The following is a 40,491-nucleotide window of genomic DNA, read 5'->3' on the forward strand; positions in this document are numbered from 1 at the left end:
ATGATTACCGGAGCGGCACAAATGGATGGTGCCATTCTGGTGGTATCAGCAGCTGATGGTCCGATGCCGCAAACGCGTGAGCATATTTTGCTGGCTCGGCAAGTGGGGGTGCCCTACATCATCGTTTTCATGAACAAAGCGGACATGGTAGACGATGCTGAATTGCTTGAACTTGTCGAAATGGAGATACGCGAACTATTGTCCAACTATGATTTTCCGGGTGACGACACACCTATTATCATTGGTTCGGCATTGAAAGCGCTGGAAGGAGATAAGAGTGATATTGGTGAAGCCGCCATTCTGAAATTGGCAGAGGCACTGGATTCGTATATACCGGAGCCAGAAAGGGCAATTGATGGGGCTTTCATCATGCCTGTGGAAGACGTCTTCTCAATCTCTGGGCGTGGGACCGTAGTCACGGGGCGTGTGGAGCGTGGGATAGTCAAAGTAGGTGATGAAATCGAAATCGTTGGATTGAAACCCACGATCAAGACAGTATGTACCGGTGTGGAGATGTTCCGTAAATTGCTGGATCAGGGGCAGGCTGGTGATAACGTGGGTATCCTGTTAAGAGGTACCAAGCGAGAAGAAGTGGAGCGTGGGCAGGTACTTGCCAAACCCGGCAGCATACTGCCACACACCAAGTTTACTGCAGAGATCTATGTGTTGAGCAAAGAAGAGGGTGGTCGTCATACACCATTTTTTGCGGGATATCGCCCACAGTTTTATTTCAGAACAACGGATGTGACAGGATCGATTGAGTTACCGGCAGGTGTTGAGATGGTGATGCCCGGGGATAATATCTCGGTCACAGTCAATCTGATTGCGCCGATTGCAATGGATGAAGGGCTGCGTTTTGCAATCCGTGAAGGTGGACGTACCGTAGGCGCAGGCGTGGTCGCTAAAGTGATCGAATAAATCTGGGATTGGTTGTGGTAACGATCAGGGATACTTTTTAAAAATATACAATCTGTTTTTTATGCAAAATCAAAAAATTCGAATACGCTTAAAGGCATTTGATTATCGCCTGATAGATAAGTCAGCTATTGAAATAGTAGAAACAGCCAAGCGTACAGGTGCAGTTGTCAAGGGTCCTGTTCCACTTCCAACACGTATAGAACGATTTGATGTTTTGCGATCGCCACACGTAAATAAAACTTCTCGAGATCAGTTTGAGATTAGAACGCATTTAAGATTAATGGATATTATTGACCCGACAGATAAGACAGTTGATGCATTAATGAAGCTTGATTTGCCGGCAGGAGTCGATGTTGAAATTAAGCTTTAACTTAATGGTTGGCTGTAACAGGTAAAGATTCATTAAAGAGGAAAATAATGAAACTAGGTTTAATCGGTAAAAAAATAGGTATGACGAGAGTATTTACCGAATCAGGAAACAGCATACCCGTTACTGTTCTTGACGTATCAGGAAATCGTGTGGTCCAGGTTAAAACAGAAGAAAAAGATGGTTATTCGGCGGTACAGCTAACACAGGGATATCGTCGTAAAAATCGGATAACAAAAGCGTTGTCAGGACATTTCTCGCAAGCTGGAGTTGAAGCCGGAACTGTGATCAAGGAGTTTAGAGTTGATCATGATATCGGTAGTGATATAAAAATTGGATCTGAAATCAGTGTTGAACTTTTTGAAGTGGGATCGAAGGTAGATGTATGTGGCATATCAATAGGAAAGGGATATGCTGGTACCATAAAGCGTCATAATTTTTCTTCAAGCAGAGCCAGTCACGGAAATTCAAGATCACATAATGTTCCTGGTTCGATTGGTATGGCGCAAGATCCTGGAAGAGTATTTCCCGGAAAAAAGATGACCGGGCATTTAGGGAATGCACAGTGTACTGTTCAGAATATAGAGGTTGTGCGTGTTGATGCCGGCAGGGGTTTACTATTTTTAAAAGGTTCGGTTCCAGGATCTAAGGGTAATGGTGTTTTTATACGTCCTGGCGTGAAACAGCCAAGTAAATAACAACAGATGAGTGTGAGTAAATGGTTAAAATTCCTTGTATATACGAAAACGGACAAATAGAAGATATAGAAGCATCAGAATCTGTTTTTGGCAGGGTTTATAACGAGGCGTTGGTTCATCAGGTAGTTAAGTCTTATCTGGCGAACGCGAGAGCGGGAACACGTGCTCAGAAAGGGCGTTCAGATGTTACTGGCTCAACGCGGAAACAGTGGAGGCAGAAAGGAACGGGCAGGGCAAGAACAGGTGCCGCGACCAACCCACTCTGGCGTGGAGGTGGAAAAATTTTTCCAAATAAGCCTACAGAAAATTTCAAGCAGAAGTTAAATCGGAAAATGTATCGTGCTGGAATGTGCACAATATTTTCAGAATTATTAAGAAATAACAAGTTGGTGGCTATTGATGAGTTTCAGATAGAGATGCCAAAAACAAAGGTTTGTCTGCAGAAATTAAAAAACTACCAGCTGGAAAATGTGATGATTATTACCAGTGAGATAGATAGCAATCTGTATCTGGCTTCCAGAAATCTTCCAAATCTAAAAGTGGTTGAAGTTGATTTAATAGATCCCGTTAGTTTGCTGGCATATGACAATGTGGTTATTACTCGGGATACGGTCAATAAAATTGAAAATGTGCTGCAATGAGAAATATTACGATAAGTAGTGAAAGAGCATTAGAAGTAATAAAAGCTCCACAGATTTCCGAAAAATCAACTTTTATTGCAGAAAAAACGAAGCAAATCATATTTTATGTTTCGCGCGACGCAAATAAAACTGAAATTAAATCAGCAATTGAACAGATTTGGAGATCACAGAATATTCAGGTTAAGAGTGTGCAAGTGGTGAATGTGAAAGGAAAAAAGAAAAGATTTGGCCGTTATCTTGGACAAAAATCGGATTGGAAAAAAGCATTTGTAAGTCTTAAAGGGGATCGTGAGATAGACTTTACTGATGTTAAATTATTCGAGGATAAATGATGGCACTAAGAAAAACCAAGCCCACCTCACCAGGCAGAAGAGCTGTAATTAAGTCCGTAAATAGTTTTATCTATAAAGGTAAGCCTTTTGCTGCATTAACGGAAAAAAAGAAAAAGAATGCGGGTAGGAACAACTCAGGCAGAATAACGGTACGCCATATTGGTGGCGGACATAAACAACATTATCGTATAGTTGATTTCTGTAGAAATAAGGATGATATTCCTGCAAAAGTTGAACGTATTGAATACGACCCTAATAGAAGTGCTTATATAGCTTTGCTTTGTTATGCCGATGGCGAAAGGCGGTACATCATTGCGGCAAAAGATATTGAGGTCGGCTCGTATTTAGTAAGTGGTTCGAGCTCGCCCATTAAGATGGGTAACGCGATGCCTATACGGAATATACCTGTTGGAAGCGTAATACATTGCATTGAATTGAGACCAGGGAAAGGTGCACAGCTTGCACGGTCAGCCGGGTCATCAGCTCAGCTAATGGCGAAAGAAGGTGATTATTCTCAAATCAGACTAAGGTCGGGTGAGATTAGAAAAATTCATATAAGCTGCAGAGCCACGATAGGTGAAGTAAGCAATTCCGAACATAATTTGCAGTCAATTGGTAAAGCAGGTGCTATCCGATGGAGAGGAGTCAGGCCAACCGTCCGTGGCGTGGCAATGAATCCTATAGATCATCCGCACGGTGGTGGAGAAGGTAAAACAGCTGCAGGACGACATCCTGTCAGTCCTTGGGGAACTCCTTCGAAAGGGTCTCGTACAAGAAAAAATAAACGGACATCTAATATGATTGTTCGTAGTAGATATTCTAAGAAAGGTTAAAAAAAATGAGCCGATCTGTTTCCAAAGGACCGTTTGTCGATCTTCATCTTGTTAATAAGGTTTTATCTGCTCGTCAGAATAATGATAAAAAACCGATCAAAACCTGGTCGAGAAGGTCGACAATACTTCCCGATTTCATTGGCTTAACAATTTCAGTTCACAATGGTAGGCAGCATGTTCCCGTTTTTGTAACTGAAAATATGGTTGGCCATAAACTTGGTGAATTTTCACATACTAGAACGTTTAAAGGTCATGCCGGAGATAAGAAGGCGGCTGGATCTAAACGATAGGATAATATATGGAAACATCCGCAGTTTTACGTAGCGTAAGGTTATCTGCCCAAAAGGGGCGTCTCGTTGCAGATCAAATACGTGGACTACAGGTAGAGCGAGCTATTAGACTTCTGACTTTTAGCCCTAAAAAGGGAGCTTCAATTATTTTAAAGCTTCTTGAGTCGGCTGTAGCAAATGCAGAGCACAATGAAGGTGCAGATATTGATGAATTGAAAATCAGCCAGATTTTCATAGGTCAGGGAGCTACCCTTAAACGTGTAAGTCCGCGTGCGAAAGGGAGGGGTAACCGGATATCGAAACCCACGTGCAACATTTTCTTGACTGTTTCGAATAAATAAAACGAGTCAAGTTTATAAGAGAAGGGTGAATAGTTTATGGGTCAAAAAATTAATCCAACTGGGTTCAGGTTATCAGTTTTAAAAAACTGGTCTTCACGTTGGTATACAAATACAAAGAAGTTTTCGGATTTTTTAAATGAAGACATTAGTGTTAGGCAATATCTTCAAAAGAAACTGGCACATGCTTCAGTTGGAAGTATCATAATTGAACGACCCTCAAAAAATGCGAAGATTACGATACATACGTCACGTCCTGGTGTAGTTATAGGTAAGAAAGGCGAAGATATAGAGATTCTTCGTAGAAATGTCGAAAAATTGATGAATGTACCGGTGCACATCAATATAGAGGAAATACGAAAACCTGAGATTGATGCGCAGCTTATTGCCGCAAGTATTACTCAGCAGCTCGAAAAAAGAATAATGTTCAGAAGGGCGATGAAGAGAGCTATACAGAATGCTATGCGCCTTGGTGCTCAAGGGATAAAAATTATGAGTTCCGGCAGATTAAATGGTATAGAAATAGCTCGAACTGAATGGTATAGAGAAGGCAGGGTGCCACTTCATACGTTACGTGCAGAAGTTGATTACGGAACCTCAGAAGCCAGAACAACATATGGAATCATTGGTGTTAAAGTATGGGTTTTTAAAGGTGAGCAACTTGGTATTAAGGAAAGGCAAAACTAACTTTTAACTCTGCAGTTATCTTGATAGACGCTTACTATTTAAAATTGCAGTTAACATCGTACATCCCGGAATAGCAAAGGAAATATGTAATGTTACAACCCGCCAGAACCAAATTTAGAAAACAGCATAAAGGTCGTAATACTGGCATAGCAACAAGAGGGGCAAAAGTCAGTTTTGGAGAATTTGGGTTAAAAGCCATTGGTCGTGGCAGATTGACTTCAAGACAGATTGAGGCCGCAAGGCGGGCTATGACGCGGCATATTAAACGAGGTGGTCGGATCTGGATAAGAGTATTCCCGGATAAACCTGTTTCGCAGAAACCTGCTGAGGTAAGGATGGGTAAAGGTAAGGGGAATCCTGAGTATTACGTTGCTGAAATTCAACCAGGTAAAATGCTCTATGAAATGGATGGAGTGGATGAGTCACTCGCACGTGAAGCATTTAGGTTGGCTGCAGCAAAACTGCCAATGCAGACCACTTTTGTAATTCGGCATTTGGGGAGTTGATTTTTAAATGAAGGTACAAGAGCTACGGGAAAAAAATCTGTCGGAGTTGGGGAAAGAGCTTCTTTCTCTCAGAAGAGCGCAATTTGGCCTAAGACTGCAACATAGAACACAACAGCTTGCTAACGTATCCCAGATTAATAAAGTTCGTAAAGATATTGCGCGTCTCAAAACAATTATTCGTGAGAAAACAGGACAATTATGAGCTCAGACAATCAAAGCAAGACACTGATTGGACAGGTCGTGAGTGATAAAAGGGATAAAACTGTAACGGTAAGGATCGACAGAAAAGTAAAACATCCTCTGTATGGAAAAATTGTTACGCGCTCAAGTAAATATCACGCACATGATGAGCTCAATCAATATAAACTGGGTGATATTGTAGCCATAAGTGAAACTCGTCCAAAGTCAAAAACTAAGGCTTGGCAGGTAGTTAGAGTAATTAAAGTTAACTGATAGAAATTTTTATTGAGAGTCTTGGTTAATTTCTGTTTGTTAGTCGATACACTAGCCAAATTATAGATAGGAAACTGAAACATGATTCAGATGCAATCATTACTGAAAGTGGCTGATAACACTGGGGCACGTACAGTGATGTGTATTAAAGTCTTGGGCGGTTCAAAAAGAAGGTTTGCCGGGATCGGTGATGTTATCAAGGTCGCTGTAAAAGATGCTGCTCCACGGGGACGTATTAAAAGGGGCGAAGTATATAATGCAGTTATCGTGCGTACTGCAAAGGGAATTCGTAGAGCTGATGGCTCTTTAGTCAAATTTGATACTAACGCAGCAGTAATCCTGAATAATAAGTTAGAGCCAATAGGTACTAGGATTTTTGGTCCGGTTACACGGGAGCTCCGTACGGCAAAATTCATGAAGATTGTTTCACTTGCTCCTGAAGTTATATAAAGGGGAATTTATAGGTCATGAAGAAAATTAGAAAAGGTGACAGTGTAATTGTCATAGCAGGCAAGGATAAAGGTAAGCAATCTACAGTCATCCGATTTCAAAGTACTGAAAGGGTAATAGTGAGAGAGGTAAATAAAGTTAAATCTCATATCAAACCTAATCCTAACAGAAATATTGCTGGTGGGATTGTAGAAACTGAGAAACCTCTGCATATTTCAAATATTGCAATCTTCAATCCCGAAAAAAACAAAGCTGATAGAGTGGGCTTTAGATTTAATGAATCAGGTAATAAAGTACGGTATTTTAAATCTGATGGTACTTTGATAGATTCATAAAAGTGGATAGAGAAATGGCACGATTGCTAGAATATTATAGAGATACGGTTACTAAGGAACTTACACAGAAGTTTAATTATAAGACTGTAATGGAGGTTCCCAAAATTACTAAAATTACCTTGAATATGGGTGTTGGTGAGGCATCCACAGACAAGAAAATTATAGAAAATGCTGTTAGTGATTTGGAAAAAATTTCGGCGCAGAAGCCTGTTGTGACCAAGGCCAGGAAGTCAATTGCCACTTTCAAGGTAAGGCAAGGTTACCCCGTTGGCTGTAAAGTAACTTTACGGGGTGTAAAAATGTACGAATTTTTAGATCGTCTTGTTAACGTTGCGATTCCGCGTATTCGTGATTTTAGGGGAATTCAGGTCAAGGGATTTGATGGGCGTGGAAATTTTAATATGGGAATCAAAGAGCAGATTATCTTTCCTGAGATTGATTACGATAAGATTGATAAAGTGCGTGGTTTAAATATTACTGTTACTACAACTGCCAAGACTGACCAAGAAGCTAGAGCACTTTTATCAGCTTTTAAATTTCCGTTTAAAAATTAAGGGATGTATCGTGGCAAAAAAGTCAATTGTAAACCGGAATTTGAAAAGATTAAAAACTGTTAATAAGTACGCTGCACGTCGTGCAGAGATAGTTTCTATATTGAGAGATGCAGGATCTGATATTGAGGCTAAAGCATCAGCTAGAGATCTTCTTCAGAAATTACCCAGAAATGCCAGTCCGGTTAGGTTGCGGCAACGTTGTGCTTTAACTGGGAGACCAAGGGGAGTATTTAGTAAATTTGGTTTGGGCCGAATCAAGCTGCGTGAGATAGCCATGCGTGGTGAAATTCCAGGACTTATAAAAGCAAGTTGGTAATAATTGAGTTGCGAAGAGATTAAACTCGTAATTAGTTGGTTTCCCGTAAATGAAGAGTAGAATGGTGTATATATGTGCATGACTGATCCTATAGCCGATATGCTTACGCGTATAAGAAATGCTCAATCGGCTGAGCAGAAAGAAATAAAAATGCCTTCTTCAAAATTAAAGAAAGCAATTTTGAAAATATTGAAAGAAGAGGGGTATATTGAGAATTTTCAAGAAGATCCCAATCATAAGAAGCCATCCATTAGCGTAATTCTTAAATATTTTAATGGTGAACCTGTTATTACCTCAATTAGCCGGGTAAGTAAACCTGGATTGAGAAGTTATAAATCAAAGAATGATTTGCCGAGGGTAATGAATGGTTTGGGGGTAGCAATAGTGTCAACTTCCAAGGGAGTTATGACAGAACGTACAGCGAGGATGGCTGGCGTTGGTGGTGAGTTATTGTGTGTGGTTACTTGAGGTAATTATCAATGTCATCAGTTTTTGTAACGACAAAACCTATAGAGATACCAAAATCTGTAGAAGTTCAGTTGACCGAGTTTGGCGTATTTATAAAAGGCCCATTGGGCAGTTTATTTCAAGCTATTGATGCACACAATGCTAAAATTGTTGTGAGTTCTGATCAGTTAACGATTGAGGCTTTAAATGCTACAAAGCAAACTAAGTCGATAGTTGGTACCCTTAAGGCTCTTATATCCAATATGATAAAAGGTGTAACAGCCGGATTTGAAAAAAAACTGCTTATTATTGGAGTTGGATATAAAGCTCAGGCAGCTGGTAATATTCTTAATTTAAATTTAGGTTTCTCTCATCCGGTTGCTTATACGGTTCCAGAAGGTATTAAGGTTGAAACACCGAGCACGACCGAAATTTTGATTAAGGGAATAGATAAACAGAAGGTAGGACAGGTTGCGGCAGAGGTGAGATCGTATCGACGTCCTGAACCTTATAAAGGTAAGGGGATACGTTATTTCGATGAGAAAGTTACGATTAAAGAGACTAAGAAAAAATAAAGTAGGGGCTTGTAATGTTGTTAAATACTAAGCAGATGCGTTTAAGGCGAGCCAAAGCGACTAGAATTAAAATAGGAAACTCAAGGCAGTTTAGATTATCTGTTCATAAGAGCAATAATCATATTTATGCTCAGATTTTAGACCCTTCTTCAAATCGTGTGATTGTTAGTGCTTCTACGGTTGAAGCTGAAGTGAAGAAGCAGTATCCAAGCGGCGGAACAATTGAGGCAGCTAAGTATGTAGGACACTTAGTAGCAAAAAAATCTATTGAATCTCAAATTTATGAAGTAGCATTTGATAGATCAGGTTTTAAGTATCATGGTCGAATAAAAGCTCTTGCTGATGCAGCCAGATCAGCCGGTATGAAGTTTTAAACTAGAGGTAATCAAGGTGACGAAAACAACTAAATCTGCTAATACTAAAACCCCAGATGAGGTAAAAACAGATGGATTGAAAGAAAAAATGGTTTCTGTCAATCGTGTCACCAAAGTGGTAAAAGGTGGAAGGATTCTTGGTTTTGCAGCGTTGACAGTAGTTGGTGATGGAAAAGGTAGTGTTGGTATGGGCAAAGGAAAATCGCGAGAGGTGCCTCTTGCTGTTCAAAAAGCAATGGATGAAGCTCGACAGCGCATGGTTAGAGTTAACCTGATAAATGGGACGCTTCACCACTCTGTAATTGGGCGACATGGTGCAGCTAGAGTATATATGCAACCAGCTTCAGAAGGTACAGGTATTATCGCCGGAGGGCCAATGAGAGCGATTTTTGAAGTGATGGGAGTTCATAATATTTTAGCTAAGTGCTTGGGCTCCACAAATCCTTATAATATTGTACGTGCTACCTTGGATGGATTAAGCAAAGTTCAAACGCCTGCAATGATTGCTGCTAAAAGAGGAAAAAGCATTGACGAGATTACTGGGGCTTGAAGTAAATGGAAAAGCGAAAAACTATAAAGGTAACCTTGGTAAAAAGTTTGATTGGTACAAGGCATAGTCATAGATTGGTCATCAAAGGTATGGGGTTAAGAAGGTTGAACCATACAGTTTCTCTGTGTGATCATCCATCAATAAGAGGAATGATCAACAAAACGGCCTATCTACTAAAAGTAGAGGAATAACGTGAAGCTTAATACAATAAAACCTGGTATTGGATCTGCTAAGCCTAAAAGGCGTGTGGGTCGGGGAATAGGCTCTGGGCTTGGTAAAACATGTGGAAGAGGGCACAAAGGACAGAAATCTCGTGCTGGCGGCTTTCATAAAGTTGGTTTCGAGGGCGGGCAAATGCCATTGCAACGTCGATTGCCAAAGAGAGGCTTTACTGTTTATGGTAAAAAACAGGTGAGGGAGATTAAGCTCTCTACCTTGCAGCTAATTGATTTAAGTGAGTTTAATCCGAGTGTTTTATATGATCATGGCTTGATAAAAAATATAAATGATCCAGTTAAGATTATTCTTGGTAATCAATTAATTAAACGTGCGATTAAGATAAAAGACTTGATAATTTCGCGTGGAGCAAAAGAAGCGGTAGAGCAAATGGGTGGTTTGGTTGAACTAACTGTAAAAGATGTAAATGGTGTCTAAATCTAAAGCTGCTTTGACTGATAGATTCTACGATCTAAAGAAACGGTTCTGGTTCTTAGTATTAGCTCTGATAGTATACCGTATTGGTGCTCATGCCCCTGTTCCGGGGATTGATCCCGTTGTTTTGAAAGATCTGTTTGACTCCCAGGAAGGCGGGATTCTTGGTATGTTTAACATGTTCTCTGGGGGTGCACTGTCGAGGTTCTCTATATTTGCTCTTGGCATCATGCCGTATATATCTGCATCGATCATTATGCAGTTGGGTACTGTAGCAGTGCCTTATTTGGAGTCTTTGAAAAAAGAAGGTGAATCTGGAAGGAAAAAGATTACACAATATACTCGTTACGGTACGTTATTCCTTTCTACATTGCAAAGTTACGGAATCTCTATTGCGCTGCAATCACAACCTGGCTTAGTGATTCAGCCTGGTTTTTATTTTGTTGTTACAACGGTTATTACTCTTGTAACTGGAACCATGTTTCTTATGTGGCTAGGAGAACAGATTACTGAACGTGGCATCGGAAATGGCATTTCACTGATAATTTTTGCAGGAATCGCAGCAGGGCTTCCAAGTGCTATTGGTGGTACTTTAGAATTAGTGAATACTGGTGCAATGCATTTTCTTACAGCATTGTTCATTTTTGTTGCTGCAATAGCAATAACGTATTTTGTTGTATTCATTGAGCGTGGCCAGCGTAAAATTTTGGTTAATTACGCGAAAAGGCAGGTTGGTAAGCAAGTTATGGGTGGTCAATCCTCGCATTTACCATTAAAGCTGAATATGTCTGGAGTCATACCACCGATATTTGCTTCAAGTATCATTCTATTCCCTGCTACGTTGGCTGGTTGGTTCTCGGATAGTCTATCATTGGACTGGTTGAAAGATTTTAGCAGCGCGTTGACACCGGGGCAGCCTATCTATGTTGCGCTATACGCTGCTTTAATTATTTTCTTTTGTTTTTTTTATACTGCACTTGTTTTTAATCCAAAAGAAACGGCTGATAACCTGAAAAAGAGCGGTGCCTTTATACCTGGAATAAGGCCTGGAGATCAAACCACAAGGTATATAGAACGTATTATGTTGAGACTTACATTGATTGGCTCAATATATGTCACATTGGTTTGTCTGCTACCAGAGTTTATGATTCTGAAGTGGAATGTTCCATTTTATTTTGGTGGAACATCGCTATTAATCATAGTAGTAGTTACGATGGATTTCATGGCTCAAGTTCAGTCTCATGTGATGTCTGGCCAATATGAAAGTTTATTAAAGAAAGCCAATTTTAAGGCTGGTGGCAGTAGTTTCTCGCGATAGGTTTTTAATGGCTAAAGAAGAAACTATACAAATGCAGGGTGAGGTTATAGAAACACTCCCGAATGCTACTTTCAGGATAAAGTTAGAAAATGGTCATATTGTGTTAGGTCATATCTCGGGTAAGATGAGGATGAATTATATCCGGATACTACCAGGAGATAAGGTAACGGTTGATTTGACACCTTATGATTTAACGAGAGCTCGGATAACCTTTCGGACTAAATAAAACTTAATCCAACTTTTGATAGTATAAATATATAGTGAGTATTTTATGAAAGTTCGTGCATCAATCAAAAAAATATGTAGGAATTGCAAAATAATAAGGCGGTATGGTGTTGTGCGTGTTATTTGTGTTGATGCTAGGCATAAACAACGTCAAGGCTGAATTTAGTATTTTATGTTAGGGTAGGAAAAATGGCTCGTATAGCAGGTGTTAATTTACCTAGTAACAAGCATGTCAATATAGCATTGACAGCAATTTATGGAATAGGGAACACGACAGCTCGTAAAATTTGTTCTGATTTGCAGATTCCACCTTTTATTAAGCTTAAAGATTTGGAAGATATTAAGCTAGATGAATTAAGAGAATCGGTTTCAAAATTGATTGTTGAGGGGGATCTACGTAGAGAGATCTCGATGAATATCAAAAGATTGATAGACCTTGGCAGTTATCGGGGATTGAGACATCGTCGTGGTTTGCCGGTACGAGGTCAGAGAACTAAAACCAATGCTCGAACCAGAAAAGGGCCACGTAAAGCGATAGGTGCAAAGTAATAAAAATTGTTTCTAATATACTTCTTAAACAAAGAAATTAATGGTAAAGCCTTCATTAAAAATTCGTAAAAAAGTTAAAAAAAATGTTGTTGAGGGGGTGGCGCATATTCACGCCTCCTTCAATAACACAATCGTGACTATTTCTGATCGTCAAGGGAATGCTCTTTCTTGGGCAACATCGGGCGGGGTGGGATTTAAGGGTTCGCGTAAAAGCACCCCATTTGCAGCACAAGTTGCTGCAGAACATGCAGGCAGGGCAGCGCTGGAATACGGCGTTAAAAATTTGGAGGTAAGAGTAAAAGGGCCCGGGCCGGGTCGTGACTCTGCTGTACGAGCTCTCAACGCTACAGGTTTTAAAATTACCAGCATAACCGATGTGACACCCATACCTCACAATGGATGTAGGCCGCCTAAGAAACGTCGTATCTAAGAAGGAGAAAATTTGTGGCCAGAAATATAAATCCAAAGTGTCGTCAGTGTCGTCGTGAAGGTGAAAAGCTGTTTCTCAAGGGGGATAAGTGTTTTAGTGATAAGTGCCCCATAGAACGAAGGAATTATCCACCTGGGCAACATGGACAAAAGAAGGTAAGGTTGTCTGATTACGCAGTGCAGCTCAGGGAAAAGCAGAAAATAAGAAGAATTTATGGACTGCTTGAGAACCAGTTCCGTAATGTTTATAAGCGAGCTGATAAACAAAAAGGTGTTACAGGTGACAATTTATTACAGCTTCTGGAAAGCCGTCTTGATAATGTCGCCTATAATATGGGATTTGGATCTTCCAGATCAGAAGCAAGGCAGATAGTAAGGCATAACTGCGTTCTATTGAACGGAAAAAGAGCAAATATCCCATCTCATTTAGTTGAGCCTGGTGATCTTATTGAAATTGCTGAACATGCAAAGAGCTATTTGAGAATCAAAGCTTCTATCGAAGCAGCCAAACGTCGTAGCATTCCATCTTGGCTGGAGGTGGATTTTGATAACCTCAAGGGCCTTTATAAGAGTAAGCCTGAGCGTAGTGATTTATCTTCGACAATTAACGAATCTTTAGTTGTGGAACTTTATTCCAAGTAGTTGGCACTTTTTTATATATTGGCGTATTTATGTCATCGAATAGTTTTCTGACACCTAGGATTGTAGAGGTACATAATATTTCACCTTTGCATGCGAAGGTCGTAATGGAGCCTTTTGAGCATGGTTTTGGCTATACTTTGGGTAATGCGTTGCGAAGAGTATTGCTATCTTCCATTCCTGGTTGTGCACCAACCAAAGTCAGCATTAGCGGAGTAGTTCATGAATATTCAACAATAGATGGTTTACAAGAGGATGTTGTTGATCTGATACTGAACTTGAAAGGGGTGGTTCTTAAACTTCACAATAATAAGACTCAGTCAGTTCTTACCCTGAAGAAAAGTTCGGAAGGTATTGTCACAGCGGGTGATATTGAAGCTACTCATGATGTAGAAATAGTAAACCCTGATCATGTGATTGCTCATATTACCAGTGGCGGTAAAATTGAGGCTCAAATTACTGTTGAAAAGGGGAGGGGTTATTGGCCTTCTGCTAATCGCAGTAAAGAGGATAAAAGTTCTTCTTCGATTGGGGATATTCTGTTAGATGCTTCTTTCAGTCCGATCAGACGTGTAAGTTACGCTGTGGAAAGTGCTCGTGTTGAACAAAGAACTGATCTAGATAAGCTGATTATCGACATAGAGACAAATGGTTCGGTAGATCCTGAAGAAGCGATACGGTATGCGGCCAAGGTCTTGGTTGAGCAGTTTTCTTTCTTCGCAGACCTTGAAAGTACACCGCTGCCGACAGAACAGCCAAAAGCACCTGTCATCGACCCTATACTATTACGTCCAGTTGATGATTTGGAACTTACAGTACGTTCTGCAAACTGTTTGAAAGTCGAGAATATTTTTTATATTGGTGATTTGATTCAACGAACTGAGGCAGAGCTACTTCGTACTCCTAATTTGGGAAGGAAGTCACTTAATGAAATTAAAGAAGTTCTTGCTTCTCGTGATTTATCCTTGGGTATGAAATTAGAAAATTGGCCACCAGCTAATTTGGAAAACTATATAAAGGAACCCGGTCATGCGTCATCGTAATGGTTTACGGAAGTTAAACCGTACTTCAAGCCATCGGTTGGCTATGTTCAGGAATCTTACAAATTCATTACTTGAACATGAAATTATTAAAACTACGCTTCCAAAAGCTAAAGAACTTCGACGTGTCGTTGAACCGGTGATTACTTTGGGTAAGAATCCCTCGCTTGCAGGCAAGCGCTTGGCGTTTGACAGACTGAGAAATAGAGATAATGTAATTAAGATATTCTCTGAGTTGGGGCCTCGCTACCAAAACCGGAATGGAGGCTATATAAGGATCCTAAAGTGTGGTTTCAGGAGAGGTGATAATGCCCCAATGGCTATCGTAGAATTGTTGGATAGACCTGAAGCTGGCATCATTTCTAATGATTCAGCAGATTAAGTAATTATCTTCTCATTTAGAATCTGTTTGGACCTGCTTCTTTATACGTAGTTAACCAAGTTGCCGGATAAATCGCCCCAGTTCAGAATTTTTGATAAATGATGAGTTGGGGTGTTTTTAATTTCTACAATTGAAATTCAGTAATAAAATATTTTTGCTAGAAGTCAGCAATTAATATAAATATTTCCCGCGAGCCGCAGTAACTCAGTTGGTAGAGTAGCTGATTCGTAATCAGCAAGTCGGAGGTTCGACTCCTCTCTGCGGCACCAAAATACCGCATCGATATTGCTACAATACTTTTAACCAGGGCTACAGTAACTCTCTCTGGTAACCTCTATTTTTGCCCCTTTGTAAGACGATCTGATTTCAGTCTGCGCTTTTCTTTTGGATCGATAACGAGAGGCCTGTATATTTCGATACGGTCATTCTGATGGAGGATTGTTTCCGGGTCGGTGATTTTCCCATGGATCCCTGTTTTGAGTGCGGTACTATCACTTCCAGGATAGAAATTCTCTACGCCGGAAAGTTTGATTGCCTGGTACATTGAAGTACCCATTGGAACTTGAAGTCGCCTGAGGAATTGTCGTTGAGGAAGTGCAAAGGCGACTTCTATGGTGATTGATTCCTTCCTAGATGCTGGGACCATAAATTTTTTCTGCTTGTTCTACAAAGGCTTCTACAAAATTATTAGCAATGACATAAAATACCGGGCCAACCAGTTTCTCAAGCAATTTATGTGAGAATGTGTAATGTAATTGGAACTCGATCTTACAGGCATTCTCCGACAAAGGGATAAATCGCCAATAGCCGTTCAGTTTTTCGAAGGGTCCTTCCACGAGTTCCATTTTGATCAGTTCGGGCGGATGGCGTGTGTTCTTTGTGGTAAAGCTATGCTTGATGTGATGATAATCAATATGAACGGTTGCCTGTGCCGTTTCATTATCTTCCATAAGCTTCATTGAAGCACCTGAACACCACGGTAGAAAATCCGGATAGTTTTCTACCGTATCCACCAGACGAAACATCTGACTCGCTGAATAACCTACCAGTACTGTTTTTTCTATTTCAGCCATAACGCCATATTCCCTTATTCAGGGCGTAAGGATACTAAAAACTGATACACTAAACGAAAATTTTTCATAAGCAAATTTTCTTTCCGTTGTACTCGATGAGCATTGTGCAAAATAAAAAAGCTTTTCACGATTATTTTATCGAGGAAAAGTATGAGGCCGGCATTGTGCTTGAAGGATGGGAGGTTAAAGCAATCCGCGCTGGACGAGCTCAGTTGAAAGAAGCCTATATACTGATCCGCAAAGGTGAGTTGTTTCTTATCGGGAGCCATATAAGTCCATTAGCAACGGCGTCAACTCATGTAAATCCTGATCCGGTTAAAACGCGCAAACTGTTGTTGCATGCATCACAAATAAGAGAGCTCATCGGTAAGGTGGAACGTGCCGGATATACCCTGATTCCGCTAGATATGCATTATAAATCAGGTAGAATCAAGCTGGAAATTGGCCTCGCGCGAGGCAAAAAACAATACGACAAACGCGAAACTGAAAAACGTAAGGAATGGGAGCGTGACAAGCAGCGTTTGTTGCGTATACGACGCTCCTCTGATTGATATTTATGCAAACAAGTTCATATCACTCCGTAACTTCTGTAATTTTCGATAAGAATACTCAAAACCATACTTCCATTGCGATTTGGCTGCTGATTTGCTGTGCGCTGGTATTTGCCATGGTCGTTGTTGGGGGGGTAACACGTCTGACAGGTTCCGGGTTGTCTATCGTTGAGTGGAAACCCATAGTAGGAACTATCCCGCCCATCAGTCAGGGAGACTGGGAGATTCTGCTGGAAAAATATCGTCAGATTCCGCAGTATGAGCAGATTAACAAAGGCATGACGCTGGATGAATTCAAGGGCATATTCTGGTGGGAGTATTTTCACCGTTTACTTGGTCGTCTGATCGGTTTGGTTTATTTCGTCCCGTTTGTCTATTTCATGGTGCGCAAGCGCGTTGATCGTGTGCTTGGTACCAAGCTGCTGGGTATATTTGTACTGGGTGGCCTGCAGGGTTTAATGGGCTGGTACATGGTCATGAGTGGATTAGCGGATAATGTCTATGTCAGTCAATACCGGTTGACCGCACACCTTGGTCTTGCCTTCATTATTTATGCAGCCATGTTCTGGGTGGCAACCGGCCTACTCTCTCCAGTGAATACGCATTCAGCAGATCCTGCATCTGTGCGCAAGCTCGGACGATTTGCCAGGATACTGACCGGACTGATATTTTTTATGGTGTTGTCCGGCGGACTGGTAGCAGGGATTCACGCCGGGAAAGCGTACAATACATTTCCCCTGATGGATGGTTTTTTTATTCCTCCTGCCTTATTCGTACTGGAGCCCTGGTACCGGAACTTCTTCGATAATATTACTACGGTACAGTTTGATCATCGTATGATCGCCTGGCTGCTGATGTTTACTATTCCATTATTCTGGTTCAAAGCAAGACAATTATCTTTATCGTGGTCTGGTCGGCTAGCCTGTCATCTGCTGCTGATTATGCTATGTACTCAAGTTGCACTGGGGATCACCACACTGTTGCTGTCGGTTCCGCTGACATTTGCTGCAGCACATCAGGCAGGCGCCGTATTGCTGTTCACCGCTGCATTATGGGTCTGTCGCAAGCTGAGCTGACTCAGTCTGTTTTCTGGTCAGCCTGGTAGCGATACGCCTATTCCAATATATGAAATTTCAGAGTGAAACAAATAACCAGCATAAGGGGATGTGCTGATGGAAGGATCAGTACCAGGTTTCTGGCGTCGTATGCTGGCATTGGCTTATGAGTCCTTACTGTTACTAGGAGTATGGTTCATCGCTGCCTTCCTGTTTCATCTCCTTTTTCGAGATCCCACAGCCGAATACTTCAGGCCGCTGTTCCAGTTTTACCTGTTAATTGTCGGTGGTATTTACTTTATCTGGTTCTGGACACACAGTGGCCAGACTCTGGCCATGCAGACCTGGAAATTACGCCTTGTTTCTGCAAATAATGGAAAAGTCACTACACAGCAGGCCATGGTTCGTTACCTGATGGCAGTAATAGGCATCAGTTTTCTGGGGTTTGGGCTATTATGGGCTTTGTTTGATCGTAATCGGCAATTCCTGCACGACAGGGTGGCTGGTACACGGATCATAAGACTTGGATGAATGTAGAAGTGATGGCTGCTTCCATTATTGTGGTGTCAAGGTATACCAATTCTCGCAGCTGTAAAACAAGCTGTATTCAAGCGGCCGCTTGAGGTAGAATGAGCGCTTGGCGGGCCTCCCCGCATTGTGAGGTAGTGAATCTGGTCAGATCCGGAAGGAAGCAGCCACAGCTATTTTTCGCAAGTGCCGGGGGTTCGGCTCGCCACCCGTATTATTCCATTTCTAAATCAAAACTAACTTTGTCGGCTTCGCCTAGCCGTATTATTTATACTGTCTGCGGCTCGCCTTCGTGTCATTTTTGATTTGGGAATGGAATTAGTACAATTGCAGATTTGTTTCCCGGCAGTTTCGCCATCATCCTGATCGCAATAATCATCTTTTCGATAGAAAACCTTGACGGATTCTCAGGTACTTGCCCGCAAGTGGCGTCCCAAAGATTTTTCGGAGCTGGTCGGACAAGAACATGTTGTCAGAGCGCTGATCAACTCGATGGAACAGAACCGGCTGCATCACGCCTATCTGTTTACGGGTACACGCGGAGTCGGCAAAACAACAGTAGCCAGAATACTGGCGAAGGCATTGAATTGTGAGCAGGGGGTTACGGCTGCACCTTGCGGGAAATGTGCAGCCTGTATGGCGATCGACCAGGGAAATTTCATTGATCTGATCGAGCTGGATGCAGCCTCCAATACTCAAGTGGATGCCATGCGGGAACTGCTGGATAATGCGCAATATGCACCGGTTGCCGCACGCTATAAGGTCTATCTGATCGACGAGGTCCACATGCTTTCCAGATCGGCATTCAATGCAATGCTTAAAACACTGGAAGAGCCGCCGGAACACGTCAAATTCATTCTTGCAACTACCGATCCCCAGAAGATTCCCGTGACCGTGTTGTCACGCTGTCTGCAATTCAATCTGAAGCAGATACCTCCTTCCCTGATTGTGGAGCGCCTGACCGAGATTCTTTCCATGGAAGGGATTCCTGCGGATGCTGCTGGCTTGAGATTGCTGGCACAGGCTGCAAAAGGCAGTCTGCGTGATGCGTTGAGTTTGCTCGATCAGGCTATTGCATTCGGTAATAGCGTAGTGAATGAATCAGATACCCGTGCGATGCTGGGAGTGCTGGATCAGGATCATATATTTGCATTGCTGGAAGCACTGGCAGAGCAGAATGGCGCAGCGATATTTGCCATTGCAGATCAGCTGGAAGCAGCAAGTGTATCGTTCGACCAGGCTTTGCAGGATCTGGCAGCGTTGCTTCATCGTCTGGCAACAGCACAGGTCATCCCACAGATGCTCGATGAAACACAGCCGGACGGTGACAGACTGCTTGCACTGACAAAACGGTTCAGTCCCGAGGATATCCAATTGTTTTATCAGATTGTACTGCACGGGCGCACCGATCTCGCCCATGCGCCGGACGAATACAGTGGCTTTACCATGACACTGATGCGGATGCTGGCTTTTATGCCGGATTCCCGGCAACCTGGCAGAGCCTATGCAGATACCGGTACGGATCACGCGCGTGAAGTGAAAGTTGAAGCACCGTCCTGCCCCCGGGAGGCGAAGCCAGTGTCAGATCAATCTCCAAATGAAGCCTGGCTTGCGCTGGTGAACCAGCTCAAACTGAGCGGGATGACGCGAATGCTGGCGCAATACAGTGAGGCAAAATCTTTCTCAGAAAGCAGAATCGAGTTGTATGTTGCAGAAATGCATAAACATCTGCTGGAAAAATCCTACCAGGACAGATTGAGATCTCAGCTCGAAATTCACTTTGGCAAACCAGTCGAAGTGATTTTTTCCCAGGGTAGTATTACTGGTGTGACTTCGGCTGCGCTGCAGGATCGTGACAAACTTGCCAGGCAATCCAAGGCAGTTGAAGCGATTGAATCAGATCCCTACGTGCAGGAGCTGATCGAACAGTTCGATGCCAGATTAAATGTTTCTTCCATTAAACCGATCGACTAACGGAGATTTTAAATTGATGAAAGCCAATTTGGGTAATCTGATGAAGCAGGCCCAGCAAATGCAGGAAAATATGAAGGCCATGCAGGAAAAGCTGGCGGCGATAGAGGTAGAAGGTCAGGCGGGAGCAGGGATGGTCAAAGTGACCATGACCTGTCGCTATGATGTGAAACGGGTCAATATCGACAGCAGCCTGATCGGTGATGACAAGGAAATGCTGGAGGATCTGGTGGCCGCTGCCGTGAATGATGCGGTGCGCCGAGTGGAAACCGTAACACAGGAAAAAATGGCGAGTGTGGCCGGCGGTTTGGGATTACCCGCGGGAATGAAATTCCCTTTCTGAACTAAATCTGGTCACGTATTCCTGACGGGCCGGCTCAAACACAGGATTTATCGTCATGTCGGCTGATCGGCTGAAGAACCAGAAACCCCGGCGCATACGCAAAGCATCTCCCGCCTCGAAACAATCCGGTGCTGCGCCTGCTGCTATTGAAACCAGCAGATTGCAAAAGCTGCTGGCACGTAACGGACTGGGTTCACGTCGGGAAATCGAAGACATGATCGCTGCCGGGCGCGTGAGTATCAATGGAGTGACGGCCAAACCCGGTGATCGTGCCGGACCTGGTGACATGATACGGATAGACGGAAAAATTATCCGGTTCAGGCTCGCCGCGCTTTTACCACGAGTCATCATTTATCATAAGCCGGAAGGCGAGATCGTCAGTGTGCGTGACCCGCAGGGACGGCCATCGGTATTTGACAAACTGCCGCACATACGATCTTCAAAATGGATAGCGATAGGCAGGCTGGATTTCAATACCAGCGGGCTGCTGATTTTTACGACGGATGGTACCCTGGCCAATCACCTGATGCATCCGCGTTACCAGATGGAGCGGGAGTACGCAGTACGTATCGTTGGCGAACTGACCCCGGAACAGATTACTCGCCTCACTACCGGTATCGAACTGGAAGATGGTCTGGCAAAATTCGATCAGTTGCTCGATGAAGGCGGAACGGGAACGAATCACTGGTATCGCATCATGCTGAAAGAAGGCAGAAACCGTGAAGTACGTCGGATGTTCGAAGCACTGGGATTGACGGTCAGCCGCCTGATTCGTGTCAGGTTTGGTCCTGTCAATCTGCCACCCCGACTCAAGCGCGGTATGTGGATTGAGCTGATGGATATAGAAGTGGAGCAGTTATTGAAGCTGGTCAGTCAGCCGGGTGCCGGAATTCCGGATAAACCTCCTTCTATGCAGGCAGGTCGCCGCTCCTGACCATGAGAACGAACTGATCTCCGGAACTGGTCTCCAGCCAGGTACAGGGCAGTTGGGGAAATGCCCGTTCGACTTCGGCCTGATTATGGCCGATTTCCATGATCAGCAGCCCGTCTTCGGTTAAATGATGAGCAGCTTCTTTGAAAATCCGGCGAATGATATCCAGTCCGTCCGATCCACCAGCAAGCGCAACAGAGGGTTCGTGATGGTACTCTTCAGGTAGCATGGCCATGGATGCAGCATTGACGTAGGGGGGATTGCTGATGATCAGATCGTATCGCTTGCCTTGCAGCTCTGCAAAAAGATCCGATTGGATCAGGCCGACCCGGTTTATCAGATCATAATTTCTGACATTGATGGATGCAACATCCAGCGCATCGGAGGAAATATCCACTGCGTCGATTTGTGCTTGCTCGAAGGCATGTGCCAATAAAATGGCGAGGCAGCCGGAGCCGGTACACAGATCGAGTGCGGTGCCGATGTCGTACGGATCCATCACCCAGGGAGCGAGGTGGTCTTGCAGCAGTTCGGCAATGAATGAACGCGGTATGAGGACACGTTCGTCGACGTAGAAATTGAAATCGCCCAGCCAGGCTTCATGCGCCAGATAGGCCACCGGGATTTTTTCATTCACGCGCCGTTCAATGATGCGAAGAATCTGATCACGTTCGTTGCGGGTCAGCGTAGCATCCATAAACGGCTCCAGTTGATCGGCACTCAGATGCAGTGTATGCAGGATCAGATAAGCGGCTTCATCATAGGCGGTCGGCAGACCATGTCCCAGGAAAAGATCGGAGCGGTTGAAATAACTTACTGTGAATCGCAGCAGATCGCGCAAGGTGCGCAATTCCTCTGCGGCCTGGCGGATGGGGGTATCACCAGGAGTATCGTTTGGTTGTCTGGTAGGGTTCATGGTTCGATCCGAGGTTATCTGCAGGCAATTTAGCATAAAAGAACTGATGAAAATACAGGGAGTTCGAGTCCCGGTTCAAACGGAAGATGAGTATTTCATGCGCCAGGCGCTCGATCTTGCTCGTGTGGCAGGTGCTGCGGGAGAAGTGCCGGTCGGTGCGGTAATGGTCAGAGAGAGCCGAATCGTAGGCTGTGGGCACAACTGCCCGGTTACGACAGTAGACCCGACAGCGCATGCTGAAATCAGAGCGCTGCGTGATGCTGCCAGTAGGGTGGGGAATTACCGCCTGCCGGGGTGTACATTGTATGTCACACTCGAACCCTGCGTGATGTGCATCGGAGCGATGTTTCATGCCAGAATCACGCGGCTGGTTTACGCTGCGAATGACCCCAAGACTGGTGTATGTGGCAGCCTGCTCGATCTGCCTGCCGATACCCGGCTCAATCATCATCTGATGGTGAGCCAGGGAGTACTGGCCGATGAAGCAGGCACTTTGCTGAAACAGTTTTTCATCGCAAAGCGTGGCATCAAAGAGCGGAATACATCATGAAAATCATCGTCAATATTTTACTGCAACAAATGACTCTGCTGGATGCTGCAGGACAGATTGTCAGGCGCTATTCGGTTTCTTCCGCAAAAAATGGTACAGGGCAAGAGCGTGGCAGTTACTGCACGCCGTTGGGTAAACATATCGTCCGTGCCAAAATCGGGCAGGGCGCACCGGTCAATACCGTATTTGTCCGGCGGCGTCCCACTGGAGAGATTTATACACCTGAACTGGCCGCCCGCAACCTGAATCGTGACTGGATTCTGACACGTATCTTATGGCTTTCAGGATGTGAACCGGGGTTCAATCGCCTGGGGCCGGTCGATACCATGCGGCGTTATATCTATATTCACGGCAGCCCCGATAGTGCCGAGATGGGCAAACCCGGATCGATCGGCTGCATACGGATGCATAACCATGATCTGCTCGATCTGTTTGAACGGGTGTCAGCCGGTACTCCGGTTGAAATCGAGGCCGGATGAAGTCTGGAGAGAAGCAGGTAACCGGAAGAGCAATATTGACATCAATAGCCTGGCGGGGGAATACAAAATGAAGCCGTTGCGAGGTAAAGCATTACTGAATGATCCTGTACAAAATAAATCCACTGCTTTCACCCGGGAGGAACGCGAACGCTATGGTTTGCAGGGATTGCTGCCATATAGTGTGACGGATATCGGGAAACAGCAGCAGCGGGTACTGGCCAATCTGCGCAGTAAGAACAGCAATATCGAGAAGTACGGATATTTGAACGACCTGCTCGAACGGAACCAGCGGCTGTTTTATCGCACGCTGATCGACTATATTGGTGAAATCATGCCCCTGGTCTATACGCCCACCGTAGGTGAAGCTTGCATGAAGTTCACACAGATTTTCAGAAAACCGCAGGGGTTTTACATTACTCCGGAAGATCGGGGAAAAATCCTGCCTTTGTTTGAGAACTGGCCGGAGAATGATGTGCGGATCATCGTCGTCACCGATGGAGAGCGCATCCTCGGGCTTGGAGATCTGGGCGCAAACGGTATGGGAATACCGATCGGGAAAATGGCTTTGTATGTGGCTTGCGCCGGCATTCGTCCCGAGTACTGTATGCCGGTCATGCTGGATGTGGGTACCAGTAATCAGATACTGCGGGAAGATCCACTGTATCTGGGTTACCCGCGTCCGCGGCTGACTGGTCAGGATTATCTGTCACTGGTGGAGGAATTCGTGGCGGCCGTACAGAATAAATTTCCGCAGGCATTGATCCAGTTCGAGGATTTCAGCAGTCAGAATGCATTCAGATTGCTGGATCGTTATGCCGGGTCGGTTCGATGTTTCAATGACGATATTCAGGGAACGGCTGCGGTTACGCTGGCGGGTATTTATGCTTCCTGCCGGATTACGCACAAACCATTTGTTGATCTGAAAATCATGCTGCTGGGAACGGGTTCGGCCGCAACCGGTGTCGCTGAACTGTTGTTGTCAGCATTCATGATGGCTGGATTGAGTGAAGCTGAAGCTCGTTCCAGAATCAGTTTCGTGGACAGGCAGGGCCTGGTGGTGACTGTTCGGGAAGAGATCAAGCCGCGTGTCCGATCCTTTGCCAGTGAACATGCCGCAATGGATTTCGTGGGTGCAATTACCGCTATCCGGCCGGACGTACTGATCGGTGCAACGGGAACTGCAGGCGCATTCGATGAGATCGCGATTCGTCAAATGGCACGATGTCAGGAACATCCGGTGATCATCGCACTTTCCAATCCAACCTCACATACGGAATGTACTGCTGACCAGGCGTACCGGTGGAGTGATGGACGCGCTGTTTTTGCAAGTGGCAGTCCATTTGCTCCGGTCACGCTGGATGGACGAACCCGTTACCCGGCGCAGGGAAATAATGTGTATATCTACCCTGGAATCGGGCTGGGGATGGTGGCCAGCCATGCACGTCTGGTCGTTGAGCATATGTTTCTGGCCACGGCCGAAGAACTGGCGAATTGTGTGTTACCTGAAGAAATCGAACGTGGATCGATTTATCCGGAGATTGCCCGGGTACGCGATGTTTCACAAAAGATCGCCGTCAAGGTTTGTCAGGTGGCCCGTCAGGAGGGACTGGCCGGCGTGGATCTACCTGATGACCTGGAAACGTATGTGTACACCCTGATGTATGAGCCTGGTTATTGAAACCGTCCGCCCCGGATCACAGCCGCAACAGGGGGACGATCAGATTATTCGAACAGATTGACGATACCGTCGAGTCCGACATGGTTGAGGGAAAAAGTCGCTTTTTCCCTCAATATGGGTTTTGCATGGAAGGCGATACCGACGCCTGATTCCTCCAGCATCTTCAGATCGTTGGCACCATCCCCGACAGCAATGACCTGCTCTTTACTCAGTCCGAGTTCATCCCGTATCCGTTTCAGGATTTCTCCTTTGCCGGATGCGCCGATGATATTACCCAGCACGCGCCCGGTCAGCTTGCCATCCTGCACTTCGAAAGTATTGGCAAATGCATAATCCAGATTGAGGCGGTCTTTGACCCGATCGGTGAAAAAGGTGTAGCCGCCCGAAATCACCATGGTTTTGATACCTGCAGACTGCATACGCTGGAGCATTTTCTCAGCACCGCGGTTCAGTCGGACACGTTCATCATAAACTTTCTGCAGCGCCTCTTGTGGAAGCCCTTCGAGCAGGGCGGTGCGGCGGGTGAGGCTTTCAGCGAAGCTGATTTCCCCGCGCATGGTGCTTTGAGTAATGGCAGAAACTTGCGGTTTGACATTGTGCATGTCAGCAATTTCATCAATGGATTCGATGGCGAGCAATGTCGAATCCATATCCATGGCGATCAGACCGAAATCAGTCAGTTTCTTGCCTGATGGGACGAAGGCATGATCCAGACTGGCTTCTTCGCAGTATTCCGTTATATCCGGATGGGGTTGAGCATCCAGCAGTCGGAAGGCTTCTCCGGTGATACGATCGATCCGGCTGGCTTCCGCAAGTTTGGCAATGGCACGTAAATCGTTATTCTGAACGTCGTTTCCTTGAATGATGAGGTTCATGAGAATTATTTTATTTTAAGTAAGTGACGGAGCAGGCACTATACATGGAATGTTGTGCCGTATAAATGCTGTGCGGACAGGTGTGATCAGCTTTTCAAAAGTGATGTAAGCGACGGGTTCCATTCAGCGATCCGGTTGCGGCCGGCATGTTTGGCGGCATACAACGCCCGATCTGCAGCTTCCAGCATTTCTCTGTGAGTCGAGAACGATTTTTCCTTGTCCATGTTGACGGCCAGGCCGATGGAAGTCGTGATGCGAATGGTATTCACCTCGTTTGGCTTGTAGGCAATGGCTGCAATACTTTCCATTATCCTGGTAAGGGTGTGACGCGCAGCCGAAAGTGTAGTACCTGGCAGAATCAGGGCAAACTCATCGCCACCATACCGGCAAAGAATATCTGTTTGGCGGATCTGCTCGGTAATGGCTCTGGCAATCGTAACCAGTACGCCATCCCCTGCAACATGTCCGTAAGTATCGTTAAAGGTCTTGTAATTGTCGATATCGATCATTGCCAGAGAAAGCGGTGATCCCTGCTGAATCGAAAGCTGAAATTCATTCTGGAATGTTTCGTCGAAGAAAGCCCGGTTGTGTGCGCCTGTCAAACCATCATGCCGGATTTTATCTCCAAGTTCGCGAACCTTGATGGTGGCGTGCACTATCAGTAATTCCCTGGCTTCGGTAACGATGCTGCTGAGATGAGCCGGGTTCAGAATGGTGATTTCGAACAGATCCTCTACATGCTGCAACTCATTCTGCATGGCCTCGAGAACTTCTATCAATGCATGTTCGTCGAGGCCGAGATAAGCTTCTGCTATGCGGGTTACTTCACCAATTTTCTCTTTTCTGTCCTGTGAAAGAAAATAATCCGTAACGTATCCGGAGGTGGCGACACATTCGTTGATCCCGGCATTGGGTTTTCCTGGTGCGGTATGGCTGTAGCGGCAGGCAGCAGGTACATAACCGGGAAACTTCCAGTATTCGAGCAATGCGGCACCCAGTTCATCATGCCCTACGCCGAATGTTTCGCGTTCAGCCGCAAGGAGGGCATTATGATTGTCTGCAAGTGAAAAAACTGAAGGATAGTCTTCGGGCAGAAGTGCATGGAAAGCGAGAATCCCGATATCCTGCAGTAATCCCGCGAGGAACAGATCATCCAGCATCCTGCTCATTCCCAGGCGTTCACCCAGAGCGCGACTGGCCAGTGCCGAGGTGATCGAACGACGCCAGAAGATGTTGCTGCCGGCCATACCCAGTTTTTTCCCGGATTGTTTTACCAGAGAATCAGCCAGCGAGAAGGACAATGCTATCGTAGTCACACCGTATGTTCCCAGAATACCGGTCGCCTGACTGATGTTGCTGACTGGATACCTGGATTTATACAGTGGAGAGTTGGCGGTTTTGATAATTTTGGCGGCAAGTGCAGGATCAAGCGAGATATAATGGTTTATCTGCGTAAGACTGGTGTCTGCATTACCTGCCAGATCAATGATTTTCAGCACAATAGAAGGCAAACTGGGCAGGTTTGTACAAAACCGCAATTGTTCGAGTAAGTTTTCTTTCATACATCCTTCTCAGGTGGTGAACAGATAGCGTGCTTATTCATTCTGGATTTCCGAGAACAGTCATTCTACCCGATATAATTCCATGAAAACACTGGAGAAGGGCTATTAATCAAACTCATTTGTGTTGAATGTCGTGAACTATTAATTAAACCTATTTGTGTCGAATGTCGCAAGCAGGATTCCGGAATATGGCAGGAAGTTCAGTTTTTGATTTGGAAGCAGAAGTATGGCCATAGTCCGATCGGTAGCCATTATCAAAAATAAACAAATAAAACAGGAGTAATAAAACCGTGGACTTCGCAATCAGATCCGATAATCCGGAAAAATACCGTGGCGACTGTATTGTCGTCGGGGTGTTCGAATCTCGTAAACTGACTGAAGCAGCCAGAGTGCTGGATGAAGCTGGCAAAGGCCATCTTGGCAGGATCGTGGATCAGGGGGATATGGATGGCAGGGCAAACACGACACTGTTATTGCACGGTATTTCCGGCATCGACAGTAAGCGTGTATTACTGATCGGGCTGGGTAAAGAAGAGGAATTCGGGGAAAAAGTATTTCTGGATGTTGTTCGTACAACATTCAAAGCGCTGCAGCCGACTGGCGCGAAGGATGTCGGCTTGTATCTGACCGAACTTACCGTAAAAGGAAGAGATGTTGCCTGGAACGTGTTGCAGACGGTGATCCTGGCCGAAGAAAGTGCATATCGCTTCGATCGTCTCAAGAGCAAGCCCGAGGGGCGCCAGCCCTCCCTGGCCAAGGTAGATATTGGCATCACCGACACATCCACAGCAGCAGCGGTAGAAACGGCATTGCAGCAGGGGCTGGCCATTGCACACGGCATGAAAGTGACCAAGGATCTGGGCAATCTTGCTCCCAATATCTGCACACCTTCCTATCTGGCCGGACAGGCTGAAGAAATGGCCAGAACGTTCAATCTCAAATTCTCCGTACTGGAAGAAAAAGACATGGAAGAACTGGGCATGGGTGCATTACTGGCCGTAGCACGTGGTAGCCACCAGCCGGCCAAGCTGATTGTGTTGGAATATCATGGTGGAAAAGATTCGGAAAAACCGGTTGCCCTGGTCGGCAAAGGTGTAACGTTCGATGCGGGTGGTATTTCACTGAAACCGGCTGCCGAAATGGACGAAATGAAATACGATATGGGTGGCGCTGCAAGTGTATTCGGTACGCTGACAGCCGTTGCAGAGCTGAAGTTGCCGATCAATGTGATCGGTGTTATCCCGACCACTGAAAATCTGCCAGGAGGTAATGCGACCAAACCGGGTGATGTCGTTACCAGCCTTTCCGGTCAGACGATCGAAATACTCAATACCGATGCGGAAGGACGGTTGATTTTATGTGATGCTCTGGCTTACACGGAACGTTACGATCCGGAAGTCGTGGTGGACATCGCAACGCTTACCGGTGCTTGTGTGGTTGCTCTGGGCCATGTGGTATCCGGAGTGATGGGTAACGATGAGCCGCTCGTACAGGAGCTGCTTCAGGCAGGTGAGCAAACTTATGATCGTGCCTGGCATCTGCCGCTGTTCGATGAATACCAGGAACAGCTCAAGAGTAATTTTGCCGACACTGCCAATATTGGCAGCCGCTGGGGAGGTGCTATCACCGCTGCGTGTTTCCTGTCACGGTTTACCAAGAAATTTCGCTGGGCACACTTGGATATTGCCGGTACAGCCTGGAAATCCGGCAAGGAAAAAGGGGCCACCGGGCGTCCGGTTCCATTGCTGACGCAGTTCCTGATCAGCCGTGCAAACAAACATTAAGGAACATTAACTTCTCAAAGCTGATGTGACACAGATTGATTTTTACACTGGGGCAGCAGACAGATTGCTGATAGCCTGTCGCCTGTGTGCAAAAGCGGTGCAGCAGGGGTTGAAAACCGTCGTCTATGTTCCGGATGAGCGTCTGGCAGGCCAGTTTGATAAGTTACTCTGGACGTTTACACCCACCGGCTTCGTGCCGCATTGCCGGGTGGATAACAAGCTGGCAGATGTGACGCCCGTAATAATGAACAGTCGGCCCGTATTGATGGAAGCCGGCTGTTTTGGTGTATTACTCAATCTGGATGCGGATGTTCCGCCAGGATTTGAACAGTTTCCACGCGTGGTGGAAATTGTTGATGAAGCAGAGGATGGTAAACTGCAGGCGCGCAAACGTTACCGGCACTACCAGGAACAGGGACACGATGTTCGCCATCACCGGCTCGATGGAAATTGATGGGTTTTCTGGCGATATAAGAATGGTTCATATCTCGGATTTTGCATTTTTTATCCGTCGAGGAGCAATCTGGTGACTGACGATCAGCCTGATCTTTCTGCAGAACCGGAAGAAGATGAACTTCTGCTGGGTAAAGTGGATTCGATGTTGCACCGGCATCGGCGCGAACAGTCTTCCCTCATGCAATCGTCGGAACAGACTGTTGCAAAGCTGGATGATCCTGGGGAAATGCTGCCTGCCGAAGTCGGACCTGTTGAAGTACCTCAGAATGATGAGAGTGTATCGTCCGAGGTCGACGGGATTCCCGTTCTGACTGAGCAGGTGACGCTCGTGCTGGACGAATGGCCCTCCCAGTCAGAAATCTCCGAGCTGCTGTATTTTGCCTTTGATGCAGCATTGAGAGAAACCTCCATCCATCTTGATCCTGCTGAGCGGCTTACCCTGATACAAGCATTGGGAAAACGGCTACCCAAGAATCTTTAAGCCATTCATTCTGCCTTCATTGGTTATAATGACCGGTTTTATTCTACCGGTTCGCCTTAGGAAATTCTGAGAGACAACTGCCTTCTACATCTTGTCTGGCGCTTTTTTTCAGCATTTCCTCAATTACCTGATCATCATGGAACTTGCAAAAAGCTTTGATCCAAAAGAGATAGAAACCCGCTGGTATTCGACTTGGGAGACGGCCGGCTATTTCAGCCCAACCGACCATAAGGGAGCAGATCCCTACTGCATCATGCTGCCGCCGCCCAATGTTACCGGTACGCTGCATATGGGACATGCCTTCCAGCATACCCTGATGGATGCACTCATTCGTTATCACCGCATGCTGGGTGACAACACATTATGGCAACCGGGTACCGATCATGCTGGAATTGCCACACAAATCGTGGTTGAACGGCAATTGGATCAGGAAGGCAAGGATCGCCGTCAGATGGGGCGTGAAGCTTTCCTTGAGCGAGTCTGGCAATGGAAGGAGGAATCAGGTTCCACGATCACCCGTCAGATGCGCCGTATGGGGGCTTCCTGTGACTGGTCGCGCGAACGTTTCACCATGGATGAAACACTCTCCCGCGCGGTGACCGAGGTATTCGTGCGCCTTTACCGGGAAGGGCTGATCTATCGCGGCAAGCGGCTGGTCAACTGGGATCCGGTACTGCAGACAGCAGTCTCGGATCTGGAAGTGGTTTCGGTTGAAGAACAGGGTTCACTCTGGCATATCCTTTATCCTTTCGAACAACTGGAAGGAGGCAGTGAGCATCAGGGGCTAGTCGTTGCCACTACACGCCCGGAAACCATGCTGGGGGATATGGCGGTTGCAGTTCATCCGGAAGATGAACGTTATCGTCACCTGATCGGACGTCATTTGCGTTTGCCACTGTCCGAACGCACGATCCCGATCATTGCAGACAGTTATGTTGATCCTGCTTTTGGTACCGGTTGCGTCAAAATTACCCCGGCACATGATTTCAACGACTATCAGGTCGGATTGCGGCACAAATTGATCCCGCTCAATGTTTTTACACTGGATGGCAAGATCAATGACAATGCTCCAGCAGAGTTTCAGGGGTTGGATCGTTTCGATGCCAGAAAGAAAGTGATTGCCGATCTTCAGGCACAGGGACTGCTGGTTGAAACCCGTCCGCATAAACTGATGGTTCCGCGTGGAGATCGCACCAATACCGTCATTGAACCGATGTTGACCGACCAGTGGTATCTGGCGATGGAAGGTCTGGCCAAGCAGGGTCTGGCGGTAGTTGCAAGCGGCAAGGTCAGGTTCGTGCCGGAGAACTGGACACATGTCTACAATCAGTGGCTGGAAAACATCCAGGACTGGTGTATTTCGCGCCAGCTGTGGTGGGGGCACAGGATACCGGCCTGGTACGATGAAGATGGCAACGTAACCGTTGCGCATGATCTGGAAGAAGCCAGAAAACTGTCCGGTAAAGAAATCCTCCGACAGGATGACGATGTGCTCGATACCTGGTTTTCTTCAGCGTTATGGCCTTTTTCGACATTGGGCTGGCCGGAGCAGACACCCGAGCTCAAGACTTTTCTGCCCGGATCAGTGCTGGTGACAGGATTCGACATCATCTTCTTCTGGGTGGCGCGTATGGTGATGATGTCCCTGCATTTCACCGGTGAGGTACCTTTCCGAGAGGTATACATTACCGGCCTGATCCGTGATGCGGAAGGCCAGAAAATGAGCAAATCCAAGGGTAATGTGCTCGATCCGCTCGATCTGATCGATGGTGTTTCGCTGACAGAGCTGATCAGAAAACGTACCACCGGCCTGATGAATCCCAAACAGGCAGAATCCATCGAAAAAACTACCCGCAAGCAGTTTCCGCAAGGGATTCCCGCATTCGGGACCGATGCGCTGCGCTTTACATTTGCCAGCTTGGCTTCACATGGGCGTGACATCAAGTTTGATCTGCAGCGTTGTGAAGGATATCGTAATTTCTGCAACAAACTGTGGAACGCTACCCGCTTCGTGCTGATGAACTGTGAGGGCAAAGACACCGGTCTGGATGAAACCTTGCCGCTGAATTTCTCACAAGCGGATAAATGGATCGTTGGCCGTTTGCAGCAGGCTGAGCAGGGTGTGGTGCAGGCTTTTGATGAATACCGTTTTGACCTTGCCGCGCGCGAGATGTACGAATTCGTCTGGGATGAATACTGCGACTGGTATGTAGAACTGGCGAAAGTGCAGTTGAGCAGCGCGGATGAAGCGCATCAGCGTGCCACCCGTCGTACACTGGTGCGTGTACTGGAAGCAGCACTGCGGCTGGCACATCCGATCATTCCATTCATTACCGAGGAACTCTGGCAGGCGGTTGCACCCCTTGCAGGTAAAACCGGTACCAGCATCATGCACCAACCTTATCCGCAAGCGGATCCGGCACGTATGGATGAGCATGCTGCAGCCAATGTTCAACTGCTCAAGGAAATCGTCAACGCCTGCCGTACGCTGCGCGGGGAAATGAAACTATCACCAGCAGAGCGAGTGCCACTGCTGATAGAAGGTGATCCTTCCCGGCTGGCAGATTTTTCACCTTATCTGCTGGCACTGGCCAAATTGTCTGAAGTAACTATCCTGCCGGACAGATTGCCGGATACCGATGCACCGGTTGCCATTACAGGTGAATTCAGGCTGATGTTGAAAATCGAGGTGGATGTCGCTGCCGAGCGTGAACGTCTCAATAAGGAAATGCAACGACTGACGCTTGAAATTGGCAAAGCCAGAACGAAACTGGATAATCCCGATTTTCTTCAGCGTGCGCCAGAAAAGGTAGTGCTGCAGGAAAAAGAACGGCTGGCCACGTTCAGTGCCACTCTGGAGAAACTCGATCAGCAACTGCATAAACTGGGTTGAGGCTACCCATGTAGCGAGATCGCTATGACTTCTGTTCCACTGCTTAATCATTTCCGGGAATTTAAATAGCACTATGACCAAATTAGAAAACGATACCTTCATCCGTGCCCTGCTGCGACAGCCTGTGGACTATACCCCTGTCTGGATGATGCGCCAGGCTGGCCGTTATCTGCCGGAATACAACCAGACCCGTGCGCGGGCAGGCAGTTTTCTGTCACTTTGCAAGAATCCTGACTTTGCCACGGAAGTAACATTACAACCCCTGGCCAGATTTTCACTCGATGCTGCGATTCTGTTCTCCGATATTCTGACGATCCCGGATGCAATGGGATTGGGATTATATTTTGCAGATGGGGAAGGGCCGCGTTTCGAGCGCCCGTTACGCGAAGAACGGGAAATCCGTTCGTTGATCGTACCTGATCCCGATACTCATTTGCGCTATGTGACGGATGCTGTCAGGCAGATCCGCACAGCGCTGAATAATCGGGTTCCACTGATCGGATTCTCAGGCAGTCCATTCACATTGGCATGCTATATGGTGGAAGGAGCGGGCAGTAGTGAGTTCAGGCAAATCAAGACCATGTTGTATGCGCGCCCCGATCTGCTGCACCATATTCTGGGTGTGACGGCACAAGCAGTCACTGCCTATCTGAATGCCCAGATCGAAGCGGGTGCACAGGCTGTGATGATTTTCGACAGTTGGGGCGGAGCGTTGTCTCACGCTGCTTATCAGGAGTTTTCCTTACGCTACATGAACCAGATTCTGGATGGCTTGAAGCGCGAACATAATGGTGATCGTATTCCGAATATTCTGTTTACCAAGGGTGGCGGATTATGGTTGGAATCCATCATGGCCAGCGGTTGTGATGCAATCGGGCTGGATTGGACGATCGATATTGGCGAAGCCCGCCGTCGTACCCAGGATAAAGTCGCTTTGCAGGGGAATCTGGATCCGGCCGTACTGTTTTCCTCACCGGAAGTGATTGCTGCTGAAGCCGGGAAGATACTGGCAAGTTACGGTCACGGCCATGGCCACGTATTTAACCTCGGGCATGGCATTTCACAGTTCACCCCGCCTGAGAATGCGCTGGCATTGATTGAAGCAGTCCATGCGCAAAGTGTGCGTTATCACACTGATTGATAAAAATTATCAGATTGGCTGATGATATGTCTGTATCAAACGGGTTGTCAGAAGCTGATGGCCCGTTAACTGCCGAAGCGCTCTTCCGGAGAAGCAGCCCGGAACGTTAAGCTGTTTGTCGGATGTGCACGTCTGAGCAGACTGTCCGTATTTCAACCGCGAAGTGCTGCTTCGATTGTGGCGATATCGATTTTTCTCATCTGCATCATTGCATCGAACGCACGTTTGGCAGCAGCGGGATCGGGATGGGTGATTGCATTTATCAGGACGATTGGCGTTATCTGCCAGCTTAGCCCCCACTTGTCCTTACACCAGCCACATTCACTTTCCTGACCGCCATTGCCGATGATCGCATTCCAATAGCGATCTGTTTCGGCTTGGTCAGTGGTTGCGACCTGAAACGAAAATGCCTCGTTGTGCGTGAAAACTGGTCCGCCATTGAGCCCGATGCATGGGATGCCCATCACAGTAAATTCGACGGTCAGCACATTCCCCTGCTTCCCTGATGGGAAATCTCCCGGTGCGCGATGTACTGCACCGACGAATGAATCGGGAAAGGTATCGGCGTAAAACCGTGCTGCATCTTCGGCGCAGTCGTCGTACCAAAGGCAAACCGTATTTTTTGCTGGTATTGTCATGTTATTCCTCCATTGAGATCAAGAATTGTGTCATTCCGGCTGGGATTCACTGTATCCCGTATTGACGCTTTAATGCCTGAATCAAGCTATGTCACGAAGCGGCATCAGCTTGAATGAAGCTGGCTGTCAGGCCTTGAATTTCTCACTAAAACCGCGGATTAATACTCAACGACAGCATGGCCGATAGCTGACACAACGGTCTTCCTGAATCTTGCTGCAATTCATTGAAAGCATCCTGGATGATTTGCCTATCGCGCTGACCGGTGGGTTCATGGTCAATAATGCCTGCAGCGATCAGGCGTGCAGTCACGTCGCTGGTCAATAAAAAAGTATCCTTTCCGGCCAAACGTAAAAATCCGGCAGACGAGCGCCCGCCCAGACGAGCACCACGTTTGGCCAGTAAACGCCATAAGCCGATAATGTCAGCACTCGGCCAGTCAGCAATAAACTCGCCAAAACTGCAACCCTGTTCCTGGCGAATATCCAGAATAAACTGGGCATTTCTGGGGATGGTTTGCAGTTTGGTGTAATGACGGATGATGCTGCTGTTTTTCATATAGCCTTCGATCTGTTCCGGGCTGAGCATTACCATTGTTTCAGGTACAAAGCCCCAGAAGGCTTCTTCAAAAGCAGGCCACTTGGCATTGACTACCGAGTGTTGCATGCCGGCCTGAAATACCCGCTGGCTCATGGCAGAAAGATAACGGTCATCACCTTTCTGTTTTAACGTTGCAGGGGTGAGCGCTTTGGGCAGGAAAGCTTCCATCGCTTCATCCGATTCAAAACGCTTGCGTACTGTATCGTAAAGCCAGCGGTAGTTAAGGATCATGCTTGTCTTTGTCTCATTTTGTTTCAGCATCAAATATCTTGTGGAATAAGCCCAACTGCAGCGGTTTCCACGTGATGTCAGGTGATAAAGCGTATTTGGAAATTCTAAAAGAAGGGGGGCCGGACATGAACATTAATCTTTTTGATTCGTGGCCCGCCCCCGACTGCCAAAAACTCATGGACAACAAGCTCTATCCTTCTGACTTGGCACTCAATACAGCAGCATCAATACGATTTTTCAGTCCCTGTATTTCAGTTTTTGCCTCTAATACCAGCCTTTCAGCTTTATGCTCATCTTCAGGTCCTGCAAGATGGATAAACTCGTGACTGTCCTCATAAGCTTGTTTCGTTGTACCGGTTAGTTTGATCAGTGCTCCAGCAATCACACCGCCAATCAAAGCCAGCGCAAGTGTGATACCGATACCCGTCAATTGAGCCACGGCAATACCTGGCACTATCAGGATCGCACTAAATCCGCCCAATAATCCTGGTAATCCATGCAGATTGTGTACCCCGCAGGTATCTATCGTCTTGGCTTTGGATTCCAGCATGGGCTGAATAAATACGAAACCCACGACAGAAATAGCACCACCCAGCAAACCAATCACAAAAGCACCTACTGGTCCGACGATGTTACAGACTGACCCGATCGCTACCCCCCCAGCAAGTGCTGCATTGGCCATGTCTACTATGGATGCTTTTCCTTTGTGAAACAATGCGCTCAGGAAATAGGTGGCGAGTGTGGCGCCGCATAAAGCAAGCAGTGTGTTGACTATGGTTTGGGGCATCTGTTCGAATGGTACGATTGCAGTCGCAAAGCTCGGCCAGAAAAGCCACAGTACCATTGATCCCAGCATTGAAAAGCGATCCGAAGTCGCATCCGATTCGATCGGCTGAGCCCGCTGCGCCGCAGTAGTCAGAGCGATGGAGACTCCCAAACCAAAATATGCACCAAAAGCATGGATAGCGATCGATCCGGCAGAATCCTGGAATCCTTCAGTCAACCCTGAAGCATTATCCAGCACCAGCCACTCATTCAGCAGATAAACCGGCACGATAAACAATGCCAGTAACGCGTATTGAAAAACCCGTAAACGCCCGAGTACTGCTCCCATGGCAATCAGCCCCGTAGCCACGGCAAATTCCGCATAGATTACTGCATCAACGGAGTGGGGCGTCAATGCGTGCCCGAAAATCCCGTTTGCGCGTAAAAGAATATAGAGTGGAAGTCCGGTGGCTACGACCAGATAGGTACCGGTAGTTGCGCTAAACCCGTACCTTCGTACGAAAACCATTAAAAAACCGAAACCGACCAGCAGCATGGCCAGAATGTTTATGGAGTAATTATATTGCGCTACCAGACGCGCTTCGTTGATCTCTGCAGGAGCAACTGCGCTCGCCCAACTGCTGAAACACAACAGAAACAGAGCGATTGAACTGAACGCAGTGAAACATAGGTGTTTACTCATTTGTTGACTCCCTATATCTTAAATTGAAGTTATCCGGGTTACCCCGCGTATGTGCCTGCCGGATTCTGGTTGATACAGCTATGGTGCTAAGATCAACCTCATTTGATCAGTTCATTAAACAGGAATATTTTCCGCATAAATAAGCGAAAACCTGATTCTGATTTCTATTGTTATTTACCAGGTCCGACGAAGCTTGGGCGCTCATAAATAAATGATTGTCTGGCTGTTCTGTCAGAGGCTGCCTAATTCCATATCTATTTCACTGCGGTCAGGAATTAACATTTCACCTTCCATTTACAACTCTTATACGATATTTATTCAGTCGCTCCGGCAGTGTGAACCTTAATAGCCATGAATTCAATATGGTTAATAAAGAATATTGAGAATTAATCCATCCGGAACGGTTTGTTTCCCCTATCAAGAAGTGATGGGGAGTGGGATTTTGTGACGTACTGGGGTTTTGGCTGGTCAGGTGGGTGATCTGCTCAATGACTTGAGCCAGTGTGTGGCCATCGTAAAGGTTATCGGACAGGCTGCGCATGCCAACCACCACCTTCCTTGTGAGTGGTGAATGGTGGCTATTCGTGACTTTGACACTGATGCGACGGCTGGCGGGTTTTTCTCTGCCAGTTGGCAATAAACTTGCCAAAGCTACTATTGTTAGGACCGGGTCAGGCGATACTTGCAAGGCCCAGACCATTAGCCGCCAACACCTCGATACGGCGTCCGAGTAATTTGGACATGATGTCACCGACAGCAGACGGTGAGGCGGCTGTAGTATAGAACGCTTCGGCAGCTTGGGCTTGGTTCACCGAAATCATCTTGCTGGACGAGAGGCGGTGCGCGAGTTGTCGGGCCACGGCTTCCGAAGGTTCAATGATGGTAACTTGCGGACCTGCCAGATTTTGAATCTGATCCGCCAGGAAGGTGAAGTGGGTGCAGCCCAGCACAACAACATCATTGGCCAGTGAGACCGCTGGAGCGAGATACTGCCTGAGCATTTCCTTTACTTCTTCCCCATCGATATTTCCTGCTTCGACCTGATCTGCGAGTCCGGGACATGGCTGAAGCATGATTTGAACATGGGTCCCATAGCGAACGCAAAGTTGTGCAACAGCTTCGCTTTCCGCGGTTCTTCGCGTTGTGAGGACAACGATCCGGCCATTTCGACTGATTGCTGCGGCAGGTTTGATAGCGGGCTCGATACCGATGATAGGCAGGGAATACTTAGCTCTGAGTGCGGTTACGGTAGTCACCGTTGCGGTATTGCACGCGACTACGAGTGCTTTCGCTCCATTATTGACCAGAGCATCCGCAATTTCAGTGACGCGGCGGATGATGTAGGCAGATTCACGACTACCGTATGGCGCAAACCCAGAATCTGCAACATAGACAAATGCCTGGTGCGGGAGCAGCTTACGAGCGGCACGGTAGACAGCCAGTCCACCAACTCCTGAATCGAAAATTCCTACAAAGCCTGACTGCATGATGAAGATGTAATAAATTAATCTGATCAGGTCTTAGCCTGAATCAAGCTGTGCCCGCTTGCGGGCATCAGCTGGATGAATCGTCAGGTGATATGTGGTCTAGCTGGCAGTACTGATTTTACATATCCAGTGGGCTTCTGACACCCCGCCCGCCTTTATTGAGAACATGGGTATAAATCATCGTTGTATGGACATCCTTATGACCGAGCAGCTCCTGGATAGTGCGGATATCGTAGCCTGAATCGAGTAAATGGGTCGCAAACGAATGGCGTAAGGTATGCGGAGTGGCCAACTTGGTGATGCCACTGGCCTGCACTGCTTTTTTCATCGCCCGCTGCAATAGTTTCTCGTCGATATGATGCCGCCGCTCGGTACCGCTGCGCGGATCGATCGAAAAACTTCCAGAAGAGAAAATATATTGCCACACCCAGTCTGTTGCCGCATTGGGATATTTTCGTTCCAACGCATCCGGCAAATACACCGATGCCTTACCTAATCGGCTATCATCATCGAACAAAGTCCGGCGATGAAGCAAATGTGCTTGTAAAGGACCCGCCAACGACTCCGGCAGCATCGTGACGCGATCTTTTGATCCTTTACCATCGCGAATCAAAATCTCTCCACGTTCAAAATCCACATCCTTCACCCTGAGGCGCACACATTCCATCAAACGCATCCCCGTGCCGTATAGCAGATTCGCCATCAAACCATAGGTTCCACTCATCCTGACCAAGATAGCCTGTACTTCGGTACGTGTCAGAACAGTGGGCAACCGCTGAGGTTGCTTGGCGCGCACGATCTCATTCAGCCAAGGTAAATCAATTGACAGTATCTCCTTATACAAAAACAGTAAAGCCGACAATGCCTGATTTTGAGTTGAGGCCGATACCTTACCGGCTACTGCCAAATGCGTTAAAAACGCCTCTATTTCTGCTGAGCCCATTTCTTGCGGATGGCGTTTACCGTGGAACAGAATAAAACGCTTTATCCATTGCACATATTGTGTTTCGGTACGGAGGCTATAGTGCCTGGTACGAATACGGTCGCGGACTTGATCGAATTCGGGGAACGGTGCACAGCGCTGCCTATCCCTTCATTCGACCGAACATCGCTTTGCGGCTATGTCCACTCAACAATCTTCGATACACTGCGTGTATCTCAATTATTTCGGGGTGTCGCACAATTCGCGACCCGTTAGATGACATGTTTAAGTTCCTGCGCAAGCTTCTCGGTCGTTCGGGTAGGTTTCCGGCCGAGACTGATCCAGGATTGGATCCGGAGATGTTCATTTACGTGATGATCCCTGGCGATATTCAACCTCTCATGAGGGGTGAACAGTTCGAGGACCCATTGACTGAGGTGTTGGAGGTAGTTGGCGTCGGTAATCTCTGGTGGGGGCTCTCAGCTTGGCAAGCCATATCCTGACGGTTGTCCTCGCGTAGAGTTCTGCGGGATCGACATTGACGTTACAGATCGTGACCGAGCATTAGGTGTTATCCGGCAGAAGCTCGTTGAGCTGAATACTCCGATCGGTACGGAGGTTCACTACACCGTGGGTAACTCAATGCTGCTAGTGAACCGTCCCGACAATCGAGGAGGCTATTTGGTTAAAGTAAAATATCCATCAATGTCTTATTATCCTGGGTTTGTCGGTAGTTTTCTTCAGCCTGAGCTGGAGGAATATACCCGATAGATCCAAGCAGGCGTTGATGGTTATACCAGGCAACCCATTCCAAAGTTGCCAGCTCCACAGCAGCCCTGGTTTTCCAGGGAGCTCTCCTGTGTATCAGTTCAGCCTTGTACAGGCCATTGATCGTTTCAGCCAGCGCATTATCGTAACTGTCACCGCGACTGCCGACAGACGGTTCAATACCGGCTTGTGCCAGACGTTCGGTATAACGGATC

The 40,491-nt window shown here is 46.5% G+C and carries 54 protein-coding genes, 1 tRNA gene, 1 other RNA gene and 1 pseudogene; 46 read left to right on the forward strand and 11 right to left on the reverse strand.

Going from position 1 to position 40,491, the window contains the following annotated elements; all coding sequences use genetic code 11:
* The 31 genes and pseudogenes from tuf to B5D58_RS09130 form a co-directional block, all read left to right on the forward strand.
* On the forward strand, positions 1-918 hold a 918-nt coding region (tuf, locus tag B5D58_RS08980), incomplete at its 5' end, for an elongation factor Tu (RefSeq protein ID WP_078737673.1).
* Positions 919-979: 61 nt separating this feature from the next.
* Positions 980-1,288: a 30S ribosomal protein S10 gene (gene rpsJ / locus B5D58_RS08985; protein WP_011111035.1), complete on the forward strand. Its 309-nt coding sequence runs from the start codon at positions 980-982 to the stop codon at positions 1,286-1,288.
* A gap of 8 nt (positions 1,289-1,296) precedes the next feature.
* A complete protein-coding gene (gene rplC / locus B5D58_RS08990) occupies positions 1,297-1,983 on the forward strand; it encodes a 50S ribosomal protein L3 (protein WP_256335815.1) in 687 nt (228 codons plus the stop codon).
* Between the two features lie 20 nt (positions 1,984-2,003).
* A complete protein-coding gene (gene rplD / locus B5D58_RS08995; protein ID WP_011111037.1) occupies positions 2,004-2,624 on the forward strand; it encodes a 50S ribosomal protein L4 in 621 nt (206 codons plus the stop codon).
* A complete protein-coding gene (rplW, locus tag B5D58_RS09000) occupies positions 2,621-2,956 on the forward strand; it encodes a 50S ribosomal protein L23 (RefSeq protein WP_011111038.1) in 336 nt (111 codons plus the stop codon). Before rplD ends, rplW begins: the two co-directional genes overlap by 4 nt.
* Positions 2,956-3,789, forward strand: a complete 834-nt coding sequence (gene rplB, locus B5D58_RS09005; RefSeq protein ID WP_041356416.1) for a 50S ribosomal protein L2 — start codon at positions 2,956-2,958, stop codon at positions 3,787-3,789. The genes rplW and rplB overlap by 1 nt, the downstream gene beginning before the upstream one ends.
* A 5-nt stretch (positions 3,790-3,794) precedes the next feature.
* On the forward strand, positions 3,795-4,079 hold the full coding sequence (gene rpsS, locus B5D58_RS09010; protein WP_011111040.1) for a 30S ribosomal protein S19: 285 nt from the start codon (positions 3,795-3,797) through the stop codon (positions 4,077-4,079).
* Between the two features lie 8 nt (positions 4,080-4,087).
* Positions 4,088-4,420 carry a 50S ribosomal protein L22 gene (gene rplV / locus B5D58_RS09015; RefSeq protein ID WP_011111041.1) on the forward strand — a complete coding sequence of 111 codons (333 nt, stop codon included), beginning with the start codon at positions 4,088-4,090 and terminating at the stop codon, positions 4,418-4,420.
* A gap of 36 nt (positions 4,421-4,456) precedes the next feature.
* Positions 4,457-5,083: pseudogene (gene rpsC, locus B5D58_RS09020) on the forward strand (30S ribosomal protein S3); the annotation flags it as partial.
* 110 nt (positions 5,084-5,193) lie between these two features.
* A complete protein-coding gene (rplP, locus tag B5D58_RS09025) occupies positions 5,194-5,610 on the forward strand; it encodes a 50S ribosomal protein L16 (protein ID WP_011111043.1) in 417 nt (138 codons plus the stop codon).
* Between the two features lie 7 nt (positions 5,611-5,617).
* The gene (gene rpmC / locus B5D58_RS09030) at positions 5,618-5,812 is read left to right on the forward strand and encodes a 50S ribosomal protein L29 (RefSeq protein ID WP_011111044.1); all 195 of its coding nucleotides are present in this window, start codon (positions 5,618-5,620) and stop codon (positions 5,810-5,812) included.
* A complete protein-coding gene (gene rpsQ / locus B5D58_RS09035; RefSeq protein ID WP_011111045.1) occupies positions 5,809-6,063 on the forward strand; it encodes a 30S ribosomal protein S17 in 255 nt (84 codons plus the stop codon). Before rpmC ends, rpsQ begins: the two co-directional genes overlap by 4 nt.
* A gap of 81 nt (positions 6,064-6,144) precedes the next feature.
* The gene (gene rplN, locus B5D58_RS09040) at positions 6,145-6,513 is read left to right on the forward strand and encodes a 50S ribosomal protein L14 (protein WP_011111046.1); all 369 of its coding nucleotides are present in this window, start codon (positions 6,145-6,147) and stop codon (positions 6,511-6,513) included.
* A 17-nt stretch (positions 6,514-6,530) separates the two neighbouring features.
* Positions 6,531-6,848: a 50S ribosomal protein L24 gene (rplX, locus tag B5D58_RS09045; protein WP_011111047.1), complete on the forward strand. Its 318-nt coding sequence runs from the start codon at positions 6,531-6,533 to the stop codon at positions 6,846-6,848.
* A 14-nt stretch (positions 6,849-6,862) separates the two neighbouring features.
* Positions 6,863-7,402: a 50S ribosomal protein L5 gene (rplE, locus tag B5D58_RS09050; protein ID WP_011111048.1), complete on the forward strand. Its 540-nt coding sequence runs from the start codon at positions 6,863-6,865 to the stop codon at positions 7,400-7,402.
* A 10-nt stretch (positions 7,403-7,412) separates the two neighbouring features.
* Complete coding sequence (gene rpsN / locus B5D58_RS09055) at positions 7,413-7,718, forward strand: 30S ribosomal protein S14 (RefSeq protein ID WP_011111049.1); 306 nt, start codon at positions 7,413-7,415, stop codon at positions 7,716-7,718.
* 72 nt (positions 7,719-7,790) lie between these two features.
* Complete coding sequence (gene rpsH / locus B5D58_RS09060) at positions 7,791-8,186, forward strand: 30S ribosomal protein S8 (protein WP_011111050.1); 396 nt, start codon at positions 7,791-7,793, stop codon at positions 8,184-8,186.
* 11 nt (positions 8,187-8,197) lie between these two features.
* Positions 8,198-8,740, forward strand: a complete 543-nt coding sequence (gene rplF / locus B5D58_RS09065; RefSeq protein ID WP_011111051.1) for a 50S ribosomal protein L6 — start codon at positions 8,198-8,200, stop codon at positions 8,738-8,740.
* Positions 8,741-8,754: 14 nt separating this feature from the next.
* Positions 8,755-9,114, forward strand: coding sequence for a 50S ribosomal protein L18 (gene rplR, locus B5D58_RS09070; protein WP_011111052.1), 360 nt, complete (start codon positions 8,755-8,757; stop codon positions 9,112-9,114).
* Between the two features lie 16 nt (positions 9,115-9,130).
* Positions 9,131-9,664: a 30S ribosomal protein S5 gene (rpsE, locus tag B5D58_RS09075; RefSeq protein ID WP_011111053.1), complete on the forward strand. Its 534-nt coding sequence runs from the start codon at positions 9,131-9,133 to the stop codon at positions 9,662-9,664.
* A 5-nt stretch (positions 9,665-9,669) separates the two neighbouring features.
* Positions 9,670-9,855 (forward strand): 50S ribosomal protein L30, encoded by a 186-nt coding sequence (gene rpmD / locus B5D58_RS09080; protein ID WP_011111054.1) that lies wholly within the window; start codon positions 9,670-9,672, stop codon positions 9,853-9,855.
* A 1-nt stretch (position 9,856) separates the two neighbouring features.
* Entirely contained in the window at positions 9,857-10,318 is a 462-nt protein-coding gene (gene rplO / locus B5D58_RS09085; protein WP_011111055.1) for a 50S ribosomal protein L15, read from the forward strand.
* A complete protein-coding gene (gene secY, locus B5D58_RS09090) occupies positions 10,308-11,633 on the forward strand; it encodes a preprotein translocase subunit SecY (protein ID WP_011111056.1) in 1,326 nt (441 codons plus the stop codon). The genes rplO and secY overlap by 11 nt, the downstream gene beginning before the upstream one ends.
* A gap of 7 nt (positions 11,634-11,640) precedes the next feature.
* Positions 11,641-11,859, forward strand: coding sequence for a translation initiation factor IF-1 (gene infA / locus B5D58_RS09095; RefSeq protein WP_011111057.1), 219 nt, complete (start codon positions 11,641-11,643; stop codon positions 11,857-11,859).
* A gap of 45 nt (positions 11,860-11,904) precedes the next feature.
* Positions 11,905-12,018, forward strand: a complete 114-nt coding sequence (gene rpmJ / locus B5D58_RS09100; RefSeq protein WP_074671290.1) for a 50S ribosomal protein L36 — start codon at positions 11,905-11,907, stop codon at positions 12,016-12,018.
* A gap of 29 nt (positions 12,019-12,047) precedes the next feature.
* Positions 12,048-12,407 carry a 30S ribosomal protein S13 gene (gene rpsM / locus B5D58_RS09105; protein ID WP_011111058.1) on the forward strand — a complete coding sequence of 120 codons (360 nt, stop codon included), beginning with the start codon at positions 12,048-12,050 and terminating at the stop codon, positions 12,405-12,407.
* 40 nt (positions 12,408-12,447) lie between these two features.
* Positions 12,448-12,837 (forward strand): 30S ribosomal protein S11, encoded by a 390-nt coding sequence (gene rpsK / locus B5D58_RS09110; RefSeq protein WP_011111059.1) that lies wholly within the window; start codon positions 12,448-12,450, stop codon positions 12,835-12,837.
* A gap of 14 nt (positions 12,838-12,851) precedes the next feature.
* Complete coding sequence (gene rpsD, locus B5D58_RS09115) at positions 12,852-13,478, forward strand: 30S ribosomal protein S4 (protein WP_011111060.1); 627 nt, start codon at positions 12,852-12,854, stop codon at positions 13,476-13,478.
* A gap of 29 nt (positions 13,479-13,507) precedes the next feature.
* The gene (locus B5D58_RS09120) at positions 13,508-14,518 is read left to right on the forward strand and encodes a DNA-directed RNA polymerase subunit alpha (protein ID WP_011111061.1); all 1,011 of its coding nucleotides are present in this window, start codon (positions 13,508-13,510) and stop codon (positions 14,516-14,518) included.
* On the forward strand, positions 14,505-14,897 hold the full coding sequence (gene rplQ / locus B5D58_RS09125) for a 50S ribosomal protein L17 (protein ID WP_011111062.1): 393 nt from the start codon (positions 14,505-14,507) through the stop codon (positions 14,895-14,897). The genes B5D58_RS09120 and rplQ overlap by 14 nt, the downstream gene beginning before the upstream one ends.
* Positions 14,898-15,090: 193 nt before the next feature.
* A tRNA-Thr gene (locus tag B5D58_RS09130) sits at positions 15,091-15,166 on the forward strand.
* Positions 15,167-15,231: 65 nt separating this feature from the next.
* On the opposite strand, the gene B5D58_RS09135 is transcribed toward B5D58_RS09130, so the two are convergent.
* Together B5D58_RS09135 and B5D58_RS09140 are read right to left on the reverse strand one after the other, a co-directional pair.
* Entirely contained in the window at positions 15,232-15,543 is a 312-nt protein-coding gene (locus tag B5D58_RS09135) for an RnfH family protein (RefSeq protein ID WP_011111063.1), read from the reverse strand.
* Positions 15,527-15,970, reverse strand: coding sequence for a type II toxin-antitoxin system RatA family toxin (locus tag B5D58_RS09140; RefSeq protein WP_011111064.1), 444 nt, complete (start codon positions 15,968-15,970; stop codon positions 15,527-15,529). The genes B5D58_RS09135 and B5D58_RS09140 overlap by 17 nt, the downstream gene beginning before the upstream one ends.
* Before the next feature lie 95 nt (positions 15,971-16,065).
* Here B5D58_RS09140 and smpB point away from each other — a divergent pair, with 95 nt between their 5' ends.
* The 7 genes from smpB to rluB all read left to right on the forward strand — a co-directional run bounded on the left by smpB (position 16,066) and on the right by rluB (position 21,352).
* The gene (gene smpB / locus B5D58_RS09145; protein WP_011111065.1) at positions 16,066-16,521 is read left to right on the forward strand and encodes an SsrA-binding protein SmpB; all 456 of its coding nucleotides are present in this window, start codon (positions 16,066-16,068) and stop codon (positions 16,519-16,521) included.
* Between the two features lie 5 nt (positions 16,522-16,526).
* On the forward strand, positions 16,527-17,597 hold the full coding sequence (locus B5D58_RS09150; RefSeq protein WP_041356421.1) for a COX15/CtaA family protein: 1,071 nt from the start codon (positions 16,527-16,529) through the stop codon (positions 17,595-17,597).
* A gap of 96 nt (positions 17,598-17,693) precedes the next feature.
* Entirely contained in the window at positions 17,694-18,107 is a 414-nt protein-coding gene (locus tag B5D58_RS09155; protein WP_011111067.1) for an RDD family protein, read from the forward strand.
* A 108-nt stretch (positions 18,108-18,215) separates the two neighbouring features.
* Positions 18,216-18,314, forward strand: an RNA gene (gene ffs, locus B5D58_RS09160) — signal recognition particle sRNA small type.
* A gap of 186 nt (positions 18,315-18,500) precedes the next feature.
* Entirely contained in the window at positions 18,501-20,078 is a 1,578-nt protein-coding gene (gene dnaX, locus B5D58_RS09165; RefSeq protein ID WP_011111068.1) for a DNA polymerase III subunit gamma/tau, read from the forward strand.
* Positions 20,079-20,094: 16 nt separating this feature from the next.
* Positions 20,095-20,418 (forward strand): YbaB/EbfC family nucleoid-associated protein, encoded by a 324-nt coding sequence (locus B5D58_RS09170; protein WP_011111069.1) that lies wholly within the window; start codon positions 20,095-20,097, stop codon positions 20,416-20,418.
* Positions 20,419-20,473: 55 nt separating this feature from the next.
* Complete coding sequence (gene rluB, locus B5D58_RS09175) at positions 20,474-21,352, forward strand: 23S rRNA pseudouridine(2605) synthase RluB (RefSeq protein WP_011111070.1); 879 nt, start codon at positions 20,474-20,476, stop codon at positions 21,350-21,352.
* Here the strand turns inward: rluB and prmB are convergent.
* Positions 21,327-22,265, reverse strand: a complete 939-nt coding sequence (gene prmB, locus B5D58_RS09180) for a 50S ribosomal protein L3 N(5)-glutamine methyltransferase (RefSeq protein ID WP_011111071.1) — start codon at positions 22,263-22,265, stop codon at positions 21,327-21,329. The genes rluB and prmB overlap by 26 nt on opposite strands.
* A 46-nt stretch (positions 22,266-22,311) precedes the next feature.
* On the opposite strand from prmB, the gene tadA reads away from it, so the two are divergent.
* The 3 genes from tadA (at position 22,312) to B5D58_RS09195 (ending at position 24,972) form a co-directional block, all read left to right on the forward strand.
* Entirely contained in the window at positions 22,312-22,815 is a 504-nt protein-coding gene (gene tadA / locus B5D58_RS09185; RefSeq protein WP_011111072.1) for a tRNA adenosine(34) deaminase TadA, read from the forward strand.
* On the forward strand, positions 22,812-23,294 hold the full coding sequence (locus B5D58_RS09190) for a L,D-transpeptidase (RefSeq protein ID WP_041356425.1): 483 nt from the start codon (positions 22,812-22,814) through the stop codon (positions 23,292-23,294). Before tadA ends, B5D58_RS09190 begins: the two co-directional genes overlap by 4 nt.
* 67 nt (positions 23,295-23,361) lie before the next feature.
* Complete coding sequence (locus B5D58_RS09195) at positions 23,362-24,972, forward strand: NAD-dependent malic enzyme (protein ID WP_041357003.1); 1,611 nt, start codon at positions 23,362-23,364, stop codon at positions 24,970-24,972.
* Positions 24,973-25,016: 44 nt separating this feature from the next.
* Here the strand turns inward: B5D58_RS09195 and serB are convergent, their stop codons facing one another.
* Complete coding sequence (gene serB / locus B5D58_RS09200; protein WP_011111074.1) at positions 25,017-25,847, reverse strand: phosphoserine phosphatase SerB; 831 nt, start codon at positions 25,845-25,847, stop codon at positions 25,017-25,019.
* Between the two features lie 86 nt (positions 25,848-25,933).
* Positions 25,934-27,409, reverse strand: a complete 1,476-nt coding sequence (locus B5D58_RS09205) for a GGDEF domain-containing protein (protein WP_011111075.1) — start codon at positions 27,407-27,409, stop codon at positions 25,934-25,936.
* A gap of 290 nt (positions 27,410-27,699) precedes the next feature.
* On the opposite strand from B5D58_RS09205, the gene B5D58_RS09210 reads away from it, so the two are divergent.
* The 5 genes from B5D58_RS09210 (at position 27,700) to hemE (ending at position 34,164) form a co-directional block, all read left to right on the forward strand.
* Positions 27,700-29,193, forward strand: coding sequence for a leucyl aminopeptidase (locus B5D58_RS09210; protein ID WP_011111076.1), 1,494 nt, complete (start codon positions 27,700-27,702; stop codon positions 29,191-29,193).
* Between the two features lie 25 nt (positions 29,194-29,218).
* The gene (locus B5D58_RS09215) at positions 29,219-29,647 is read left to right on the forward strand and encodes a DNA polymerase III subunit chi (RefSeq protein WP_041356427.1); all 429 of its coding nucleotides are present in this window, start codon (positions 29,219-29,221) and stop codon (positions 29,645-29,647) included.
* Positions 29,648-29,719: 72 nt separating this feature from the next.
* Complete coding sequence (locus B5D58_RS09220; protein WP_011111078.1) at positions 29,720-30,130, forward strand: hypothetical protein; 411 nt, start codon at positions 29,720-29,722, stop codon at positions 30,128-30,130.
* Positions 30,131-30,266: 136 nt separating this feature from the next.
* On the forward strand, positions 30,267-33,023 hold the full coding sequence (locus B5D58_RS09225; protein WP_011111079.1) for a valine--tRNA ligase: 2,757 nt from the start codon (positions 30,267-30,269) through the stop codon (positions 33,021-33,023).
* Positions 33,024-33,096: 73 nt separating this feature from the next.
* Positions 33,097-34,164 carry a uroporphyrinogen decarboxylase gene (gene hemE, locus B5D58_RS09230; protein ID WP_011111080.1) on the forward strand — a complete coding sequence of 356 codons (1,068 nt, stop codon included), beginning with the start codon at positions 33,097-33,099 and terminating at the stop codon, positions 34,162-34,164.
* Positions 34,165-34,316: 152 nt separating this feature from the next.
* Here the strand turns inward: hemE and B5D58_RS09235 are convergent, their stop codons facing one another.
* From B5D58_RS09235 to B5D58_RS09265, 6 genes are all read right to left on the reverse strand, one after another.
* Complete coding sequence (locus B5D58_RS09235; RefSeq protein ID WP_011111081.1) at positions 34,317-34,802, reverse strand: VOC family protein; 486 nt, start codon at positions 34,800-34,802, stop codon at positions 34,317-34,319.
* A 145-nt stretch (positions 34,803-34,947) separates the two neighbouring features.
* A complete protein-coding gene (locus B5D58_RS09240) occupies positions 34,948-35,661 on the reverse strand; it encodes a DNA-3-methyladenine glycosylase I (protein WP_011111082.1) in 714 nt (237 codons plus the stop codon).
* A gap of 160 nt (positions 35,662-35,821) precedes the next feature.
* Positions 35,822-37,099 carry an ammonium transporter gene (locus tag B5D58_RS09245; protein ID WP_011111083.1) on the reverse strand — a complete coding sequence of 426 codons (1,278 nt, stop codon included), beginning with the start codon at positions 37,097-37,099 and terminating at the stop codon, positions 35,822-35,824.
* Between the two features lie 671 nt (positions 37,100-37,770).
* The gene (gene murI / locus B5D58_RS09250) at positions 37,771-38,586 is read right to left on the reverse strand and encodes a glutamate racemase (protein WP_011111084.1); all 816 of its coding nucleotides are present in this window, start codon (positions 38,584-38,586) and stop codon (positions 37,771-37,773) included.
* A 118-nt stretch (positions 38,587-38,704) separates the two neighbouring features.
* The gene (locus B5D58_RS09255; protein WP_041356430.1) at positions 38,705-39,625 is read right to left on the reverse strand and encodes an integron integrase; all 921 of its coding nucleotides are present in this window, start codon (positions 39,623-39,625) and stop codon (positions 38,705-38,707) included.
* A 568-nt stretch (positions 39,626-40,193) separates the two neighbouring features.
* On the reverse strand, positions 40,194-40,491 hold a 298-nt coding region (locus B5D58_RS09265), incomplete at its 5' end, for an integrase core domain-containing protein (RefSeq protein WP_143779563.1).

Origin of the sequence: Nitrosomonas europaea, from assembly GCF_900167395.1 — a bacterium.
In the GTDB taxonomy this organism is placed as follows: domain Bacteria; phylum Pseudomonadota; class Gammaproteobacteria; order Burkholderiales; family Nitrosomonadaceae; genus Nitrosomonas; species Nitrosomonas europaea.

Bases quoted from the DNA above. Each gene is read 5' to 3' on its own strand.
- rpsJ (WP_011111035.1), top strand. From the start codon at position 980: ATGCAAAATCAAAAAATTCGAATACGCTTAAAGGCATTTGATTATCGC.
- rplD (WP_011111037.1), top strand. From the start codon at position 2,004: ATGGTTAAAATTCCTTGTATATACGAAAACGGACAAATAGAAGATATA.
- rplW (WP_011111038.1), top strand. From the start codon at position 2,621: ATGAGAAATATTACGATAAGTAGTGAAAGAGCATTAGAAGTAATAAAA.
- rplB (WP_041356416.1), top strand. From the start codon at position 2,956: ATGGCACTAAGAAAAACCAAGCCCACCTCACCAGGCAGAAGAGCTGTA.
- rpsS (WP_011111040.1), top strand. From the start codon at position 3,795: ATGAGCCGATCTGTTTCCAAAGGACCGTTTGTCGATCTTCATCTTGTT.
- rplV (WP_011111041.1), top strand. From the start codon at position 4,088: ATGGAAACATCCGCAGTTTTACGTAGCGTAAGGTTATCTGCCCAAAAG.
- rplP (WP_011111043.1), top strand. From the start codon at position 5,194: ATGTTACAACCCGCCAGAACCAAATTTAGAAAACAGCATAAAGGTCGT.
- rpmC (WP_011111044.1), top strand. From the start codon at position 5,618: ATGAAGGTACAAGAGCTACGGGAAAAAAATCTGTCGGAGTTGGGGAAA.
- rpsQ (WP_011111045.1), top strand. From the start codon at position 5,809: ATGAGCTCAGACAATCAAAGCAAGACACTGATTGGACAGGTCGTGAGT.
- rplN (WP_011111046.1), top strand. From the start codon at position 6,145: ATGATTCAGATGCAATCATTACTGAAAGTGGCTGATAACACTGGGGCA.
- rplX (WP_011111047.1), top strand. From the start codon at position 6,531: ATGAAGAAAATTAGAAAAGGTGACAGTGTAATTGTCATAGCAGGCAAG.
- rplE (WP_011111048.1), top strand. From the start codon at position 6,863: ATGGCACGATTGCTAGAATATTATAGAGATACGGTTACTAAGGAACTT.
- rpsH (WP_011111050.1), top strand. From the start codon at position 7,791: ATGTGCATGACTGATCCTATAGCCGATATGCTTACGCGTATAAGAAAT.
- rplF (WP_011111051.1), top strand. From the start codon at position 8,198: ATGTCATCAGTTTTTGTAACGACAAAACCTATAGAGATACCAAAATCT.
- rplR (WP_011111052.1), top strand. From the start codon at position 8,755: ATGTTGTTAAATACTAAGCAGATGCGTTTAAGGCGAGCCAAAGCGACT.
- rpmD (WP_011111054.1), top strand. From the start codon at position 9,670: ATGGAAAAGCGAAAAACTATAAAGGTAACCTTGGTAAAAAGTTTGATT.
- secY (WP_011111056.1), top strand. From the start codon at position 10,308: ATGGTGTCTAAATCTAAAGCTGCTTTGACTGATAGATTCTACGATCTA.
- infA (WP_011111057.1), top strand. From the start codon at position 11,641: ATGGCTAAAGAAGAAACTATACAAATGCAGGGTGAGGTTATAGAAACA.
- rpmJ (WP_074671290.1), top strand. From the start codon at position 11,905: ATGAAAGTTCGTGCATCAATCAAAAAAATATGTAGGAATTGCAAAATA.
- rpsM (WP_011111058.1), top strand. From the start codon at position 12,048: ATGGCTCGTATAGCAGGTGTTAATTTACCTAGTAACAAGCATGTCAAT.
- rpsK (WP_011111059.1), top strand. From the start codon at position 12,448: ATGGTAAAGCCTTCATTAAAAATTCGTAAAAAAGTTAAAAAAAATGTT.
- B5D58_RS09120 (WP_011111061.1), top strand. From the start codon at position 13,508: ATGTCATCGAATAGTTTTCTGACACCTAGGATTGTAGAGGTACATAAT.
- rplQ (WP_011111062.1), top strand. From the start codon at position 14,505: ATGCGTCATCGTAATGGTTTACGGAAGTTAAACCGTACTTCAAGCCAT.
- B5D58_RS09135 (WP_011111063.1), bottom strand. From the start codon at position 15,543: ATGGTCCCAGCATCTAGGAAGGAATCAATCACCATAGAAGTCGCCTTT.
- B5D58_RS09140 (WP_011111064.1), bottom strand. From the start codon at position 15,970: ATGGCTGAAATAGAAAAAACAGTACTGGTAGGTTATTCAGCGAGTCAG.
- smpB (WP_011111065.1), top strand. From the start codon at position 16,066: ATGAGCATTGTGCAAAATAAAAAAGCTTTTCACGATTATTTTATCGAG.
- B5D58_RS09150 (WP_041356421.1), top strand. From the start codon at position 16,527: ATGCAAACAAGTTCATATCACTCCGTAACTTCTGTAATTTTCGATAAG.
- B5D58_RS09155 (WP_011111067.1), top strand. From the start codon at position 17,694: ATGGAAGGATCAGTACCAGGTTTCTGGCGTCGTATGCTGGCATTGGCT.
- B5D58_RS09170 (WP_011111069.1), top strand. From the start codon at position 20,095: ATGAAAGCCAATTTGGGTAATCTGATGAAGCAGGCCCAGCAAATGCAG.
- rluB (WP_011111070.1), top strand. From the start codon at position 20,474: ATGTCGGCTGATCGGCTGAAGAACCAGAAACCCCGGCGCATACGCAAA.
- prmB (WP_011111071.1), bottom strand. From the start codon at position 22,265: ATGAACCCTACCAGACAACCAAACGATACTCCTGGTGATACCCCCATC.
- tadA (WP_011111072.1), top strand. From the start codon at position 22,312: ATGAAAATACAGGGAGTTCGAGTCCCGGTTCAAACGGAAGATGAGTAT.
- B5D58_RS09190 (WP_041356425.1), top strand. From the start codon at position 22,812: ATGAAAATCATCGTCAATATTTTACTGCAACAAATGACTCTGCTGGAT.
- B5D58_RS09195 (WP_041357003.1), top strand. From the start codon at position 23,362: ATGAAGCCGTTGCGAGGTAAAGCATTACTGAATGATCCTGTACAAAAT.
- serB (WP_011111074.1), bottom strand. From the start codon at position 25,847: ATGAACCTCATCATTCAAGGAAACGACGTTCAGAATAACGATTTACGT.
- B5D58_RS09205 (WP_011111075.1), bottom strand. From the start codon at position 27,409: ATGAAAGAAAACTTACTCGAACAATTGCGGTTTTGTACAAACCTGCCC.
- B5D58_RS09225 (WP_011111079.1), top strand. From the start codon at position 30,267: ATGGAACTTGCAAAAAGCTTTGATCCAAAAGAGATAGAAACCCGCTGG.
- hemE (WP_011111080.1), top strand. From the start codon at position 33,097: ATGACCAAATTAGAAAACGATACCTTCATCCGTGCCCTGCTGCGACAG.
- B5D58_RS09235 (WP_011111081.1), bottom strand. From the start codon at position 34,802: ATGACAATACCAGCAAAAAATACGGTTTGCCTTTGGTACGACGACTGC.
- B5D58_RS09240 (WP_011111082.1), bottom strand. From the start codon at position 35,661: ATGCTGAAACAAAATGAGACAAAGACAAGCATGATCCTTAACTACCGC.
- B5D58_RS09245 (WP_011111083.1), bottom strand. From the start codon at position 37,099: ATGAGTAAACACCTATGTTTCACTGCGTTCAGTTCAATCGCTCTGTTT.
- murI (WP_011111084.1), bottom strand. From the start codon at position 38,586: ATGCAGTCAGGCTTTGTAGGAATTTTCGATTCAGGAGTTGGTGGACTG.